Source organism: Streptomyces humi, from assembly GCF_001005085.2.
Classification (GTDB): Bacteria; Actinomycetota; Actinomycetes; order Streptomycetales; family Streptomycetaceae; genus Streptomyces; species Streptomyces humi.
In genome coordinates this window covers 1-56796 of the sequence record NZ_LBMU02000002.1, presented here as the reverse complement: position 1 = coordinate 56796, position 56796 = coordinate 1, and the positions used below count along the sequence as shown (strand labels likewise).

The window sequence follows — 56796 nt, the reverse complement described above, 5'->3', positions numbered from 1 at the left end:
CGAGAGCGGCGAGAAGATCGTCTCCGGAACCGAGGAGGAGGTGTACGAGCGGCTCGGCCTGCCCTGGATCCCGCCGACCCTGCGTGAGGACCGCGGGGAGATCGAGGCCGGACTGCGCGGCGATCTGCCCGAGCTGGTCGCGGAGGACGATCTCCGGGGCGACCTGCACACCCACACCGACCTCACGGACGGGCTCGCCCCGCTGGAGGAGATGGCCGAGGCCGCCGCGGCGCGCGGCTACGCCTACTACGCGATCACCGACCACGCGCCCGACCTGGCCATGCAGCGCATGACCAACGAGCGGATGCTGGCCCAGCGGGAACGGGTGCGCGCACTGGACGGCACCTACCCCACCAAGGGCCGGCGCGGCGGGCTGCGGCTGCTGCACGGCACCGAGCTGAACATCGGCCCGGAGGGCGAGGTGGACTGGCCGGACGACTTCCTCGCCGGGTTCGACCTGTGCGTGGCCTCGGTGCACTCGCACTTCAGGCAGAGCCGCGAGCAGCTGACCCGGCGGCTCGTGCGGGCCTGCGAGAACCCGTACGTGAACATCATCGGCCACCCCACCACCCGCCTCATCGGCAAGCGCCCGGCCATCGACGCCGACCTCGACGCGGTCTTCGCGGCCTGCGCCCGCACCGGCACCGCCCTGGAGATCAACGCCCACCCGGACCGGCTCGACCTGCGGGACGAGGACATCCTGCGGGCCCGCCGGCACGGCGTGCGGTTCGCGGTGAACAGCGACGCCCACGCCGTTCCGCACCTCGCCCACATGCGGTACGGCATCGGCACCGCCCGGCGCGGCTGGCTCACCGGGGACGACGTGATCAACACCTGGCCCGAGCGGCGGCTGCGGAGCTTTCTGCGCAAGGGCGGGTGACCCGGGAAGACTGCCCGAAGAACCGTGCCGCGCGTTAGGTTGAGCCCGTGCGATTGAGAGTGGAGTTCACGACCGAGCCCTTCGACCTCGACGAGGCCCCCGCGCACGCGCTGGTCGCCCGGGACGTCATCGAGCGCGCGCAGCTGGACGCGGTGGACGTCGGGCCGTTCGGGAACACGGCGGAGGGCGGCTCCGAGGCCGTGCTCACCGCCGTGGACGCGCTGCTGCGCAGAGCCCTGGAGGCCGGGGCCACCCGGATCTCGCTCCAGGTCAACGTGGTGGGGGAGGGCGGCGACAAGTGACCGGACGCGCGGACGAGCCCTTCATCACGGCCGTGAAGCCGCTGGTCGACGCCATGGGCGGGGAGATGCTCCCGCCCGACGAGGCCGGTGCCGACGACGTCGTGCTCGCCTGGGCGGGCGTCGACGTGGTCGCCGTACGGCTGCCGCAGCTCGCCGACTCGCTCGACCACATCCTGGCCGCCATGGAGCGCAAACAGGGCAAGCCGCTCGCCGACCTGGACCGCAAGGCGAAGCAGGAGGTGGTGCGCGTCCTGGAGGCGCGGGGCGCCTTCTCGGTCCGCCACGGCGTGGAGACCGTGGCGAGCGCGCTCGGCGTGAGCCGCTTCACCGTCTACAACTACCTGAACCGCGACAAGGAGAGCTGAGGGCCGCGCCGGGACGGGTGACCGGCTCCCGGACCGGCGGGCGGCCGGCTCCCCGGCCGGCCCGCGACCGGAGAGGTTACGCGGAATTTTCAACAAAGTGTTGACTCGGTGTTCCGGAGGGCGTTAGCTGACCGCAGCCCGTTCAGCACGAAGGCCGCCCACGGCCACGGAGGCTCCCGTGACGTCGACTTCCACGCCCCCGGGTCTGGCCCGGTTCAACGCTCTGGAGGAGCACGCGGCCCTGGCCGCCCTCCACGAGGCGTGCGCCTCCACGGCATGGGCCCGGCACCTGCTCGCCGACCGCCCCTACGCCGCCCCCGAGGCCCTCTACGCCGCCAGCGACGCCGCCATGGCCGAGCTGACCGCTGAGGACCTGGCGGAGGCCATGGCCGGACACCCGCCCATCGGGCGCCCGCGGCCCGGCGACCCGACCTCGGCCCGGGAGCAGTCCGGCATGGCCGGCGCCGCCGGCGGACTCAGGGCGGAGATGCTCGAACTCAACCTGGCCTACCAGGAGAGGTTCGGCCATGTCTTCCTGATCTGCGCCACCGGCCGCAGCGGCGAGGAGATGCGGGACGCGGCCAGGGAGCGGATCGGCAACCCGCCCGAGCGGGAGCGGGAGATCGTCCGCACCGAGCTGGGGAAGATCAACCGTATCCGGCTGGCCCGACTCGTCGAAGAGGACGCCTGACACCATGAGCACCCGCACCACCGCCTCCGTGTCCACCCACATCCTGGACACCAGCGCCGGCCGCCCCGCCGCGGGCGTCGCCGTCCGGCTCGCGGCCCGCACCGGCCACGGCGCGGACTGGCAGGCGCTCGGCGGCTCCGTGACCGACGCGGACGGCCGGTGCAAGGACCTTCCGGACCTGCCGGAAGGGACGGCACACGTACGGCTCGACTTCGCCGTGGAGCCGTATCTCACCCATCAGCAAGCCGATGCGCAGCAGGACGCCCCCGCGAATCGGGACAGCGGACCGGCCGTGTTCTTCCCGGAGGTGGCGGTCACGTTCGCCGTCGTGCCGGGCGAGCACCACCACGTACCGCTGCTGCTCAACCCGTTCGGCTACTCCGTTTACCGAGGGAGCTAGCAGACACATGCCCATCCTGGGACAGAACCAGTACGGCAAGGCCGAGAACCGGGTCGTGAAGATCACTCGGGACGGCGCCACCCACCACATCAGGGACCTGAACGTCTCCGTCTCGCTCTCCGGCGACATGGACGAGGTCCACTACTCCGGCTCCAACGCCAGCGTCCTGCCGACCGACACCACCAAGAACACGGTGTACGCGTTCGCCAAGGAGCACGGCATCACGTCGCCCGAGCAGTTCGGCATCCACCTCGCCCGGCACTTCGTGACCTCGCAGCAGCCGATCCACCGGGCCCGGATCCGGGTCGAGGAGTACGCCTGGGAGCGGATCGAGCACGCCGGGAAGGGCGCGCACTCCTTCGTCCGCAAGGGCCAGGAGACCAGGCTCGCCCAGATCACCTACGACGGCACGTCGTGGGAGGTCGTCTCCGGCCTGAAGGACCTCGTCGTGATGAACTCGACCGACTCCGAGTTCTGGGGCTACGTCAAGGACAAGTACACGACCCTGCCCGAGGCCTACGACCGCATCCTGGCCACCGAGGTGTCCGGCCGCTGGCGGTTCAACTGGACCGGCGACGAGCAGCGGATGCCGGACTGGGACGAGTCCTACGAGCAGACCAGGAAGCACCTGCTCCAGGCCTTCGCCGAGACGTACTCACTCTCGCTCCAGCAGAGCCTCTACCAGATGGGCTCGCGGGTCATCGACCACCGGGACGAGATCGACGAGATCCGCTTCTCGCTCCCGAACAAGCACCACTTCCTGGTCGACCTGGAGCCCTTCGGCCTCAAGAACGACAATGAGGTGTACTACGCCGCGGACCGGCCCTACGGCCTGATCGAGGCGACCGTCGTCCGGGACGGCTGCGAGCCGCGCATCCCGGTGGACCTCAGCAACCTCTGAACATTCCTTTCGGCACCCTCGGCCGGGGAACCCGCCTCCCCGGCCGCGGCACTCAAATCCCCAGGGTCCTGCCGTGCCCCCCTCACAAGTCCACTGAGCGAAAAGGACGAAACCATGGCAGCAGACCGGCGCATCGTCATCGAGAACTGTGCCATCGCGACCGTCGACGCCCACGACACCGAGTACCCGGACGGACACGTCGTGCTCGCCGGCAACCGCATCGAGTCCCTCGGCGCGGGCCCGGCCCCCGAGGGCCTGGCGGACGTCGAACGCCGTATCGACGCCACCGGCCACCTGGTCACCCCCGGCCTGGTCAACACCCACCACCACTACTACCAGTGGATCACCCGGGGCCTCGCCACCGACCACAACCTCTTCGACTGGCTCGTCGCCCTGTACCCGACCTGGGCGCGCATCGACGAACCGATGGTGTACGCGGCGGCGCAGGGCTCGCTCGCGATGATGGCCCGGGGCGGGGTCACCACCGCGATGGACCACCACTACGTCTACCCGAAGGACTCCGGCGACCTGTCCGGCGTGATCATCCGCGCCGCCCAGGAGACGGGCGTCCGCTTCACCCTCGCCCGCGGCTCCATGGACCGCAGCGAGAAGGACGGCGGCCTGCCCCCGGACTTCGCCGTCGAGACCCTCGAAGGCGCCCTCACCGCCACCGAGGCGACCGTCAAGGAGTACCACGACGACTCCTTCGACGCGATGACCCAGGTGGCCGTCGCGCCCTGCTCCCCGTTCTCCGTCTCCACCGAACTCCTTCGTGAAGGCGCCGAGTTGGCCCGCCGCCTCGGGGTACGGCTGCACACCCACGGCTCGGAGACGGTCGAGGAGGAGAAGTTCTGCCACGAGCTGTTCGGCATGGGCCCCACCGACTACTTCGAGTCCACCGGCTGGCTCGGCGAGGACGTCTGGATGGCGCACTGCGTCCACATGAACGACTCCGACATCGCCGCGTTCGGGCGCACCAGGACGGGTGTCGCCCACTGCCCGTCGTCCAACGCCCGGCTGGCGGCCGGCATCGCCCGGGTGCCGGACATGCTGGCGGCGGGCGTCCCCGTGGGACTGGGCGTCGACGGCACCGCGTCCAACGAGTCGGGCGAACTCCACACCGAACTGCGCAACGCGCTGCTCGTCAACCGCCTCGGCGCGCACCGGGAAGCGGCCCTGACGGCACGTCAGGCACTGCGCCTGGGCACCTACGGCGGCGCCCAGGTCCTGGGCCGGGCGAGCCAGATCGGCTCCCTCGAACCCGGCAAGCTCGCCGACCTGGTCCTCTGGAAGCTGGACACCCTCGCCCACGCCTCCATCGCCGACCCGGTGGCCGCCCTGGTCCTCGGCGCGGCCGCCCCGGTCACCGCCTCCTTCGTGAACGGCCGTCAGATCGTCGCGGACAACCGGCTGCTGCACGTGGACGAGGACCGGATCGCCCGCTCCACCCGCGCCGAGGCCCAGCGGCTGGCGCGTCTGGCCGGCCGGTAACCCCACCGCCGGTCACGTCACCTGAGCTCCGACCCGGAGGGACGGCTCCCGGTCGGTGGCCGTGGACCCCCGCGGATCCACGGCAGCCGTCTCCCGGGCGCGTGCTTCCTCGCGCGCGCCCGGGAACGGCACCCGTCCTCCTCTCGGGTCCCGCACGACCTGGATCACGCACCACCTCCCTGACACCCGCGCCAGAGCCGCCGCGTAACCGACCGGAGGAGAGCCGCTGTGCAAGAAGTGCATCCCGTCGACGAGAAACTCCCGCCCCTGAAGATGGCGACGACCGGCCTCCAGCATGTCGCCGCCATGTACGCCGGAGTCGTCGCCCCGCCCCTGATCGTCGGCGCCGCCATCGGCCTCACCGGCACCGAACTGACCTTCCTGACCGGCGCCTGCCTCTTCACCGCGGGCCTCGCCACCTTCCTCCAGACCCTGGGGATCTGGAAGATCGGCGCCCGGCTGCCCTTCGTCAACGGCGTCACCTTCGCCGGTGTCGCCCCCATGACCGCGATAGCCGCGTCCACGCACGACAAGTCCGACGCCCTGCCCGTCATCTTCGGCGCGGTGGTCGTGGCGGGTCTCCTCGGTTTCCTCGCCGCCCCCTTCTTCAGCAGGGCGGTCCGTTTCTTCCCGCCGGTCGTCACCGGCTCGGTCATCACCCTGATCGGCCTCTCGCTGCTCCCGGTGGCCTTCGGGTGGGCCCAGGGACCCGACCCCACGGCACCCGACTACGGCTCCGCCGAGTACCTGGGCCTGGCCGCCGCCACCCTCGTCACCGTCCTGCTGCTGCGCCGGTTCACCCGGGGTTTCGTCAAGCAGATCGCGGTACTGATCGGCCTGGTCGCGGGCACCCTGGCCGCGATCCCGTTCGGCGTCACGGACTTCGCCCCGGTCGCGGACGCCGACCTCGTCGGCTTCCCCACTCCCTTCCACTTCGGCGCCCCGCAGTTCCAGCTCGCCGCGATCCTCTCCCTGTGCGTGGTGATGGTCGTCTCGATGACCGAGTCGACCGCGGACATGCTGGCGCTGGGCGAGATCGTGGAACGCCCCGCCGACGAACGGACCATCGCGGCCGGGCTGCGCGCCGACACCCTGGGCTCGGCGATCAGCCCGCTCTTCAACGGGTTCATGTGCAGCGCCTTCGCACAGAACATCGGCCTGGTCGCGATGACCCGGATCCGCAGCCGCTTCGTGGTCGCGGCCGGCGGCGGTTTCCTGGTGCTGATGGGGCTGTGCCCGGCGGCCGCCTCGCTGATCGCCGTCGTGCCCCGCCCGGTGCTGGGCGGCGCGGGCGTGGTCCTTTTCGGTTCGGTGGCGGCCAGCGGCATCCAGACGCTGGTCAGGGCAGGGCTGGACCAGGGCGACAACATCCTGGTGGTCGCGGTCGCGCTGGCCGTCGGCATCGTCCCGATCACCGAGCCGGACTTCTACCACGCCTTCCCGGAGACGGCCCGGACCGTCCTCGACTCGGGCATCTCGACGGGGTGCGTGACGGCCGTACTGCTGAACCTGGTCTTCAACCACCTGGGCCGGCGGCCCGCGGCGGCGGCGCGGGGCGCGGCAGCGGCCGCCGTGCCCCTCCCGTCCCCCCAGTCGATCCCGTGACGGAAGCGCGGACCGCCTGGCACGGGGTGGTGGCCGGCAGCCGCCCGGTGAAGTAGGAGCGGGGCGGCACGCCCATCAGGGTGCGGAAGTCGGTCGTCATGTGCGACTGGTCGAAGTAGCCGGTGGCGGCGGCCAGTTCGGACCAGCGGGTGCTGCCGGCCCGGCTGGCCACCGCGCGGACACGGTCGATCCGGGCGAAGTGCTTGGGGGAGACACCCACCCCCTCGGTGAACAGGTTCCGCAACTGGCGTTCGCTCACGGCCAGTTCCCGGGCCACCTCACGCACCCGCGCGGGCGCCCGGTCCATCCGTACCGACAGCGCGTCCACGCCCGCCCGCAGCAGAGCCGTCCGGGCCGGGTCCGCCTGCTCGGCGAGCAGGCCGGGCAGCACCTCGGCGATCCGCGGCAGCGCCTCCAGTGGATCCAGCCACCGCATCGCACGCGCGAACCGGTGTGCCGCCGGGCCCGGCAGGCGGTCCAGCGGCACCACCCGGCCGACCAGCCCGGCGGCCGCGACTCCCAGCAGGGGTACGGCCGTTCCAGGTGCGAGGCGCAGCTCCACACACGCGATGTGCCCCTTCCCCTCGTGGTAGGTGGCGCGCACCCGCGGTCCGACCGCCAGCACGTCCCGCCGTCCGTCCCCCGTCACCCGCAGCACCACCTTGGTCACCGCGTCCGGCAGCTGCACGAACGTCCCGTCGGGCGGCTCGGCGAAGGACATGGTCCGCACCCCGGCGATCCAGGGGCGCAGCGCCTCGGGTGCGGTGGGAAGCGGCTCGGTGGTGGTCATCGGCACCCCTCCACCGTAAGCGCCCGGCACGGTCGTCCGGGTGGGCCTGCCGTGCCGGAATTTCCAAGAGCCGGGCGGTCCGGCGGGCCCACCGTGGACGGCATGATTCTGGTGACGGGTGCCACGGGCACCATCGGGAGTGACGTCGTACGACAGCTGGCCGAGCGCGGTGCGAAGGTGCGCGCGCTCACCCGGGACCCGGCGAGGGCACGGACGCCCGCCGGGGTGGAGGTGGTCCGCGGGGACCTCGCCGACCCGGAGTCCGTGGCCGCCGCGCTCACCGGGGCGACGGCCGCCTTCCTGCTCCGGCCGCCGGGCCCCGACGCGGGGGAGGACGCGGCGCTGGTCACGGCGGCCCGGGCCGCGGGCGTGGCGCGGCTCGTGAAGCTCTCCGCCATCGGCACCGGCGACACCGCCGTCGGGCCCTCCGCGCTCTGGCACGTGGCGGGCGAGCGGGCGCTGCGGGAGAGCGGAGCCGACTGGACGGTGCTGCGGCCCTCCTCGTTCGCCTCCAACACGCTGACCTGGGTCCAGTCACTGCGAGCGGGCGAGCCGGTGCCCAACATGACCGGGGACGGCGCGTCGGGCGTGATCGACCCGCGCGACATCGCCGAGGTGGCGGTGCGGGCCCTGCTCGACACCGGGCACGCGGGTAGGACGTACACCCTGACCGGTCCCGAGGCGATCAGCGTCCCCGGCCAGGCCGCCGTCCTCGCCGAGGTCCTGGGCCGCCCGGTCCCGACCCGGGACCTGTCCCCGGACGGGACACGCGACTTCCTGCGCAGCGCCTGGGGCATGGACGGCTCCCGGGCCGACGGGGTGCTGAGGGGGGTGGCGTTCGTCCGGGCCGGCGGCAACGCGGTGGTCACCGAGGACGTGCCCCGGGTGCTGGGCCGGCCGGCCCGGTCCTTCCGGACCTGGGCCGAGGACAACCGGCGCCTGTTCGAGGCGGGCTGAGCCTCACTCCCGGTCCGGCCGGAGCGTGACCGCCGCCAGCGCCAGGGCCGTCGCCGCGATCACCGCCGCCACCCGGAACGCCAGCCGATAGCCCTCCGCCGTGGCCGGCACCAACTCGGCACCCCGGTGCAGCAGCCCGCCGGTGTGGCTCGCCGCGAGCGTGGACAGGACGGCCAGCCCCAGCGAACCACCCACCACCTGCGTGGAGTTGAAAAGACCGGAGGCCAGTCCGGCGTCCTCCGGGCGGGCGCCGGACATGGCGAGACCGGTGAGCGGGGGCATCGCCGCGGCGAACCCGGCCGCCATGAGCAGCATCGGCGGCAGCACGTCGGCCGCGTACGAGCCGTCGGCGGCCGCCCGGCTCAGCAGGGCCATCCCGGCGGTGATCAGCACCAGTCCGGCGAGCAGCACCCGGTACCCGCCGAACCGGCCGGTGAGGCGCGCCGACAGTCCGAGCATCAGCACGCCGATCGCGAGCGGCGCCGGCAGGAAGGCCAGGCCCGTGTGCAACTCGCCGAAACCCAGGACGCGTTGGAGGTAGAGCGCGCCGAGGAACTGGAAACCGTACATCGTCGCGACCATCAGGACCTGCACACCGTTCGCGCCGCTCAACACCCGGGAGCGCAGCAGCCGCAGCCGCAGCAGCGGTCGGTCGGTCCGTGCCTGCCGGACGGCGAACGCCACGAGGAGCGCGAGGGCCGGCGCGGCGAGCCCGGCGGTGGCGGCCGGGGTCCGGTCGCCGGCGCCGACGATGACGTACACGGTGAGCATCAGCGCGCCGGTGACCAGGGCGGCGCCCGGCCAGTCCGCGCCGGCGCCGGGCCCGGCGCCGGGGTCGCGGGCCAGGACGCGCAGTGCCGCCAGCCAGGCGGCCACCCCGATCGGCAGGTTGATCAGGAAGATCCAGTGCCAGCTCAGCGCCTGCGTCAGCGCCCCGCCGAGGAACGTGCCGAGAGTGGCGCCCACCGCCCCCACCGCACTGAACACCGCGATGGCCCGCGCCTGTTCGCGCGGCTCCGGGTAGAGCGCCACCAGCATGCCGAGGACCACCGCCGACGACATCGCCCCACCGGCGCCCTGCACGGCCCGCGCGGCGATCAGCGCGCCCTGGCCCGTCGCCAGCCCGCAGGCCACGGAGGCCGCGGTGAACACGGCGAGCCCGGCCGTGAACATCCGCCTGCGCCCCAGCAGATCACCCAGACGGCCGAACAGCAGCAGCAGCCCGCCGAACGGGATCAGATAGGCGTTCACCACCCAGGCCAGCCCCGGGCCGCTGAAACCCAGGTCGCGTTGGACGGCCGGCATCGCCACCGTGACGATGGTGCCGTCCAGGATCGTCATCAGCGCACCCGCGCACAGCACGGCGAGGGACGCCCGGCGCGGGTATGTTCGGGAAGGAGTCACCGGTGCGGCCGGTGTGCCGGTCGTGCTCGACATGGCCTTCTGGCCTCCGTAATCGCCCTAGAACTTGTCAGGGACACCAACAGGAACCGATCGTGCGCAAGGTGCACGACTTGTAACGGGGTTCATGGTGAGTGACCATCGGAGGACGGCGTAAGGAGGCAGTTCGATGTCCCAGAGGAACACCGGTGTTACCACCCAGGTGGTGAACGCCCACGCGTGCCCGGTCCGCGAGGTTCTTGACAGGGTGGCCGGCAAATGGAGCGTGCAGATCCTGGTCGCGGCGGCGCACGGCCCGATCCGCTTCACCGAGCTGGAGCGCGGCATCGAGGGCATCAGCCGGCGGATGCTGGCCCTCACCCTGCGCAACCTGGAGCGCGACGGGCTGGTGACCCGCACCGTCCATCCGACGGTGCCGCCGAAGGTCGAGTACGAACTCACCCCGGTGGCGGTGGAGTTGCACGAGACCCTGCTGAGGCTGACCGACTGGGCCGAACGCAACCGCGAGTACGTCGCCAAGGCGCGGGCGGCCTACGACGCCGAGCACCAGCCGGAGCTGCTCGACGCGTAGGCCGGCGGGACGCGGCCCGGACTTCGCGGGTCCGGGCCTCAGAAGCCGAACAGCTCCGGTTCCTTGGCGAGTTCCCGGAAGATCTCGCTCGGATCCGTGACCAGCTTCCGGGCCCTCAGGTCCAGCAGTCCGCCGACCGCCTCGACCTCGGCGGCCTGCGTGCCGTCGGCCTTGACGATCGACTGGAGCACCCGGAAGGTCTTGCCGCCGCTCCAGTCGAACGCGCAGGTCACATCGACCTCGTCACCGGCGAGCAGCTCGCGTTTGTACCGGATGGTGGTCTCCAGGGCCACCGGACCCACCCCCCGGCCGACCAGCTGGGCCTGGGTGATCCCGGCGGCCTGGAGCAGCGACCAGCGGGCGTGCTCGGCGTAGTTGATGTACACCGCCTGGTTCAGATGGCCCTGGACGTCGGTCTCGTAGCCACGGACCGTGACGCGGACGGAATACGGTTCGCTCACGACTTCCCCTTCTCGTGTACGACGCACTGATCCTTTGTCGGCATCCTGGCACGGGCGTCACACCCGGCGTGGCGATGCCAGCAGATAGCGCGTTCCGGTCCGGGGTTCGGTGTACTCGCCGGTCTGCCAGCCGGCCTCTTCCAACGTGCCCGCGCACGCCCGCAGGCCCGCTCCGTCCGGCGCGTACACGGCGACCGCCTCCGGCTGCGGGGTGGCCCGGACCCGGTAGCCGGGGCCGTCCGGCCCCTCCGGCGGGTGTCCGGCCGCCTCCAGGGCGAGCGCGGCGGCCCGCACCAGGTGCGTGCGCTCCCATCCGCAGGGCCGGTCGGTGGCGCCGTCGGCGTTGGTCATCCGGCGCAGTTCGAGCAGGCCCTGCCAGGCGCTGTGCACCTCACGGGCCCGGGCGGGCCCGGCGTCGGTCCGCTCCTCCCCGCCGACCCGTGCGGCGAACCCGCCGGCCGCGGGCGCGGGCTCCGCGTCGGCCCGGGGCTCCGCGGCCTCCCGGGCCCGGTGCCCGGCGGGGGTCAGGAAGTGGTCGTGCGGCGGCCGCGGGTGCCGGAAGGCGAGCCCGAGCCTCACCAGCGCCGCGAGCTGCGCCTCCGTGCCCCGCAGCCGCCCGGTGACCGGGTCGGCGGCGTCGATGACCCGCCGCTGCGCGGCGGTGGGTGGCCGGCTCACGGCGTGCTCCTCTCCGGCGTCGATCCGCACGGGCCGCACGGATCCACACCCCGAAGGCTACGACCCCCCACTGACAACCAGCGGGGCCCTGACACCGGCCACGAACCGACAGCCCCCGCCAGGGCAGGCCGCGCACGGGCCGGGCGGCCAGACGGCCCGGCTTACAACTGGCCGGGCTCCACGCGGGCAGGCCCTGTACGGGTAGGCAGCCGGACCTGAGGTGTGGTGCCCGGTGTCCGGCGGCTGTCCTGGCCTGTGCTGCCCCGCCCTGCTCAGTTCGCGTTGGTCGGTTCGTCCGGGCGGATGTTCCATCCCGCGATCACCGGCCGGTCGTGCTCGGTGCCCAGTCGGCACAGGGTGCCGGTGGCCAGTTGGAAGAGGGCGCCGGCGGACGGTGGCAGGCCCAGGCGGCGGGCGGTCAGCACGCGCAGGAAGTGGCCGTGCGCCACCAGCAGCACCGCGCCCTCCGTGTCGGCGAGCGCCGCCTCGACCTTGGCCAGCATCCGGTCGGCGCGCTCCCCGACCTGCTCCGGGCTCTCCCCGGGGTGCTCCGGCGGCCCCGGCGCGACCCCGTCCGTGAACAGGAACCAGCCCGGCCGGGTGCGCTGGATGTCCACGGTGGTCACGCCCTCGTAGCCGCCGTAGTCCCACTCCCGCAGGTCGGCGTCGGCCCGGGCGTCGGGCGCCCCGATCAGCTCGGCGGTCTCCCGGGCCCGCCGGAGGGGGCTGACGAAGGCGGCGCCGACGCGGTGCGAACGGACCAACGGCAGCAGCCGCCGCGCCTCGGCCCTGCCGTGCTCGGTGAGTGGCAGGTCGGTCCACCCGGTATGCCGCCCGGACCGCGACCACTCGGTCTCACCGTGCCGGACGAGAAGGACATCTCCCATGGGTCAGAGGCTAAGAGCCAACCCCTCCGGTTCGGTGCCGTCACGCGCCCGTGGACCGTGCCGTGGGTCGGCCGGAAGGAGTAACGCCGGGCCGTCCCGGCGCCCGGGTCACCCGGCCGTGCTTCCGCGCGGCGCCCCGGTCACCCGGCCGTGCTTCCGCGCGGCGCCCCGTCGCCGGCCTACTGCCGGTAGCCGCTCAGGAACCTTCCGATCCGGCCGATCGCCGTCTCCAGGTCCTCCGCGTACGGCAGGGTCAGGATGCGGAAGTGGTCGGGGGCGGGCCAGTTGAAGCCGGTGCCCTGGACGACCTGGATCTTCTCCTGGAGGAGCAGGTCCAGGACGAACCTCTCGTCGTCGTGGATGGGGTGCACCTTGGGGTCGATGCGGGCGAAGGCGTAGAGGGCGCCCTTGGGTTTGACGCACGAGACGCCGGGGATCTCGTTGAGCTTCTGCCAGGCCACGTTGCGCTGCTCGTACAGCCGGCCGCCGGGCACCACGAGTTCGCGGACGGACTGGCGTCCGCCGAGCGCGGCCTGGATGGCGTACTGGGCGGGCGCGTTGGCGCAGAGCCGCATGGAGGCCAGCATGGTCAGGCCCTCCAGGTAGTCCCTGGCATGCTGCTTGGGGCCGGTGACGACCAGCCAGCCCGAGCGGAAGCCGGCCACGCGGTAGGTCTTGGACAGGCCGCAGAAGGTGAGGACGACCAGGTCGGGGGCGAGGGCCGCGGTCGAGTGGTGGACGGCGTCGTCGTACAGGATCTGGTCGTAGATCTCGTCGGCGAAGACCATCAGGCCGTGCCGGCGGGCCAGGTCGAGGATGCCCTCCAGGATCTCCTTCGGGTACACCGCGCCGGTCGGGTTGTTCGGGTTGATGATGACGACGGCCTTGGTGCGGTCCGTGATCTTCGACTCCATGTCGGCCAGGTCCGGGTACCACTCGGCCTGCTCGTCGCAGAGGTAGTGCACCGCCTTGCCGCCGGCGAGCGTGGTCACCGCCGTCCAGAGGGGGAAGTCCGGGGCCGGGATGAGGATCTCGTCGCCGTCCTCGACCAGCGCCTGCACGGCCATGGAGACCAGTTCGGAGACGCCGTTGCCGAGGAAGACGTCGTCGACGCCCACTTCCAGGCCCAGCGTCTGGTAGCGCTGCGCCACCGCCCGGCGGGCGGAGAGGATGCCGCGCGAGTCCGTGTAGCCGTGCGCCTGCGGCAGCATCCGGATCATGTCCTGGAGGATCTCCTCCGGTGCCTCGAAGCCGAACAGCGCGGGGTTGCCGGTGTTCAGGCGCAGCACGCTGTGGCCCGCCTCCTCCAGCGCGTTGGCGTGCTCGATCACCGGTCCGCGGATCTCGTAACAGACCTCGCTGAGCTTGTTGGACTGCCGGAACTCCATGCGCCCCTCCGGGAACTCGTGTTGCTTGGTTTTACCAAGTAGGAGCTTGGAAAGTCCAACATCTTGTCTAGACTGCGTCGCATGTCACCTCGCCGAAGCTACGACCAGTACTGTTCCGCGGCCCGCGCCCTCGACCTGGTGGGCGACCGCTGGACCCTGCTGATCGTCCGGGAACTGCTCGGCGGCCCCCGCCGCTACACGGATCTGCACGCGGATCTGCCGGGGGTCAGCACGGACGTCCTCGCCTCCCGGCTGAAGGACATGGAGCGGGACGGGCTCACGACCAGGCGGCGGCTGCCGCCGCCGGGCGCGGCGTACGTCTACGAACTCACCGCGCGGGGGCGGGACCTGCTCCCCGTGTTGCAGGCCCTGGGGCGGTGGGGCGAGCCCGAGCTGGGCGAGCGCCGCCCCACGGACGCGGCCCGCGCCCACTGGTTCGCACTGCCCCTGCTGCGCGCCGTCGAGGGTCAGGGCGTCGTGGAAGTCCGGCTGGAGGAAGGGGAGTTCCACCTGCGCGTCGGCGCGGAGGACGGCCCGGTGTACGGCGACGGCCCGGCGCCGGCCGAACCCGACGCGCGGCTTCTGCTGGACACGGAGACCTGTACGGCCCTGGCACAGGGGGAGTTGGCGCTGCCGGACGCGGTACGGACCGGCCGGGTCACGGTGACCGGCGACGGGGCGGTGGCCAAGGCGCTGCGGGAGGCCTGAAAAAGGGCGACCGGGCCCCCGCGCAGGGGAGCCCGGTCGGTGGGTCCGGCCGGATCAGGCGCCCGGCGGCACCCGGGACGGCCGTCCCGTCCCGCGCGTCAGCGCGTATCCGCCGATTCCGGCCAGCGCGGCCAGCACGCCGCCGATGCCGGTCCACACCCAACGGTCCGTCCACCAGCCGGAGGACCATCCGTCGTCGGAACCGAAGCTGGACAGCACCGCGGCCTTCTTGTCCCCGTCACCGGACTCGGACTTGACCGCGATCCCCGGCACCAGTGGCTTCGCCAGCGAGCCGTCCACCGCCGCCGAGCCGCCGATGTCCTTGGAGTCCGCCCGCACCTCGGCGCTCACCGGCTGACCGAGGTCGGCCGAACTCAGGTTCAGCACCGTCAGCCGGATGTAGTACGTCCCCGGCAGCGGGTCGTCGGACCACGGCTCGGACCAGGCGCGCACGGTACGCAGCACGCAGGCCAGCTCCACCGTGCCGGCGCCCTGCGCGGCCGTGCGGGTCTGCGCGCCGTACTGGCAGGACTGCCGGCGCCGCAGACCGTCGTACACGTCGATCTGCCAGGTCTGCGCCGCGTGCGAGTCGGGCAGCTTCACCGTCGCCCTGACGTCCGGACGCCGGCCGGTGTCCGCCGGGAACGACCAGTACAGGTAGTCGCCCGTGGAGCCGCCGGCCGTGCCCTGCTGCCCCTGGTCGAGCTCCGTCGCCGTACGGAAGGACGTGCCCGCCTGGGTCGGCGCGCCGCTGTCCTCCGAGGCGCTGGGGGACGGCGAGGAGTCGGCCACCGCCGGGCCCGCCGCAAGGCCCACCGTCAGCAGGGCGGTGCTCAGCACTCGTGTGATCCACATCAGTTGGTCCTCCAGACCGCGACCCGCCAGCGCGACACCCAGCCCCACACCAGACCCGCGAGGAAGCCGGCCAGCACCAGGGCGCCCAGCAGCCACCAGCCGCGGCCGAGCCCGAAGGAGGCGACGTCGCCCGCCTTCGACGGGCCGTCCACCACGTCGACCGTCAGCTCGACGGGCAGACCGGGGCTGGTCTTGACCCCGGCCGCGGCCGAGAACGAGTTGGTCAGCTGGAGGCAGACGGTCTCAGGGGTGGTGTCCTCGTCGTCGTCGCTCTCGGCCTTCGGGTACCGCAACCCGGTCGAGATGACGTCCGTACGCCCCGTCCCCGAGGCCTCGCCGCGCACGATCTCACGGCCGTGCACGGTCACCGCACGCAGCAGCACGCCGTAGTTGGCGTCGACGGCCCGGTCGGCGGCGACGCTCACCGAAGTCCGCAGCTCCTGACCGGGTTTGACGTCCACCTTGTACCAGCGCTGCTGGCCGAACTCCTCACGGTCCGTGTACAGACCGGACTTCAGCGCGGGAGCGGACGAGCACTGGCCGGTCCCCTCGGTCGCCACCGGCGTCACCACCGGATCGGCCGCCCGGTCCACCAACTGCCCGACCCGGTCGGTCAGTTCCTCCTTGTGCTGCACGGAGGTGTAGGTGCCGCCGGTCGCGTCCGCGATGCAGCTGAGCTGGTCGCGGGTCTTGGCGTCCGGGACCAGGCCGAGGGTGTCGATGGTCAGCCCGATGCCCTTGGCGGCGATCTCGCGGGCCACCTCGCACGGGTCCAGCGGCTGGCAGGTGTCCTCGCCGTCGCTGATCAGGACGATACGGCGGGTGCCGGCGCCGCCTTGCAGGTCGTCGGCGGCCTTGAGCAGCGCGGGGCCGATCGGCGTCCACCCGGTCGGCTGGAGCGTGGCGACGGCCGTCTTCGCCTCGGTGCGGTCGAGCGTACTGACCGGGTAGAGCTGCGCGGTGTCCTTGCAGCCCTCCTTGCGGTCGTTGCCACGGTAGTTGGCACCGAGTGTCCGGATGCCGAGCTGGACTTCCTCTGGTGTCGCGTCCAGCACGTCGTTGAAAGCCTGCTTCGCCGCGGCCATCCGCGTCCCGCCGTCCATGTCCGCGGTCCGCATGGACCCGCTGACGTCGAGCACGAGCTCCACCTTGGGAGCGGCCTGGTCGGTCTCGTCGGCGACCGCCGGGCCGGGGAACGCGATCCCGGCGGCCAGGGCGGCGAGCAGCGCGCAGACTGCCGCCGCCGGCCGTTGTGTTCTGATCATCGGCGGATCTTATTGATCAGAGGTGCCGTGCTCCAAAACGAGCCCGGGACAGCGAAACCCGGGTGACCGGAAAGACAACACGGGTGGTCGGCAGGCCGACGGGCGTGGCCGACGGGCGTGGCCGAAGGCCCAACCCCGGGCCGTGGGCGGTCCTATCGGGTCAGCGGGTGTCCGCGAGCGGGTTCGGCAGGGCCGCCCACTGGTCCCCGGGCAGCTCCGGCGACAGCCGCATCAGCGTCAACGCCTTCGTGGGCAACGGGCCTTCGAGCAGGGCCGTCAGGTCGGGGGAGGCGGGCAGCCCGCGCACGGCCGTCTCCAGGGCGGTGGCCAGGGCGGGCCCGGAACCCGCCGTGCCGGCCAGTGCGCCCGCGACCAGGGAGCCGAACAGCTTCCGGCGCAGCATCGTTTCGTCATCCGTGACCTGCCGGCCCGCCAGAGCCGGCGGGGTGATGCCGTGCCGGACCAGCCGGGCGGGGCTGAGCCGGATGTCGGCCAGGTCCCGGTAGACCAGACGCAGCGGCGCCCCGGTCTCGGAGAGCACCACGAGCAGGTTCTGGCCGTGTGCCTCCAGGGCCACGCCCAGGTCCAGCAGCCGCAGCCCCACCGTCAGCGCGAGCCGGGTGAACTCGGCCAGCCAGGAAGCCGATCCGGGGAGCGTGGTGGTGGCCAGCGCAGCCACCGGCAGAACCCGCTCACCCGGTGCCGCGTACGCCTCCGGCGACTCGCGCAGCACGGCCGCCAGGTCCGGGGAGTCGGCGGTGGCCGCGCCCAGCGTGCGGGTGACGTGCAGGAGACCGTCCGTGCGGGCCGCCAGGTCCGTCGCGAACGACGACAGGGTCACCGCCGCGCCGACCGAGTACGTCGAGATGTCCCGTACGGACGACGTCAGCCGGGCGCTGAGCGCCGTCTTGACGTGCGGTCCGTCCGGCAGTGCCAGCGTCCGCAATGACATCAGCGGGTGCGCGGTACGCCACGGTCCACCGCCGCCGCCCTTGAGGACATGGGCGGCCTGCCAGGGGTGCACCGGGATCAACAGCTTTTCCCCGTCCCGCAGTTCCTCCGGCCAGTCGCCGGTCAGCAGACACTCCCCGGCCGGTACCGGGACCGTCTCCAGCCGCACGACGGGCCGGTGCTCCGGCCCGTACGCGAGCTGCTCCACCACGGAGAAGCCCGGCCGTGAACGGCAGTTGGGGTGGAAGGGATGCCCGTCGACGATCCGCTGCTCCCACTCCCAGTCCGACCCGGGCCACTCCTCTGCGCCGCCCTCCTGACCGGCCCGCGAGAGCGCCAACGAGGCCGCGCTGTGCCCGAGCTCGGCCGCGAGACCCGCCGAGTGCGGCCACCCCAGATCGGTCATCAGCCGCGCCGGATCGTCGTAGCGCACCCCGTCCAGACGCACGGCCGTCGCATAGGCGTCGGTGGCGAAGGGGTCCGCGTGCGGGCCGTGCAGCGCGCGTCCGTCGGCCAGCCGCAGGGCCAGACCGTGCGCCCCGCGCACCCGGCGCACCACCCACGGCAGCGGCTCGTGCGCCAGCGCCCGCCACAACCGGGTCAGCACCGCCGCCCGCGCACCCGGCGACTCGGCCAGGTACCGGTCGACGAGATCCGGCCGCGCCTCGGCCAGCTCGGCGGCCAGCCGGTTCTCGATGGGGGAGGGACGGTGCACGGGAGGACTCCTCGGAGGACGGGTACGACGGTCATGATGGCCGTCGTCGAGAGACATACTGATCGTGATCGGACTGTGTGGACGTAGAGAACGAATGGAACGCGTGGACCTCATGCCCCCCAGCGACGCCGTCGGCGAGCGTGCCGACGCGTACGCCGCCGCCCCCCTGCTCAACTGCCTGCTGCGGGAGGTGGCCCAGCCGCTCCCGGACACCGCGGCGGACACCGCGGAGGGCGCCGCGGACGGCGTCGCGGACGGGGTGTCGCGGGTCTACCGGCTGCCCGGCGGCGGGCGGCTGCTCCGGGTGCGCGGCGAGCGGCGGCCCGCCGCTCCCGAGGTGTACGCGGACGGTGCCTGGCACCGCGTCGGCCACGCCGAACTGGTGAAACTCGTCAGCGAGGAGCTGCGCAGGCACACCGGGCTCTCCAACGGCGACCTGCCGGCCGAGATGATCGACAGCCGGGACGCGGTCGCCGCGCTGCTCACGGCACGCGCCGGGGCGACGGCGCCCGACGACCCGTACCTGCGCTCGGAGCAGTCCCTCATCACCGGCCATCCCTACCACCCCGCCCCCAAGGCGCGCGGCGGCGGCCCGGTCACCGCCTGGTTGCCGTACGCACCCGAGGCGCACGCCCGGTTCCCGCTGGTGCTGCTCGGGGTGCGCGAGGACGAGGTGGCGGAGGAGGGCGACACGGCGGCGCTGGACCGGCTGGCCGCCGTACCGCCCGGCTACCGGCTGCTGCCGGCCCACCCCTGGCAGCTGGACCTGGTCGCCCACGACCTGGCCCCCGCCTTCGCGGACGGCCGGCTGCTGCGCCTCGGCGAGAGCGACTTCACGGCCTGGCCGACGGCCGCGATCCGCACGGTGTACGAGCCGGTGCGCGATCTCTTCCTGAAGTTCAGCCTGGATGTCCGCATCACCAACGACATCCGCCGGCTGTGGGCGCACGACCTGCGCAGACTGCGCCGCACGGACAGCGCGGTGACCGCGGCCTTCGGCGCGTCGCGGGGGCCGGCCGGCTGGCTCGGCGACCGCGGCTACCGCACCGCCCGCTTCGCCTTCGAGGAACTCGCGGTCATCGTCCGGGACGGGCTGCGCGGACCGCTGCTGCCCGGGGCGACCCCGCTGCTCGCCGCCGGTCTGGTGGAGGGCTTCGACGGCGACCCGCTGTCCGCCGCGGCCGATCCCGGGGCCTGGTGGGAGGCGTACCTGGGGGCGGTCGTACCGCCCGTCCTCACGGCCTTCGCCGACCACGGCGTCGTACTGGAGGCGCACCTCCAGAACACCCTGGTCGCCGTGGACGCGGACGGGCTGCCGGTGCAGGCGCTGTTCCGGGACGCCGAGGGGGTCAAGCTGCTCACCGACGTCGACCGGGCCGCCGGGTGGGAGCGGCTGGTGTACTGCCTGGTCGTCAACCACCTCACGGAGGTCGCCGCCGCGCTCGCCGAGCGCCACGCCGGCTTCGACCCGTGGCCCGCGGCGAGGCGGGAGCTGGCCCGGCACCGGATCCCGGAGGTCACCGAACTGCTGGCGTCGCCCGCCCTGCCGGGCAAGACGAACCTGCTGCTGCGCTGGACCGGGGCGGACGGCGCCGACGCACGGTACCTGCCGCTGCCCAACCCGCTGGCCTGACACCGCGTCGGCCGACCGCTCCCGCCCGGCCCGCCGGCCGCTGTCGCCCGAGGCCGGCGGGCCGGGTGCCGTTCAGGCGTGGAGCAGCAGCTCCAGTTCGCCCGGCAGCCCCTCGGGACCCTCGTCGGGCGACGCCGCGTCGCGCACCTCGAAGACCCACCGGTGGGAGGGCGCGCAGCCGAACGTCCGCTCGGAGAGGGCGGGCAGGAAGAGGTCCGCGCTGGCCGCCGAGTCCCAGATCAGCGCGAGGCCCTGAAGGTCGGCCGCCGGATCGGTGATCCACCGGCCGCTCCGCAGACCGGGGAACTCGCCCGGGAGCGTGCCGCCGAACGCGGGGGCCGCGGGACGGGTGCCCGCGGGACGGGTGCCCGCCGGGCGGCTGCCGTCCGGTCCGGACGGGCACGGCCGGGCGGTGCCGGCCGCGATGGTGCGTCGCTTGTCCCACCAGGCGATGACGACGTGCATGGGGCCTCCAGCTACAGAGTGTCTGTCGTGCGTGTGATCGCGGTGTCCCCGTTGACACCCGTGCGTGGCTCCGGTCCCGCCCGGTGGCGGCCGCCGGTCAGAGCTGGGAGCCGCCGGTGGCGTCGACGACCTGCCCGGTCACCCAGCGCGCGTCGTCGGAGGCGAGGAAGGCGACCACGTCGGCGATGTCCTCGGGGCGCCCCACCCGGCCGAGCGCCGAGAGCTCCGCGGCGGACTGCTGAGCCGCCTCGTCGCCCCGCAGCCAGGACGCGTTGATGTCGGTGTCGACGATGCCGGGGGCCACCGAGTTGACGGTGATCCCACGGCCGCCGACCGCCTTGGCGAGGGTGAGCGTGAAGGCGTCGATCGCGCCCTTGGTCATGGCGTACGCGATGATGTCGGTGAGGGCGATCCGGGTCGCGCCCGACGAGATGTTGACGATCCGTCCGCCGTCCCGGAGCCGCTTGAGCCCTTGCTGGGTGAGGAAGAACGGCGCGCGCATGTTGACGGCGACGGCCTCGTCGAACGCGTCGGGCGTGGTGTCCTCGATCTCGCCGCGCGGGGTGACGCCGGCGTTGTTGACCAGCACGTCGAGGTCGGTGCTGCCCGAGTGCTCCAGGGCCTGGCGGTCGTAGCCCTCCCAGAGGGCCGCCACGTCGCCGGGGGTGCCCAGTTCGGCCTGGACCGCGAAGGCGCTGCCGCCCTTGGCCCGGACGGCCTCGACGACTTCCTCGGCGGCCTCGGCGTTGCGCCCGTAGTGCACGGCCACCAGCGCTCCCTCGGCGCCGAGCCGCTCGGCGATCGCCCGTCCGATCCCTCGGCTGCCGCCCGTCACCAGTGCCGTCTTCCCCGTGAGCGTGCCCATGGTCTTCCCTTCGTCCCAGACTTCTGTAGCGATGGCTACGTTTTTAGCCTACACGCATTCTTTAGCGATCGCTGTAAAATCCAGGCATGACTACGACCAAGCGCGGCAGGCCGCGGAGTTTCGACCGCGAGGTCGCACTCGTCCAGGCGACGCTGCTGTTCTGGCAGCACGGCTACGAGGGCACGTCCGTCGCCGACCTGACCGCCGCCATGGGCATCTCGCCGCCGAGCCTGTACGCGGCCTTCGGCGACAAGCGCGCCCTCTTCACCGAGGTCGTCGACCGGTACGGCAGCACCTTCGGCGCGTTCATGGGGAACGCGCTGGCCGAGGAGAGCGACGCCCGTACGGGTTTCGCCCGGATGCTGGACGAGGCGGCGGTGTCCTACACCGATCCCACGCACCCGGCGGGCTGTCTGGTCATCTCCGCGGCGACCAACTACTCCCCGGCGACCGCCGACGTCGAGCGGGACCTGCGCACCCGCAGGGCGGCGAACATCGGGTCCTTCGAGGAGCGCCTGAACGAGGCCAAGGCCCTGGGCTCGCTCCCCGCGGGCACCGACACCCGGGCCTTGGCCGTCTATTTCGCCGCGGTCGTGCAGGGCCTGTCCCAGCAGGCCCGGGACGGGGCGACCACCGAAGAACTGCGCCGCGTGGCCGCGTACGCCATGGCGGTCTGGCCCGACCCGTCCTCCTGAGGCGAGGGCCGCGCCGCCTTGTCGCCCGCCCTGAGGCGAGGGCCGCCCCTCCGCCCTGTCGCCCGCCGCCTGTCGCCCGCCGCCCCACGGTCAGCGCGCGGGCGGGTCCTCGTGCGCCCGGCACAGGCGGGCCACGACATGCGCGTACTTCTCGTCGAACCGCAACGTCCCGAAGGCGTGGTCGAGTTCGCGGTCGAGCGTCTCGCTGGCCCGGCTCCACAGCCGCACCCCGGAGTCCGTGGCCGCGACCCGGCTGGTACGCCGGTCACAGGGCCAGGCCACCCGGACCGTCCAGCCCGCGCGCTCCAGGTGGGCGAGCATCCGGCTGGCCGCCGAGACGCTCAGACCCAGCCGCCGGGCGACCCCGCCCACCGTCACCGACTCCGGATGCTCGCGGACCAGCACGCCCAAGGCCATCAACGGCCCCACACCGACCCCGTGACGGTGCGTCAGCATACGGTCCATCCGCCCCTGCAACAGGGAGAACATGGGTACGACCCGCTCCCACAACCGGGAGATGCTCTCGGTGTCCGGGGCCCGGTCGTCATCGTCGTGCGGCTCTGCCACGGCGTCGCTGTCCTCGGTCCTTCTGTCTCGGGGGGGGCGTTCCGTTTCCGTCCCCCGGTGTCGGGTCTGCGAGCGATCCCTGCCGCCGGACGTTCCGCGGCCAGGTCAGGGCAGCAGCAGGAGTTTGCCCCGCACCCCGCCGGCGGCCAGCAGTCGGTGTGCCTCGGGCGCCTCCTCGAACCCGAACCCCTCAGCGGTGCGCAGCCGAAGCTCCCCACGGTCGACCAGGGCGCCGAGCGCGGCCAGCCGCGAGCCGTCCTGCTCCACGTGGGAGACGCCGACCCTGATGCCGCGTTCCGCGACCGGCACCCGGGTGGGCACGATGGAGACCGCGCTCCCGTTCTCCCGTACCGCCCCGATCGCCCTGGGCAGGCCTGCCGTCTCCAGCAGGCCGTCGACGCCCGTCCCGGAGGCGGGCACGTCGTGCACCACCCGGTCCGCGCCCAGGGCCAGTACCTCGGCCGCGTCCCGGGCGGACCGGACCTGGGCCACCACCGTCAGCCCGCGCAGCCGGGCGAGCTGCACCGCCAGCCCACCGACCGAGCCGGCCGCGCCGGTGACCAGCAGCGAGGCACCGGCCGGCAGGGCGAGGACCTCCAGCGCCTGCCAGGCGGTGAGCCCGGCCAGCGGCAGCCCGGCCGCGGCGGACAGCGCGACCGAGGCCGGGGCGGGCGCGACGACGCCGGCCGGGAGGGCGACCGTCTCCGCGTAGGTGCCGCGTCCGGTGGCCATCTGCGCGGACATCGCGACGACGGGGTCACCGACGGCGAACCCCGTGACCTCGGCGCCCACCGCGGTGACGGTGCCCGCCACGTCCCAGCCGAGCACCATGGGCGGTCGGACGGCGCTGTGTCCGGCGTGCAGACCGGCACGGGTCTGGAGGTCGACCGGGTTGACCGCGGCCGCGGCCGTCCGGACCAGCACGCCGTCCGGTTCCGGACGGGCCGGTTCGGGTACCTCGTGGACGGCGAGCCGGTCCGGGCCGCCGTAGGTGGTCAGGACCACAGCACGCATCTGCCTGTTCGCTTTCAGGAGGGGACCAACTCGGGGACACGGGCGGGGAGCCGGTCGGTGACCGAGGCGGTGAGGGTGCGGACGGTGAGCAGCCGTACCGGGCCCCCGGCCGCCGTGAGCCGGGCCCGCCGGCCGTGCGGCACCAGCACCAACTGCCCGGCCCGCACGGAACGTTCGCCGGCGGACGTACCGAGCAGCAGGTCACCCTCCAGCACGAGGACCGCCTCCTCCACGCCGTGCTCCGGGGTCGCCGTGAGGGCCGCGCCGGGCGGGAGCCGCCAGTGCTCCACCGCCTCGCACTCGCTGTGCAGCATTCCCCGGCGCACCAGGCACGTCCACGCTCCCGCCGGACCGTCGCCCACGTCGGCGCGCACCGCCTCGGCGGTGGTCGAGATGATCACGACGCCTCCGCCCGGTGCCCGGGGAGGGCGAGGGTCACGACCAGCAGTCGCAGCGGGGTGACGGCCTCGAACGCGGTGGACGAACCGGCGGCCAGGGTGACACAGGTGTCCGGTGCCAGTTCGGCCGTGGTGCCGTCGGCGGTCGCCCGGCCCGTGCCGTCGTGCACGAAGACGGCGAGTTCCGCGTCGGGCGAGCCCAGCCGGGTCTGTTCACCCGCGTCCAGCTCGACGGACGCCACCTGGCGCAGCGGGCCGGTGAAGACGCCGTCCGTGCCGACGGTCCCTTCCCGGAAGAGGTCGTGGATGACTGCGTCGCCCATAGGGGGAACTCCCGGGTGGCTGAGATCGGCTCCGGACAGGACGGCGTCGGTGCCGGGTGCGAGTGTTTCGATGACCCACCAGTCGAGGTCGACGGCCCCGGTGTTGCCCAGCCCGTGGATGTTCCCGGGCGCCGTCAGGGCGAGCGATCCCGGTCCGACGGGATGGACGGCGCCGTTGAAGAGGAACTCCCCGTGTCCGCGCAGGACGAGGTAGATCTCCTCGGTACGGGTGTGGCGGTGCTCCCCGCTGAGTCCGCCCGGCGGGATGGAGGCCCATTCGACGGCCTCGGTCGCGGAGTCGAGCTGGCGGCGGCCCGCGAAGCACTTCCAGTGCGTGCGCCCGGCGGCGCCGTGCACGCCGTAGACCGTCGCGGCGCCGGCCACGGTCCCGATCGAGCGGAGGGCACGGGGGCGACCGCCGGCCCCGGGGGCGGTAACCGGCCGGGGGCCGGCGGCCGGTTCGGGGGCGGTAACCGGTCGGGGGCCGGCGGCCGGTTCGGAGGCGGCGGTGGTCGGTTCGGGAATGCCGGTGACCGGTTCGGAGGTGGCGGTGGCTGGTTCGGGGGTAGCGGTGGCCGGGATGGTCACCGGGAGACTCCCGAGACCAGCGTGCCGAGCGTCTCGGCCGCCGCGCCGAGTTCGGCCTCGGTGACGTCGTTGACGAACACGGCGCTGCCGATGCCGACCGGGAGCGGCAGCCGCTGCTTGCCGTCGCGGTGCCGCACGGTGTCGCGCAACGCGTCCACCAGCACCTCCGGCGTGCACAGGGGGTGCCAGGCGGGCAGCCCGAGGCGGGCCATCACCCCGAGGACGCGGTCGCGCTGGTAGGCGCTGACGAGTCCGCGGCGCTCGGCCATGACCGTGGTGAGCGCCATGTCGACGGTCACGGCCTCCCCGTGCAGCAGCGCGGGCAGCGCGTGCATCTCGATGGTCGGGCTGAACGTGTGCCCGTAGTCGACCACCCGTTCCAGGACCTTCTCCCACAGGTTGGGCTGGAGTTCCTCCAGCATCCCCTGGATCGCCCGCTCGACCACCTCGGTCGCGGGGTCCAGGTGCAGTCCGCGGGCCGCCAGCCGCTGGTCCACCGGTACGTCGGCCGGGGTGGGGCCGACGGCCGCCGGACTCTGTAGCTTGGTGCTCAGCAGATCGGCGCCGTGCTGTTCCAGCAGGTCGAACAGACGGGCGTCCTTGATCAGCGCGATCTTGAGGATCTCCGCCAGCCCGTTGCTGATGTGCCGTGCGTCGAGCGTGGCCAGGAACGACCGGTCCAGCAGGGTGCGGTCGGCCGGGAAGTAGGTGCCGAGCCGGTTCTTGTGGCCGTTGTGGTTGACGCCGGTCTTGGCGCCGACTCCGGCGTCCACCAGTCCGATCAGGGTGGTGGGGATGCGGATGAACGGGGTGGAGCGCCGGTAGAGGCTGGCGGCGAAGCCGACGATGTCCATCAGCACGCCGCCGCCGATGGCGATGACGGGTTCACGGCGGCGGTCGATGCCGAAGGCGTCGAGGGCCTCCGCCACGTGCAGCACCGCGTTCACCGACTTGTGCGTCTCGCCGTCGTCCAGCACCAGCACTCGGTGGCCGACCCCGTGGTGCTCGAAGTAGGCGCGGATCCGGTCGCCGTAGAGTTCGTCGACCACGCGGTCGGTGACGACGAAGCGCCGCTGGCCGCCACTGCTCGGGGCGTCCTCCAGGATGGTGGTGTTCTCGGGGTCGAGTAGGTTCTCGCAGGCCCGTATCTCGTACTGCACCGGGTTGCTGGTCTGCACCGACCAGTGGGTGACCGGGCTGCCCACGGCAAAAAGGCCGTCGTTGTCACGTGTGGTCCGGGTTTCCTGCTGCATCAGGCTTCCGCCTCCGACGAAGAGTCTCGGTTCGGGTTCGTCGCGAATCCGGTCGGGGCAGTTCGTTCGATGATCCGCGCCGCGAAGCCCTCAGGGCCGCGTGCGCCGGATCCGGCCACCTCACCGTGGCCTGCCCCCCGTCGCCGTGTCGACCCTGACACAACGTTTGATGCGCACGCAAGGACATGATGTGGATTTCGGTGGAGCGGGCGGCCGAAAGTCGACCCAGAGGCGTGGATAAATGCGCCTCTGTCTGCGCATATTGACCGGATGCCGAGATCCGGGATGGCTTGAAGTGGTCAACGCATGCATGCTTCCGCAAGGAATGAGGTCGTCCGCCTCGTATCGGTGCGGGGGTGCGGGGGTGCGGCGGTGCGGGGGTGCGGCGGTGCGGCGGTGCGGCGGTGCGGGGGTGCGGCGGTGCGGGGGTGCGTCCGGGCGGTGGCGCGCCGGCTGGGACGTGAAAGGCCCCCCGTTCGTTCGACGGGGGGCCTGGCCGGGCGGGGGTTACTGGTCGAGGGTCGGTGCGTACCGCAGTCGCGCGACGACCGAACTGGTCCGGCTGTCCACGGACGCCACCTCCAGGGCCATGCCGACCTCGCGGCGGAAGAGGTTGCCGATGTCCGCGACCGTGGACCGGCCGGCGTCCGTGATGCGCACCACCACGCCCCTGCGGTCCGTCCCGTGGGCCCCCTTCTGGGCGAGGCCCCGGGTCTCCAGGCGCTGGGCGGCACGGGTGGCCGAAGACTGGTTGAGACCGAGGAGCTGGGCGAGTTCGTTCATGCGGATGCCCGCCGGGTCGCCGTTGCTCAGCGCCCGCAGTGCGAGGAAGTCCGTGAGGCCCAGGTCGAAGTCCTCGGAGAGCCTGCGGTCCAGCGTCGTCCCGACCTCGGCGACGAGAACCGACAACTGGCTCCACAGTTCGACGCTGTCTTCCTTGCGCGTTCGCATGATGTCGCCTTTCGGGGTGCCCGAGGGGTCCGCCGTCCGCCGGAGGACCTTCCGGGCACGGTGAGGGAGGGGCAGGCTCGGTCCCGGGGCGGCCGGGACGGGCAGGCCGTACCCAGGGTACGAGGCGGTGGCAACCAAGGAAACCCTCCTGCCATCCGGCTTTTACATGCCCGCACAAAGAGATTCACGGTTCCTTGAACCGGTGACCTTTCGACGGCCAACTTCTGCATGGGAGAACCCCAGATGAGAGGCCATGCGGGGTGATCGTCCCAGGCTCGGTCGACGCCTTTGTTCCTTGCGCGCGCATCGACATTGCCATACTGTCGCCCTCGGCCGGCCCCTGGTCGCGAGCAGGTGGCCGCAGTCCGAGCATTCGTGTTGCCGTGCGGTGCCCAGCACCCGGCGCACCATTCCAAGGGGGAACCATGCTCAACACCGGCACGGCGTCGTCGTCCACACCGGTGCTCTCCGGCCTGCCCACGGCGCGGGCCGTGGACCACTACGCCTTCACGGTGCCGCACCTCGACGAGGCCATCGCCTACGTCACCGGTGTGCTGGGAGGCGAGCTCTGCTACCGGGAGGGGCCGGTCGAGGACCCCGTCGGCGACTGGATGACCCGCAAACTGGGCGTCCATCCCCGGGCCACGGCCCAGGTCGCGCTGGTCAGGCTCGGCCCGTACAGCAATCTGGAGCTCTTCCAGTACACCGCCCCCGGCCAGTCGGTCGCGCCGCCCGGCCCGAACGACGTGGGCGGCCACCACCTCGCCCTCGCGGTGGCGGACCCGGACCTGGCCGAGGAGCACCTGCGCCGGGCGGGCACCGTCCGCCTCGGTCCGCCCGACGCCCTCGACGGGGCCCGGCGCTGGTTCCTGACGCCCTGGGGCATGCTGCTCTCGCTGCGTGGCCCCGGGCCGCGTTCCCACGGAAGCTTCGTGCCCGGTCCGGTGCGGTACGCGAACGCCGTCCAGCGGTCGCTGGGCCTGCTCGGCGTGGAGCACGTCGGCTACACGGTCGCCGACCTGGACGCCGCCACCGCCTTCTTCACCGACGTGCTCGGAGCGGAACCGGTGGAGCACACCGAGGGTGCGACGGACGGGGCGGAGGGGCACTGGCCGCCCGGCGTCGAGCGGTCCCGGCGGACGCTGCTGCGCACCGGTCCGACCGCCAACTGCGAACTGACCCAGAGCGGGACGGGCGCGCTGCGGTCCCGGCCGCCGGGCAACAGCGACGTCGGCGGACATCATCTGGCCTTCTACGTGGACGACGTGGACGCGGCCGCCTCCTATCTCCGCGAGCAGCGGGGCGTACGGCTGATGGGCGACCCGGAGACCATCACCGAGGGCCCCATCGCGGGTGACCGCTGGCTGTACTTCAGCACCCCGATCGGCATCCAGATGGAGATCATCAACATGCCGGACGGAACGCTGCCGTACGAGACCCTGACCTCGGCCCGCCGCGCCACACCCGGCGGCCTGCGCTGGCACGACCGCCCCTGACGCCGGGCCCGACTGCCGCGCCCCCTAAGAGCAAACGTTTCTTCGTGCGACCCGGACACCCCTGACCGACCAGGGCCGGCCGCCCGGCACGGCGTCACCGCCGCCCCCCACCCGCAACCGACCCGCGGGAAACCGGGCCCCCGCCACGCCAGAACCTTCCCGGCCGGGCCGGCACCGGCCGCACCCCGCTCGACCCCGCACGGCATGCCGACGCGGGCCGACGCCGGCCCCCGGACGGACCCGGCGAGCACGCACCCAGCACGTACGGGATCCCGCGAGCGAACCCCGCACGAACGGAGTTCGCCCCCCACGGGACCCGTGTACGAACTCCGCGCGAGCGGGGCTCGCCCCGACGGGTCTCGTGTACGAACCGCGCGCGCAGTCCTCCGCGCGCCTTTCCACTGTCACCACCCCATCACCGCAAGGACTCGCTCATGTCTTCGCCCGATCTCACACCCCCCGACTCCGCCCCCACCGCCCTCGCCGCCGTCCCGGTGGGCCGGCGCGTGCACCGTCGGACGTTTCTCTCCGGCACCGCCGCCGCGGGAGGTGCGCTCGCGGTCACCGCGGCCGGTCTGACGCCCGCCGTCGCGGCCGGGACGGACCACCCGGCAGCCCCCGCCACCGCGGACCCGGTGCCCGTCACCGTGCGCCCGGCGGACCGGCGCTACGCCGACCTGCGGCGCGGTACGAACCAGCGCTGGGTCGGCAGCCCGGACCGGATCGTGCTGGCCACCTCCACGGCCGACGTGGTACGGACCGTGCAGCAGGCGGCCGACTCCGGCAGGCGACTGGCCGTCCGCAGCGGCGGCCACTGCTACGAGAACTTCACCACCGACCAGGACATCACCGTCGTCCTCGACCTCTCCCGGATGGACGAGATCTCCTACGACACGCGGCGCCGGGCGTTCTCGGTCCGGCCCGGCGCCCAACTCGGCCGCGTCTACGACCGCCTCTACAAGGGCTGGGGCGTCTACCTCCCGGCCGGCAACTGCCCGACCGTCGCGGCCGGGGGACACATCCAGGGCGGCGGCTACGGTGCCATGAGCCGGCGCGACGGACTCGCGGTCGACCACCTCTACGGCATCGAGGTCGTGGTCGTCGACGCGGACGGCACCGCCCGCGCGGTCACCGCGACCCGCGAACCCGGCGACCCCAACCGGGAGCTGTGGTGGGCCCACACCGGAGGCGGTGGCGGCAACTTCGGTGTGGTCACCCGCTACTGGCTGCGCTCCCCGGACGCCACCGGCAGCGATCCCGCCGCCCAACTCCCCACGCCCCCGCGCGAGGTATGGCTCAGCGAGGTCGCCTGGCCCTGGGAACAGCTGACCGAGGCCCGTTTCACCCGGCTGATGTGGAACCACGGCGACTGGCACACCCGCAACAGCGCGCCGGACTCCCCCTACACGGCCCTGTTCAGCCAGCTCAAGCCCTTCCACAAGTCGGCCGGCGCGGTCGTGCTCGACTCGTTGATCGACGCCGGTGTCCCCGGCGCCGAACGGCTGCTCCAGAACTACGTGTCCGAGGTCGGTGCCGGGGTCGGCGTCACGCCGGAGGTCCGTCAGTACCGGCGGGTGCCGTGGCTGCACGCCACCCAGTGGCCGGGCTTCACCGGTCCGGACCCCACGGTCAGGTTCAAGGGCAAGTCCGTCTACGCCCGGCGCACCTACACCGACGCCCAGATCGCCGCCGCGTACCGGCACCTGACCCGCGACGACTTCCACAACCCGGGCGCGCTGCTCATGATCGCCTCGTACGGCGGCAACGTGAACCGGGTCGCCCCCGACGACACGGCGGTGCCGCAGCGCGACTCCGTGCTCAAGTACCAGGTCGTCTCGCTGTGGAACGACGCGGCCGACGACGAGGCCAACATCGCCTGGGTCCGGGAGTGCTACCGGGACATGTTCGCCGCCACCGGCGGTGTGCCGGTGCCGAACGAGACCAACGACGGCTGCTTCGTCAACTACGCCGACGTCGACCTCGCCGATCCCCGCTGGAACACCTCGGGCGTGCCGTGGCACGACCTCTACTACAAGGACGGCTACCGGCGGCTCCAGAAGGTGAAGGCCGCCTGGGACCCCACCGGGTTCTTCCGGCACGCGCAGTCGGTGCGGCCCGCGTGACCCCGTCCACCCCAGCCCGCTCTCACACACCGAGGTGATCCTCGTGTCCACTGCTCCCGCCGAATCCGCCGAATCCGCCGAATCCGCCGAATCCGCCGAATCCGCCGAATCCGCCGAATCCGCCGAATCCGTCGGCGGCGGATCAACCGCCTCCGCCGTGCCGGGGCGCGCGTCCCGGCTGCCCTCGCTCACCGGGATGCGGTTCTTCGCCGCCTTCCTGGTCTTCCTGTTCCACCTGTCGCTGCTCGACGCCTACTCCACCACCGGCGAGGGCCACGGCCCGTTCGCCGCCGCCCTGAAGAACGGCGGCTGGGCCGGTGTCACCTTCTTCTTCATCCTCAGCGGCTTCGTCCTGACCTGGTCGGCCAGGGACAACGACACCTCCCGCGCGTTCTGGGGCCGTCGGCTGGTCAAGATCTACCCCAACCACGTCGTCACCTTCTTCCTCGCGCTGGCCTCCTACGCCTACGTGTCGGCCACCTGGGGGCGGGGCATCCCCAACTTCCTGCTGCTACAGGCCTGGATACCGCGTGACGACGTGTTCTTCAGCATCAACAACCCCAGTTGGTCGCTCTCCTGCGAACTCGTCTTCTACCTGCTCTTCCCGGCTCTGAACCGCGCGGTCCGCCGGATCCGCCCCGAACGGCTGTGGTGGTGGGCCGCCGGGACCGGTGCGGCGATCGTGCTGCTGCCGCTGGTCGTGCAACTGCTGCCGGCCGGGCAGACGTTCGGGCCGCACCACGCCAACTCGCCGCTGTACGGGCACTCGATCACCCAGATGTGGCTCGTGTACATCTTCCCGCCGGTCCGGGTGCTCGACTTCCTGCTCGGCATCCTGATGGCGCGGATCGTGCTGGCGGGCCGGTGGGCCGGACCGGGGGTGCTGCCGGCCCTGGCGCTCACGGTGGCGGCGTACGCGGCGAGCCTGTACGTCCCCTTCCTCTTCTCCCTGAACGCCGTCGTCGTGGTCCCGTTCGCCCTGCTGATCTCCGCCGCCGCGGCACGGGACGCGCAGGGCCGGGGGACCGCGGTGAGCGGACGCGTCTGGGTGTGGCTGGGCGAGGTGTCGTTCGCCTTCTACCTGGTGCACCAGATCCTGCTGTCCGTCACGCAGGAACGGTTCGGCTTCCGGACGGCCCACTCGCCGGCCGAGGCCGTCGGTGTGGCCGCCCTCGTGGCCGCGGTGAGCCTGCTGCTGGCCTGGCTGCTGTACGTCGGCGTCGAGCGGCCCGCGGTACGGGCCTGGGCGCGCCGCGCCCGGACGGCGCGGCAGACGTCCGCCACGGCGACTTCGGACGCCTCCCGGCCGCCGCGGGACGACAGCGACCGCGCCGTCACCGTCGGCACGACCTGACCCGCGCCGACAAGGAGGCCGCCACCATGCCGCTGCCCGTCTTCGCGATGATGCTCTGCACCTTCTGCATCGGCACCGCCGAGAGCGTCGTCGCCGGCATCCTGCCCGCGATCGCGCGGGACGCCGGTGTCTCGCTGACCGCCGTCGGCATGCTCATCAGCGTGTACGCCCTCGCGGTGGTGCTGCTCGGCCCGTTCGTCACGGCGGTCACGGCACGGTTCCGCCGGAGTCTGCTGATGCCCGGCATGATGGGCGTGTTCGTCCTCGGCAACGCGCTCGCCGCGCTCGCCCCCGGTTTCGGCTGGCTCGTCGCCGGCCGGGTGACGAGCGCGGTGGTGCACTCCACGCTCATCGCCGCCTTCGTCGCGACGGCACGGGACATGGCGCCCGCGGACCGCAGGGCCGCCTGGGGGGCCAAGGTCACCCTCGGCATCGGACTGTCCAGCATCGCCGGTGTCCCGGCCGGCACCCTGATCGGGAACGCCTTCGGCTGGCGCGCCACCTTCTGGGCGCTGGCCGCGCTGAGCCTGGCCGCCGCGCTGCTGCTGACACTGAGCACGGTGCCCGACGCCCCACCGCCGGCCGCCGCCCCTGCGGCGACCGTCCCGCACGGGGAGACGGCGGACGGCGGACCGCACGGCGGGGCTGCGGACGGCGGACCGCACGGCGGGGCTGCGGATCGTGGCGCGCGCGGGTGGTTCGGCGCGGCGGACCGTGGAGCGCGCGGGTGGTTCGGCGCGGCGGGGCCGATGCTGCTCGTCGCCCTGGTGATCGTGCTCGGCACGGGAGGGGTGTTCGCTCTCTACACGTACGCCTCGCCGTACCTCACCGGGTCCGCGGGTTTCGCGCCGCGGGCCGTCACCGTGCTGCTCCTGCTCTACGGTGCCGGCGGCATCGCCGGCAACACGGTCGGCGGCCGGGCCGCCGACCGCTTCCCCCGCCGGACCGTGCTCGTGACACTGGGCGCGGCCACGGCCGGCCTGCTGCTGCTCGGCCTGCCGGTCACCGGGAAGTGGGCCGTGGCCGGTCTGTTCTGCCTGCTGGGAGCCGCCTACTTCGCCACCATCCCGGCCCTCAACACGCAGATGGTGGCCGCGGCCGGTCCGTCGTCGCCGACCATGGCGCTGACCGTCAACAACTCGGCGTTCTGCGTCGGTATCGCGCTCGGCAGCTGGCTCGGCGGGGTCCTGCTGGCACACGGCCGTGCCGTGCCCTCCGTGGCCGCGGCCGGTGCCGCCCTGACCGCGGCCGCCCTGCTGCTCGCCCTGGCCACGCCGGGCCGCCGGCGTCGGAGCGGGGCAGCGGACCGGGAACAGGACGGGGCCGTGCGCCCGGGGCGGTCGGACCCGGCCGTCACGGGCCGCCCTCGCTGACTGTCACGCGCGGTTACCATGGTCACTTCACGCCGGGGACCGGAAGGGAGGGGCGGACATGCTGAGAGAGGTCACGGCGACTCGCTACGTCGCGCCCCTGCACTCCGGCGGCTCCGTGCCCGGGGTCGTCGAGGCGGACGATCTGGGGACGTACGTCGTGAAGTTCACCGGGTCCGCGCAGGGGCGCAAGGCGCTGGTCGCCGAGGTCATCGTGGGGGAGCTGGCGCGAGCGCTCGGGCTGCGCTTCCCCGAGCTGGTGACGGTGCGCTTCGACCCCGCCATCGCCGCGCACGAGCCGCACCAGGAGGTGCGCGAACTGCACGCGGCCAGCGCCGGAGTGAACCTCGGCATGGACTTCCTGCCCGGTGCGAAGGACTTCACCCCGGAGATCGCCGAGGTCTTCCCCGTGGACCCGGTGGAGGCGGGCCGGATCGTCTGGCTGGACGCCCTCACCGTCAACGTCGACCGTACGGTGCACAGCTCCAACCTCATGGTCTGGCCGACCCTCGGCGTCGCGCCGCCGCGCCTGTGGCTCATCGACCACGGCGCCGCCCTCGTCTTCCACCACCGCTGGGACACCTCGACGCCGGAGAAGGCGTACGACTTCCGCCACCACGCCCTCGGCCGGTACGGCCCCGACACCCGGGCGGCCGACGCCGAACTCGCGCCGAGGGTGACCGAGCGGCTGCTCAGGGACATCCTCGACGAGGTGCCGGACGCCTGGCTCACCGACTCCGACGCCGGTTTCGGCACCCCCGACGAGACCCGCGAGGCCTACGTCGGCTACCTGCTGGCACGGGCGCGGAGCTCGGCCGGCTGGCTCCCCACCGACTTCCCGGGCCGCGACCAGCTCGCGTCCGAGGAGGCCGCCCGCGCGGCCAGGAGCCGGCAGGGCCGCCCGGCCTGGCTGAAGCAGGTGCCCGACCTGCACGGAAAACCCGCGGCCCAACAGGATTGGTCGGTGCACCTCGGATGAACGACAGCCGGCGCGTCGAGATCGAGTACTGCACCCGGTGCCGCTGGCTGCCGAGGGCGGCCTGGCTGGCGCAGGAGCTGCTGACCACGTTCGAGACCGAGCTGACCGAACTGGCGCTCAGGCCCGGCAAGGGCGGCGTCTTCGTCGTCCGGGTCGGTGACGAGGTGGTGTGGGACCGGCGCGAACAGGGTTTCCCCGAGCCCACGGCCGTCAAGCAGGCCGTACGCGACCGAGTGGCCCCGGGGAAGCCCCTGGGCCACTCGGACGGACCTGCCGTTCCCTAGCCCCTGAGGCGCTGGTACGCGGGCAGGGTCAGGAAGTCCGCGTAGTCCTCGTCGAGCGAGACCTGGAGCAGCAGGTCGTGGGCCTGCTGCCAGTGGCCCGCCGCGAAGGCCTCCTCGCCGATCTCGGCGCGGACCGCGGCGAGTTCGTCGGCGGCGATCTTGCGGGCCAGCTCCGGGGTGGCCTTCTCGCCGTTCTCGAACTCGACACCCGCGTTGATCCACTGCCAGATCTGGGAGCGGGAGATCTCAGCGGTCGCGGCGTCCTCCATGAGGTTGAAGATGGCCACCGCGCCGAGTCCGCGCAGCCACGCCTCGATGTAACGGATGCCCACCTGGACGGCGTTGACCAGACCGGGGTAGGTCGGCCTGGCGCCCAGCGTGTCGATCGCGATCAGGTCGGCGGCCTCGACGTGGACGTCCTCACGCAGCCGGTCCTTCTGGTTCGGCTTCTCGCCGAGGACCCGGTCGAACGACTCCAGGGCGATCGGGACCAGGTCGGGGTGGGCGACCCAGGATCCGTCGAAACCGTCGTTCGCCTCGCGGTCCTTGTCGGCGCGGACCTTCTCGAAGGCCACCTTGTTGACCTCGGCGTCCCGGCGGGACGGGATGAAGGCCGCCATGCCGCCGATCGCGTGCGCCCCGCGCTTGTGGCAGGTGCGGACGAGGAGTTCGGTGTAGGCCCGCATGAACGGGGCGGTCATCGTCACCGCGTTGCGGTCGGGAAGGACGAACTTCGGGCCGCCGTCACGGAAGTTCTTGATGATGGAGAACAGGTAGTCCCAGCGGCCGGCGTTCAACCCCGAGGCGTGGTCGCGCAGTTCGTAGAGGATCTCCTCCATCTCGTACGCGGCCGTGATCGTCTCGATGAGCACGGTGGCGCGGACGGTGCCCTGCGGGATGCCGAGGTGGTCCTGCGCGAACACGAACACGTCGTTCCACAGCCGGGCTTCGAGGTGCGACTCGGTCTTCGGGAGGTAGAAGTACGGTCCCTTGCCGAGGTCGAGCAGCCGCCGGGCGTTGTGGAAGAAGTAGAGCCCGAAGTCCACGAACGCGCCGGGCACCGGCTCGCCGTCGACCTCGATGTGCCGCTCGTCCAGATGCCAGCCGCGCGGCCGCATGACGACCGTGGCCAGCTCCTCGTCCGGACGCAGGGCGTACGACTTGCCGCTCGCCGGGTCCGTGAAGTCGATGTTCCGGGTGTAGGCGTCGATCAGGTTCAGCTGGCCCAGGACGACGTTCTCCCAGGTCGGCGCGGAAGCGTCCTCGAAGTCCGCGAGCCAGACCCTGGCGCCCGAGTTGAGGGCGTTGATGGTCATCTTGCGGTCGGTGGGTCCGGTGATCTCGACCCGCCGGTCGTTCAGGGCGGCGGGGGAGGGCGCCACCCGCCAGGACTCGTCCGCGCGGATCGCGGCGGTCTCCGGGAGGAAGTCGAGCGTCGAGGTGCGGGCGATCTCGGCGCGGCGCTCGGCGCGGCGGGCGAGGAGTTCGGCACGGCGCGGCGAGAACCGCCGGTGCAGCTCGGCGACGAAGGCGAGCGCCGCGTCGGTGAGGACCTCCTCCTGCCGGGGCAGGGGCGTGGCGTCGACGATGGCCGGCGGAGACGGCGCTGGTGCGGACATGAGCTGTCACTTCCTTCAGCGGTGGCACCGGGTGCCAGTCGTTCCGGGTGGAGCGAAGCACACCCGATCAGGGGCCGGGTGCTTCTGATCAGTGGATACTAGTTTCCTCATTGTGGAAGTTCAATGGTTTGTTGATGTCGAGATTCTTCGAGTCGAGCGAAGGTGGCGCTCGGTGCCGCCCCGTTCACTCAAGGTGGCTCAGGTCGGCCTCGGTGTCGATGTCGTACGGCGCCGCGACGTCCCCGCACTCGACGAGCGCGATCGCCGCCTCGTGGGCCTTGAGGTAGGCGCGGGCGCCCCGGTCCCCGGTCGCGGTCGCGGCGATCCCGGCCCAGTGTCCGGCGCCGAACAGCACGGGATGCCCGCGCACCCCGTGGTAGGCCGCCGACACCAGCGACGACTCGTCCCGGAACGCGGCGGCGACCCGCGCCACCGCGGCCGCCCCGATCCCCGGCTGGTCCACCAGCGCCACCAGTACGGCGCGTACCCCGGTCCCGGCCAGTGACTCCAGCCCCACCCGCAGCGAGGACCCCATGCCCGCCGCCCAGTCCGGGTTCTCCACCACCACGCAGCCGTCGAGCGCGGCCCGCTCCCGGACGTCGTGCGCACGGGCCCCCAGCACCACGTGGACCGGCCCGCAGCCGCCCGCGCGCAGCTCGCCGGCCGCGTACTCCACCAGGGGCCGTCCCCGGTGCGTCAGCAGCGCCTTGGGCCGTCCGCCGAGCCGTCTGCCGCCGCCGGCGGCGAGCAGCAGCCCGGCGATCTGGTGATGCGTGTCTGTCATGCGTCCTGCATACCCGACAGCGGGTCGGACGGCCGGTTCCGCGGGGCTGAATTTCGGTCCGCGCTGTAGCGCTTTCCGCGCGGAAGGGCGTTTACTGACCCGCGTCCCCAGGCGCCCGACCAGCGCCACGGGACACCTGGTGAGGGGGGAGAGCTGTGTTGCGGAGCTTGGGACAGAGGCCAGTGACCGGCAGCGACGAGGATCCGAGGATCACGGAACTACGCACGGCGGTCTCCCGGCTGCGCCGCGAACTGGCCGCGCACCCGGCCGAGTTCCCGGACCGCGCGATAGCCGAGGACGAACTGGCGGCCCTGGCGGCGATGGCCACGGGCGGCATCCCGGAGATCCCCCGCCTGCGCAGCTCCCTGTTACTGATCGCGGGAGCGATCGGCTCGGTCAGCGCGCTGTCACGCGGCCTGTCCGGTGTTCGCCAGGCGGTCGACCTGTTCGGCGAGACGCCGCGACCGTGAGCGCCCCGAAAGGGCGCTGGGGGTGCCCCGGCCCGAAGGCCGGGGGAGGAACCGGGCGGCGACCAGCCGCAGTGCGACCCGCACCCGCCGACGGGCAGCGCGCGCCCATCCTCAGGCCCCTGAGTTCACCAGCGCCTCGGACAGCTCGACAGCCACCTGCTGCAACACCGGCACGATCTTCTCCGTCGCCGCCTCGGTGACCCGCCCCGCGGGTCCGGAGATCGAAATGGCCGCGGCGGTGGGCGAGTCCGGCACGGACACCGCCAGGCACCGCACCCCCACCTCCTGCTCGTTGTCGTCCACGGCGTACCCGAGCCGCCGCACCTCGTCCAAGGCGCCGAGGAACCCCTCAGGAGTGGTGATCGTCTTCTCGGTCGCGGCCGGCATCCCGGTCCGCGCGAGCAGCGCCCGCACCTCGGCGTCCGGCACCCCCGCGAGCAACGCCTTGCCCACCCCGGTCGAGTGCGGCAGCACCCGCCGCCCCACCTCCGTGAACATCCGCATCGAGTGCTTGGACGGCACCTGCGCCACGTACACGATCTCGTCGCCGTCGAGCAGCGCCATGTTCGCCGTCTCCCCGGTCTCCTCGACCAGCCGTGCGAGGTACGGCCGCGCCCAGGTGCCCAGCAGCCGCGACGCCGACTCCCCGAGCCGGATCAGCCGGGGACCGAGTGCGTACCGCCGGTTCGGCTGCTGCCGTACGTAGCCACAGGCGACCAGCGTCCGCATCAGCCGGTGGATCGTCGGCAACGGCAGCCCGCTGCTCGCGGACAGCTCGCTCAGGCCGACCTCGCCGCCCGCGTCCGCCATCCGCTCCAGCAGATCGAAGGCGCGCTCGAGGGACTGGACCCCGCCGCCGTTTGACTTGGCGGAGCCGGAGGTGCTGGCGCTGGACGTCGGCACGGCGCGTTCCTTTCGGGACTGACGGGAAGAGCAGAAGCCTACCCGGCTGCCGGTTGACTCCCTGGTTGTACGTAGCTACGTTCTGCTTGCCGGAATTGTAATTCCGCCTTGTGGAAACGTCCAGAGTGGACGCTCGGGGCGCCCTGGATCGCGGTGTGCCCTTGACGGCGCGGGGGCGGGAGTGAAGACTCCTTCAACAGAACGTTGAATTCCGTTACGTGGGTGTAAATCCCGTTTCCCGGAAGTAAAACGGCGGCAGAGAGAGGGGTCCGGGTGTCCGACGCTGAACTGGTGCTGCGCTCGACGCGCGTCATCACCCCCGAGGGGACACGGGCCGCCTCGGTCGCCGTGTCCGCCGGGACGATCACGGCCGTACTGCCCCACGACGCCCCGCTCCCGCAGGGCGCCCGCCTGGAGGACCTCGGCGACGACGTCCTGCTGCCCGGCCTGGTCGACACCCACGTGCACGTGAACGACCCGGGCCGCACCGAGTGGGAGGGCTTCTGGACCGCCACCCGCGCGGCGGCGGCCGGCGGCATCACCACCCTCGTCGACATGCCCCTCAACTCCCTCCCGCCGACCACCACGGTCGACCACCTCCGGGTCAAGCAGGCCGTCGCCGCCGACAAGGCGCACATCGACGTCGGTTTCTGGGGCGGTGCGCTGCCGGACAACGTCAAGGACCTGCGCCCGCTGCACGAGGCCGGCGTCTTCGGCTTCAAGGCGTTCCTGTCACCCTCCGGCGTCGACGAGTTCCCGCACCTCGACCAGGAGCGGCTCGCCCGGTCGCTGGCGGAGGTCACCTCCTTCGGCGGCCTGCTGATCGTGCACGCGGAGGACCCGCGCCACCTGGCGGCCGCCCCGCAGCACGGCGGCCCGAAGTACGCCGACTTCCTGGCCTCCCGCCCGCGCGGCGCGGAGGACACCGCGATCGCCCAGCTGATCGCCCAGGCGAAACGCCTCGACGCGCGCGTGCACGTCCTGCACCTGTCCTCGTCCGACGCGCTGCCACTGATCGCCCAGGCGAAACGGGACGGCGTACGGATCACCGTCGAGACCTGCCCGCACTACCTCACCCTCACCGCGGAGGAGGTCCCGGACGGCGCCAGCGAGTTCAAGTGCTGCCCGCCCATCCGGGAGGCGGCCAACCAGGACCTGCTCTGGCGGGCGCTGGCGGACGGCACGATCGACTGCGTGGTCACCGACCACTCACCGTCCACGGCCGACCTGAAGACCGCCGACTTCGCGACCGCGTGGGGCGGTATCTCCGGCCTCCAGCTCAGCCTCGCCGCGGTCTGGACCGAGGCCCGCAGGCGCGGTCACGGTCTGGAGGACGTGGTCCGCTGGATGTCGGCGCGGACGGCGGCGCTCGTCGGCCTCGACGGCCGCAAAGGGGCCGTCGCGGTGGGCCGGGACGCCGACTTCGCGGTCCTCGCGCCGGACGAGGCCTTCACCGTGGACCCGGCGGGGCTGCACCACCGCAACCGGGTCACCGCGTACGCGGGCAGGACCCTGTACGGCGTCGTGAGATCGACCTGGCTGCGCGGCGAACGCATCCTCGCGGACGGCGAGTTCACCGCCCCCAGGGGCCGCCTCCTCACCCGCACCCCCTGATCCCCATGTCATCCGCACCCGCACCGGCCGACACCCCGAAAGGAAGACCTTCTTTGACGGCGATCCCGACCTTCACCGGCGACGCGCATCCCTACTCCGGCGGCGACCCGTACGCGGACTACCGCACCGCCGACTTCCCCTTCACGCAGTACGTCGACCTCGCCGACCGGCGGCTCGGCGCCGGGGTCGTCGCCGCCAACGACGAGTTCTTCGCCCAGCGGGAGAACCTGCTGGTGGCCGGGCGGGCCGAGTTCGACCCCGAGCACTTCGGGCACAAGGGCAAGGTCATGGACGGCTGGGAGACCCGCCGCAGGCGCGGCGTCTCGGCCGAGCACCCCTGGCCGGCGGCCGAGGACCACGACTGGGCGCTGGTACGCCTCGGTGCCCCCGGCGTGGTCCGCGGGATCGTCGTCGACACGGCCCACTTCCGAGGGAACTACCCGCAGGCGGTGTCGGTCGAGGGCACGTCGGTGGCCGGAGCGCCGTCCCCCGCGGAACTCCTCGGCGACGACGTGAAGTGGACGACGCTCGTCCCCCGCACCCCCGTCGGCGGCCACGCGGCGAACGGCTTCGCCGTCTCCGTCGAACAGCGCTTCACGCACCTGCGTGTCAACCAGCACCCGGACGGCGGCATCGCGCGCCTGCGCGTGTACGGCGAAGTCGTGCCGGATCCCGGGTGGCTGGCCGTGCTCGGCACCTTCGACGTGGCCGCGCTGGAGAACGGCGGCCGGGTCGAGGACGCCTCGAACCTCTTCTACTCACCGGCCACCAACACCATCCAGCCGGGCCGCTCCCGCAAGATGGACGACGGCTGGGAGACGCGCCGCCGTCGCGACCAGGGCCACGACTGGATCCGCTACCGGTTGGTGACCCAGTCCCGGATCCGTGCGCTGGAGATCGACACGGCCTACCTGAAGGGCAACAGCGCGGGCTGGGCCTCGGTGTCGGTGCGGGACGGCGAGAACGGCGCCTGGACGGAGATCCTCCCGCGCACCCGGCTCCAGCCCGACACGAACCACCGGTTCGTACTGGCCTCTCCCGCCGTCGGCACGCACGCGCGCGTGGACATCTTCCCGGACGGCGGGATCTCGCGGCTGCGGTTGTTCGGCTCGCCGACGGAGGCAGGGGCGGCGGCGCTCGCCGTCGGGTACCGCGGACTGTCCTGACCGGCCGGAGGGAACCGGGGGGCCGTCGGCTACGTTCTTCACCCGTGACCCTTCAGCAAGAGATCGTCGGCAACGCCATGCAGATGGCGGTCGTCAACCTTCAGCCCGGCCAGACCGTCTACTGCGAGGCCGGCAAGTTCCTGTTCAAGACGACGAACGTGACCATGGAGACGCGGCTGAGCGGCCCGTCGGGCAACGGCGGCCAGCCGCAGGGCGGTGGCGGCGGCATGGGCGGCATGCTGCGCCAGGCCATGGGCACCGCCATGCAGGTCGGCCAGCGCATGCTCGCCGGTGAGTCCCTGGCGTTCCAGTACTTCACCTCCCAGGGCGGCGAGGGCACCGTCGGCTTCGCGGGCGTGCTCCCCGGCGAGATGCGCGCGCTGGAACTCGACGGCACGCGCGCGTGGTTCGCGGAGAAGGACGCCTTCGTCGCCGCGGAGTCCAGCGTCGAGTTCGGCATCGCCTTCGCCGGCGGCCGCACCGGCATGAGCGGCGGCGAGGGCTTCGTGCTGGAGAAGTTCACCGGCCGCGGCACGGTGATCATCGCCGGCGCGGGCAACTTCATCGACCTCAATCCCGCCGACTTCGGCGGCCGTATCGAGGTCGACACGGGCTGTGTCGTCGCCTTCGAGGAGGGCATCCAGTACGGCGTCCAGCGCGTCGGCGGCCTCAACCGCCAGGGCCTGATGAACGCCGTCTTCGGCGGCGAGGGCCTCTCCCTGGCCACCCTGGAGGGCAACGGCCGGGTGATCCTTCAGTCCCTCACCATCGAGGGCCTCGCCAACGCCCTGAAGAAGGCCCAGGGCGGCGACAAGCAGGGCCCGACCGGCGGGCTGTTCTCGACGCACGCGGGATGAGCCCTGCCGAAAGTTGTGGCAGCAGGCGCGGAACGCCCGGTCGCAAGTTAACTCCCTGAAAACGAAAGGGACTTGGCGGGAAAATCTTCGGGCTTGTCATTGACATGCCACTGTCTACGCGCGTCATCATGGAGCCATGAGATTCCCCCCACGAATCACCCGCATCGGCGTCGCGGGCGCCCTGTTGTCCGCGCTCGTCGTCGGCGGCACCGTCACCGCCACCACGGCGGACGCCGCCGCCACCTCCGTCGGCAGCATCTGCTACAGCGACCTGCCGTCGCAGGCGTACGACACGCTCGACCTGATCGCGTCGGGCGGCCCGTTCCCGTACTCGCAGGACGGCACCGTCTTCCGCAACTCGGAGGGCGTCCTGCCGAGCCAGCCCAGCGGGTACTACCACGAGTACACCGTGAAGACCCCCGGCTCCTCCACGCGCGGCGCACGACGCATCGTGACGGGCGAGGAGACCGACGAGGACTACTACACGGCGGACCACTACGTCACGTTCGACCTGATCGACTTCGGCTGCTGAGACGCTGACCGAACCGACCGGCCGAACCCCAGGAACGGCGCGACCAGCCGGAGTCCCGGTCCGCGTTCAGCCGGACCTCCGGCTCACCGCGACGGCGATCAGCGCGCACGCCGGCACGATCAGCGCGCTCGCGTACTCGCTGTAGCCGTCGACAGCACTGCCGGCAGTTGTCCCACGGCACGACCCTCGCCCCGCGGCCTCCCCCCATGCCATCGGCCGCGGGGCGAGTCGTGGCCGCCGGAAGGCTGCGCCCACGTCCGCCCGGTACACCCGAAGTCCACACGACGGCGACTTCGGTCGACGATCCCGCGCGACAGGCTGTCCCGTGGACCGGGCCTGCGTAGATTTGCCGACCGTGAGCGGTGACATTCCAGTACGGACGTTCGAGGGCCGGCGGTGGCTCTTCCCGTCCTCCGTCCTCCATGAGCTCGACCCCGATCCCGACGCCGCAGGACGGCGCCCCCGCCGTACCGCGCGGGACTGGCTCGTCGACTTCAGCTGCTTCCTGCTGGCCGTCCTCGTGGGCGCGGCCGGCGCGAACACCGTCCGGCACGAGACGGGCCTCCCGCACGCCTGGGCCGTCGCCGACCAGCTGATCGGCGGCCTCGCCTGCGTCGCGGTCTGGCTGCGCCGCCGCCGGCCCCTGGGGCTGGCCCTGGCGATGATCCCGGTCAGCTTCGTCTCCGCCACCGCGGGCGGCGCCTCCATGGTCGCCCTGTTCACGCTGGCCGTGCACCGCCCGTTCCGGCACCTGGCCTGGATCACCGCCGTGAACCTCGCGCTGGTCCCGCTCTTCTACTGGCTGCGGCCCGACCCCGACCTGCCCTACCTGGTGGTCGTCGTGCTCGCCTCGCTGCTGACCCTGCTGGTGGCCTGCCTCGGCATGTTCGTCCGCACCAAACGGCAGCTCGTGCTCACCCTGCGGGACCGGGCGCGGCGCGCCGAGACCGAGGCCGGGCTGCGCGCCGAACGGGCCCAGCGGCTGGCCCGGGAGGCCATCGCGCGCGAGATGCACGACGTCCTCGCCCACCGGCTCACCCTGCTCAGCGTGCACGCCGGCGCCCTGGAGTTCCGGCCCGACGCGTCCCGGGAGGAGATCGCCCGGGCGGCCGGTGTGATCCGGGAGAGCTCCCACGAGGCCCTTCAGGACCTGCGCGAGATCATCGGGGTGCTGCGCGCGGCCGACGGCGACGAGGCGGGTGGCCGGCCGCAGCCCACGCTCGCCGGTCTGGCCGCGCTCGTCACAGAGTCCCGCCAGGCCGGTATGAAGGTCACCCTGGACAACCACGTGGACGACCCGGCGGCCGTGCCCGCCTCCGTCGGCCGCACCGCCTACCGCATCGCCCAGGAGGGCCTCACCAACGCCCGCAAGCACGCCCCCGGCGCCGAGGTCACCGTCCGTGTCACCGGTGCCCCCGGCGACGGCCTGGACATCACCGTGCACAACCCCGCCCCCGAGGCCGAGGCGCCCCCCGTCCCCGGCTCCGGCCAGGGCCTGATCGGCCTCACCGAACGGGCGACGCTGGCCGGCGGACGGCTGGAGCACCGGGTCACCGGCACCGGCGGCTTCGAGGTCCGGGCCTGGCTCCCCTGGACCGCCACCTGACCGACCCGGCCGAGCGGGCCTGCGCCGCGGTGCGAGCTCGCGCGCTGCCGAGCGGGCGGGCGCGCTGCCCGGCGGGCTTGTGCCGCTGTGCGAGCCCGTGTGCTGCCGAGCGGGCCCGCGTGCCGCCCAGCGGACCTGTGCCGCTGTGCGAGCCCGTGCGCTGCCGAGCGGGCCTGTGCGCTGCCGGGCGGGCCCGTGCGCTGCCGGGCGGGCCTGTGCGCTGCCGAGCGGGTCCGTGCTGTCGTACCGACGTGATTACGTAGGTGTCATGATCCCCATCAGACTGCTGCTCGTGGACGACGACCCGCTGGTGCGGGCGGGGCTGGCCCTCATGATCGGCGGGGCCGAGGACATCGAGATCGTCGGAGAGGCCGCCGACGGCGGCGAGGTCGAGGCGCTCGTCGACCGCACCCGGCCGGACGTCGTCCTGATGGACATCCGGATGCCGGCCGTGGACGGGCTCACCGCCACCGAGCTGGTGCGCGCCCGCGCCGACGCCCCGCAGGTGATCGTCCTGACCACCTTCCACGCCGACGAACAGGTGCTGCACGCCCTGCGCGCGGGGGCCGCCGGGTTCGTCCTCAAGGACACCCCGCCCGACCGGATCGTCGACGCGGTGCGCCGGGTCGCGGCCGGCGACCCCGTGCTGTCGCCCGCCGTCACCCGGCAGCTGATGCGGCACGCGGCCGGCACCCGGGCCGACACCCGCCGGACCCGCGCGCGGGCCCGGCTCGCCGCCCTCAACGACCGCGAGCGCGAGGTCGCCGTCGCGGTCGGCCGGGGCCTCGCCAACGCCGAGATCGCCACCGGCCTGTTCATGAGCGTCGCCACCGTCAAGACCCACGTCTCGCGCATCCTGGCCAAGCTCGGCCTCAACAACCGCGTACAGATCGCCCTGCTGGCGTACGACGCGGGACTGCTGGAGGAGTAGGGGCACCAACCGGGAGGCCCGTGCGTTCTCCTGGTACGGGACGGCCTCGGGGACCGCCTGAAGGGGGGAGCGACGGCATGCAGGTGACCGATCTCGGCGAGTACGGCGACAGTCTGCGCACCGATCCGCACACGGTGTACGCGCACCTGCGCGAGCGCGGCCCGGTGCACCGGGTCCGGTGGCCGCTGCCGGAGGGCCAGTACCACGAGACCTGGCTGGTCGTCGGGTACGAGGAGGCGCGCGCGGCGCTGGCCGACCCGGGGCTCGCCAAGGACACCGCGAGAACCGGGTTCACCTTCCTCGACGAGGAGCTGATCGGCAAGCACCTGCTGGCCGCCGACCCGCCCCAGCACACCAGACTGCGCGGGCTCGTCACCCGCGCGTTCACCGCCCGCCGGGTGGCGGGACTGGAGCCGAGGATCCAGGAGATCACCGACCGCCTGCTCGACGAGATGCTGCCGCGCGGCCGTGCCGACCTCATAGACGCCCTCGCCTACCCGCTGCCCATCACGGTGATCAGCGAACTGCTCGGCGTCCCCGAACTCGACCGCGCCCGGTTCCGCAAGCTCTCCAACGAGGCGATCACGTCCAGCCGTCCGGGCAGCGAGTACGACGCGTTCGTCGCGCTCGCCGACTACCTGGCGGAGCTCATCGAGGACAAGCGGTGCGCGGGCCCGAGCGGGGACCTGCTGAGCGACCTGCTGCGCACCACCGCCGAGGACGGCGACCGGCTCTCCGTCGGCGAACTGCGCGGTATGGCCTACGTGTTGCTGATCGCGGGCCACGAGACCACCGTCAACCTGATCGGCAACGGCGTCCTCGCCCTGCTCGCCCACCCGGACCAGCTCGCCGCCCTGCGCGCCGACACGGGCCTGCTGGACGGCGCGGTCGAGGAGATCCTGCGCTGGGAGGGCCCGGTGGAGAACGCGACGTACCGGTATGCCGCCGAGCCCCTGGACATCGCCGGCGCCGCCATCGCCGCGGGCGACCCGGTGATGATCGGTCTGACCGCCGCCGACCGGGACGGCGCCCGCTACCCCGAGCCCGACCGTTTCGACATCCACCGTGACAACCGCGGCCACCTCGCCTTCGGCCACGGCATCCACTACTGCCTGGGCGCGCCCCTGGCCCGTCTGGAGGGCCGGATCGCCCTGCGCTCCCTGCTGGAGCGGGCCCCGGACCTGGCGCTGGACGGGCAGCCGGGGGAGTGGCTGCCCGGGACGCTGATGAGGGGGGTGCGGCGGCTCCCCGTCCGCTGGTAGCAGGCGGCGGTCAGCCGAGCCGGTCCGGGATCTCCGCGAGCGCCACCGGTCTTCGCTCGCGCCGGGACAGCTCGCAGGCCTCCGCGATCCGCAGCGCCTGGAGCGCCTCGCGCCCGTCGCAGGGGTTGGCCAGCGTGCCGCGCACCACGTCGACGAAGGCGCACAGCTCGGCCTCGTAGGCGGGCCCGAACCGCTCCAGGAAGCCCGGCCACGGCTTGTCCGCGGGCGGCGGCCCGGTCGGCTCGGTGGAGGCCACCGGCGTACGGTCGTCCAGCCCGACCACGACGGTGTCCCGCTCCCCGGCCAGCTCCATCCGCACGTCGTACCCGGCGCCGTTCAGCCGGGCGGCGGTGGCCGTGGCCAGCGTGCCGTCGTCCAGGGTGAGCAGTGCCGCGCCGGTGTCCACGTCCCCGGCCTCGCGGAACATCGCGGGACCACGGTCCGAACCGGTCGCGTACACGTCGACGACCTCACGTCCGGTCACCCAGCGCAGTACGTCGAAATCGTGGATCAGGGTGTCCCGGAACAGCCCGCCCGACAGCGGCAGCCATTCCGGCGGAGGCGGCGACTGGTCGGAGGTGAGCGCCCGTACCGTGTGCAGGCGTCCCAGCCGCCCCGAGCGCACCGCGTCCCGGGCGCCCGCGTATCCGGCGTCGAAGCGCCGCTGGAAGCCCATCTGAAGGACCGTCCCGGCCCGCTCGACCTCGGCGAGGGCGTGCAGGGTGCCCGGCAGGTCGAGGGCGATCGGCTTCTCGCAGAAGACCGGGAGCCCGGAGCGTGCGGCCCGGCCGATCAGTTCGGCGTGGGCCGACGTCGCCGTGGTGATCACGACGGCGTCCACACCCCACGTGAAGATCTCGTCGGTCCCGGGAGCCGCCGTCTCCCCGAGGCGGTGCGCCAGATCCTGCGCCCGAGCCGGATCCACGTCCGTGAGGATCAGCGATCCGACCTCGCGATTGCGGCTGAGCGTATTCGCGTGGATCGCGCCGATGCGACCCGTACCGATGATCCCGATGCGCATGGGAACAAGGTGCTGGTGCACCCCGGGCGCTGTCAATCCGTATGTCCGGACAATCGAACTACACAACTTCCCGTCAACCCGTCACGGGGATACGCTCGGGCCCGTGCCGAAACCAGATGTGGACCCGACCGTGCCGCTCGACCTCAGCGTGGACCGTAGCTCCCCGGTGCCGTTGTACTTCCAGCTGGCCCAGCAGCTGGAGGCGGCCATCGAGCACGGCTCGCTCACCCCCGGCAGCCTGCTGGGCAACGAGATCGAGCTGGCCGCACGGCTCGGCCTGTCCCGCCCGACCGTCCGTCAGGCCATCCAGTCCCTCGTCGACAAGGGCCTCCTGGTCCGTCGCCGGGGCGTCGGCACCCAGGTCGTGCACAGCCAGGTCAAACGCCCCCTGGAGCTCAGCAGCCTCTACGACGACCTGGAGTCGGCCGGTCAGCGCCCCGCCACGCAGGTGCTGGTCAACACCGTCATGCCGGCGTCCGCCGAGGTCGCGGCGGCGCTCGGGGTGGCCGAGGGCACCGAGGTGCACCGGATCGAACGGCTGCGGCTGGCGCACGGCGAGCCGATGGCTTACCTCACCAACTACCTGCCGCCCGGCCTGCTCGACCTGGACACCGGGCAGCTGGAGGCGACCGGCCTGTACCGGCTGATGCGGGCCGCCGGGATCACCCTGCACAGTGCCCGCCAGTCCATCGGGGCGCGCGGCGCCACCGCCCTGGAGGGCGAGCGGCTCGCCGAGCCGGAGGGCGCCCCGCTGCTCACCATGCAGCGCACCACCTACGACGACACCGGCCGGGCCGTCGAGTTCGGCGACCACATCTACCGCCCGGCCCGCTACTCCTTCGAGTTCCAGCTGCTCGTACGGTCCTGAGTGCCGCCCGGTCGCCGGCACCCAGTTGGTCGTAATGTCCGGACAATGAGACGCCGGAGTGCCCCCGCCGCTGTCAGGTGTGTACCCCATGTTCGATACTGAGGCTTTTGGGGCGGACGAGGTCGCCGTCGGTGGTCACCCACGGTGAGCTCGCCCGCCCCTCTCGCACGTATGAGCACGGCAAGAAGGGCACGGCCTCGTGGCACGGTTTCGGACCTGGGTGGGCATCGCGGTGGCGGGGGCGCTGAGCGTCTCCCTCGCCGGGTGCAGCAGTACCGGCGGCAAGCGGGCGGAGGACGCCCGGAACGCGGCGGCGGCCGAGGGCGGGGCGGCGGTGAACACGCCCCGCTGGACCTTCGCGATGATCACTCACTCCGGGGACGGCGACACCTTCTGGGACATCGTGCAGAGCGGTGCGAAGCAGGCCGCCCGCAAGGACAACATCAACTTCCTCTACTCGCACGACGACGAGGCCCAGCAGCAGGCGCAGCTCGTGGACGCGGCGGTCGACAAGAAGGTCGACGGGATCATCGTCACCCTCGCCAAACCGGACGCCCTCAAGGCGGCCGTGGCCCGTGCCGAGAAGGCCGGCATCCCGGTGATCACCGTGAACTCCGGCTCCGGGGAGTCCAAGGCGTTCGGCGCGCTCGCGCACATCGGCCAGGACGAGACGGTCGCGGGCCGGGCGGTCGGCGACGAGCTGACCGAGCGGGGCAGGAAGAAGGTCCTGTGCGTGCTGCACGAGCAGGGCAACGTCGGCCATGAGCAGCGCTGCGCGGGCGTGGCGGAGAACTTCGCAGGCACGGTCGAGAACCTGTACGTCAACGGCACGAGCATGCCTGACGTGCAGTCCTCGATCGAGGCGAAGCTCCAGGCCGACAAGTCGATCGACGCGGTCGTCACCCTGGGCGCGCCGTACGCCGACACCGCGGTGCAGGCGAGGGCGGACGCGGGCAGCAGGGCCGAGGTCGACACCTTCGACCTCAACGCGAAGGTCGCCGCCGAACTGGCCGACGGCACCCTCGGCTTCGCCGTGGACCAGCAGCCGTACCTCCAGGGCTACCAGGCGGTCGACCTGCTGTGGCTCTACAAGTACAACGGCGACGTGCTCGGCGGTGGCCGGCCGGTGCTCACCGGCCCGCAGATCGTCACCAAGGACCAGGCCGCCACGCTGGCCGAGTACACCGAGCGGGGCACCCGATGAGCGCCACGCTGGACAAAACGCATGATGAAAGGATTCTGCGGACCTCTCCGCTGCGGAGACTCCTCTCCCGCCCGGAGTTCGGCTCGGTCGTCGGCGCCCTCGCCGTCTTCCTCTTCTTCGCCGTCGCCGCCGACGGTTTCCTCCGCGCGAGCAGCCTCGGCACGGTCCTCTACGCCTCCTCGACGATCGGCATCATGGCCGTCCCGGTGGCGCTGCTGATGATCGGCGGCGAGTTCGACCTCTCGGCGGGCGTCCTGGTGACGTCGTCCGCGCTGGTCTCCTCCATGTTCAGCTACCAGATGACCGCCGACACCTGGGTCGGTGTGGGTGTCTCGCTCCTGGTGACCCTCGCCGTCGGCGCCGCCAACGGCTTCGTGCTGACCCGCACCAGGCTGCCCAGCTTCATCGTCACCCTCGGCACCTTCCTGATGCTGACCGGCATGAACCTGGGCCTCACCAAGCTGATCGACGGCACGGTCTCCACCAAGACGATCGCCGACATGGAGGGCTTCCCGTCCGCCCACGCGGTCTTCGCCTCGACCCTGACCGTCGGGGGCGTCGACTTCAAGATCACGATCATCTGGTGGCTCGCCCTGGTCGCGATCGCCTCCTGGATCCTGCTGCGCACCCGTGCGGGCAACTGGATCTTCGCCGTCGGGGGCAACCAGGACGCGGCCCGCGCGGTCGGCGTCCCCGTCACCAGGACCAAGATCGGCCTCTACATGGGCGTGGCGTTCGGCGCCTGGATCTCCGGCCAGCACCTCCTCTTCTCGTACGACGCCGTCCAGTCCGGCGAGGGCGTCGGCAACGAGCTGATCTACATCATCGCGGCCGTCATCGGCGGCTGCCTGATCACCGGCGGCCACGGCAGCGCGGTCGGTTCGGCGGTCGGTGCGCTCCTGTTCGGCATGACCAGCAAGGGCATCGTCTTCGCCGAGTGGAACCCCGACTGGTTCAAGTTCTTCCTCGGAGCGATGCTGCTCCTCGCGACCCTGCTCAACACCTGGGTCCGCAAGCGCGCGGAGGCCGCCGCATGACCCTCGTCCGGCTGACCGGCGTCAGCAAGCACTACGGCACCGTCCGCGCCCTCGAAGGGGTCTCCCTGGAGGTCCACGCGGGCCAGATCACCTGCGTCCTGGGCGACAACGGCGCCGGCAAGTCCACCCTCATCAAGATCATCGCGGGCCTGCACCGGCATGACGGCGGCACCCTGGACATCGAGGGGGAGGAGACCGTCCTGAACTCCCCGCGCGAGGCCCTGGACCGCGGCATCGCGACCGTCCACCAGGACCTGGCGGTGGTCCCGCTGATGCCGGTGTGGCGCAACTTCTTCCTCGGGTCGGAGCCCCGCACGGGCCTGCTCAGACGCCTGGACGTCGACTTCATGCGCCGTACCACGCACGCGGAACTCCTCCGCATGGGCATCGACCTCCGCGACGTCGACCAGCCGATCGGCACCCTGTCGGGCGGCGAACGCCAGTGCGTGGCCATCGCGAGAGCCGTGTACTTCGGCGCGAAGGTCCTGATCCTGGACGAGCCGACGGCGGCACTGGGTGTGAAGCAGTCGGGTGTGGTCCTGAAATACGTGGCGGCGGCACGGGACCGGGGCCTGGGTGTTGTGTTGATCACCCACAACCCGCACCACGCGCACCTGGTGGGGGACAGGTTCGTGCTGCTGAGGCGGGGCACGATGGTGGGCAGCCACACCCGTGACGAGATCACCCTGGACGAGCTGACGAGCCAGATGGCGGGCGGAAGCGACCTCGAGTCCCTGCGCCACGAGCTGGAGCGCGGTTAGGGGCGCGGGGAACCGCGCGACCAGCCGCCGGGCACCCGCACCCGGCGACGGCACCGCACCCTCCTTTATGTCCCCCGAACGGCACTCCGCCTCGGGGTGCGGCACAATCGAGCCCGATGAGCACCTACCGCGACCTCACCGCCCCCATCGGCTCCCGCCGAGCCCCGGTCCTGCGGACCGTCGGCACCAGGGAACGCCGGTCACACCTGACGGCCCCCCGGGTCCCCACCGTCGGCATCGACATCGGCGGCACCAAGGTCATGGCGGGCGTCGTGGACGCCGACGGCAACATCCTGGAGAAGCTCCGCACGGAGACCCCGGACAAGTCCAAGAGCCCGAAGGTCGTCGAGGACACCATCGTCGAGCTGGTCCTGGACCTCTCCGACCGGCACGACGTGCACGCGGTGGGCATCGGCGCGGCCGGCTGGGTCGACGCCGACCGCAACCGCGTGCTGTTCGCCCCCCACCTGTCCTGGCGCAACGAACCGCTGCGCGACCGGCTGGCCGGCCGGCTCGCCGTGCCCGTCCTGGTCGACAACGACGCGAACGCCGCGGCCTGGGCCGAGTGGCGCTTCGGCGCCGGCCGCGGCGAGGACCACCTCGTCATGATCACGCTCGGCACCGGTATCGGCGGCGCGATCCTGGAGGACGGCCAGGTCAAGCGCGGCAAGTACGGCGTGGCCGGCGAGTTCGGCCACATGCAGGTCGTGCCCGGCGGCCACCGCTGCCCGTGCGGCAACCGCGGCTGCTGGGAGCAGTACAGCTCGGGCAACGCGCTGGTCCGCGAGGCCAAGGAACTGGCGGTGGCCGACTCCCCGGTGGCCTACGGGATCATCGAGCACGTCAAGGGCAACGTCGACGACATCACCGGCCCGATGATCACCGAGCTGGCCCGCGAGGGCGACGCCATGTGCATCGAGCTCCTCCAGGACATCGGCCAGTGGCTCGGCGTCGGCATCGCCAACCTCGCCGCCGCCCTCGACCCGTCCTGCTTCGTGATCGGCGGCGGCGTCAGCGCCGCCGACGACCTGCTGATCGGCCCCGCGCGGGACGCGTTCAAGCGCCAGCTGACCGGCCGCGGCTACCGCCCCGAGGCCCGCATCGCCCGCGCCCAGCTGGGCCCCGAGGCCGGCATGGTCGGCGCCGCCGACCTGGCCCGCCTGGTCGCCCGCCGGTTCCGGCGCGCCAACCGCCGCCGGGTGGAGCGCTACGAACGCTACGAGCGGTACGCGGAGGCCCGCCGTACCCGGGACACCGCATGACCGCTTCGCTGCCCCGCCAGGCCGCGCCCCCGGACGAACCGCACCGCCCGCCGGAGACCCCGGGCCACAAGGCCCGGCGCCGGGCGCTCACCCTGCTCATCATCGTGCTGCTCATCGGCGTACCGGCGGGCTATCTGATGATCTCCGCCAACCAGAGCCGCAACAGCGGCAAGGACAAGGAGTCCAAGTACTCGGCGACCGGCCTCACCGCGGGCTGGCCCTCGAAGGTGCAGCGCCGCCTCTACCAGGTGCCGGTCCCGCACCCCGCCGACAGGATCGCGTACTACGAGACGAACAACTGGAAGACCAGCCGGCTCTACGTCCAGTTCCGCACCAACAGCGCCGGACTCGACAGCTTCCTGGAGGGCATGGGCGTCAACCGGGACGCGCTGAAGAAGAACGACATCAGCATCGGCACCCGGGACCAGAAGATCACCGGCTGGCGGTTCACCGCGACCGGCACCTGGTGGGGCCTCACCCACGCCCAGAAGAACCCGGCGCCCACCCAGGACGTGGTGGTGAACACGGCCGACCCCGAGTTCCCGATGATCTACGTCGTCTCGCGCACCGTGCCGTGACGGCGGGCCCGCCCGGTCGCCGGGGCCGATTGTCAGACCCCGCCCGTACAGTCGAAGACATCTGATCGGACGCACGGGCGGGAGGTGGCAGAACGTATGAACGGCACGGTTTCCGGGACGCACGAGGACGTGCCCGTGCGCCTGGCGGCGGTCTACCTGCCCGCCGACCTCCCCCGCCACGGCCGCATCGCCTTCTGGGACCCCGAGGGCGGCCCGCTGCCCCGGCAGAGCGAGGAACTGACCGTCGTACGACGGCACGGCGCCGGCGTCCGCCGCAGGCAGGTGCCCGCGCTCACCCTGCCGGTCGGCGAGGCACTGCCGCTGCTCGTCCGGGCCCGCCGCGACCCGGCCGCCCACCCCGCCACCGCCTGCTGGGGCGCCGCCGCCCAGCACGCGCTGCGGCTCGCCGCCCGAGGCCGCCTGCTGCCCGGCCTCACCCCGGCCGGCCACGACGCCTGGCGGGCCGGCCCCCTGGAGCCCGCCGACATCGCCCACCTGCGCGCGGTGGCCGCCGCACTGCCCGCCGAGGGCCACGCCGTCCCGCTCCCCGGCCCCGGCCCGCTCACGCTGCCCCAGCCGGAGGCGCTGGTCCGCTCCTTCCTGGACGCGGTCGCCGACACCCTGCCCCGCACCCCGGCCGCACCCCACACCTCGGGCCGCCCCTTCGCCGCGCGCGAGGCCCAGCGGCTGCCCGACGCCCACGAATGGGCCGCGGAGGTCGCCGCCGGCATGGACGCCGGAGTGCGGATCTCACTGCGCCTGGACCTGTCGGCCTCCGACCTGTTCGACGACGGCGAGGGCGCCCACCGCGCGGGCGCGGCGATCGTCCAGGTGCACAGCCTGGCCGATCCGACCCTGGTGACCGATGCGGCCGCGCTGTGGGCTGGCCGCTCCGACGCGGCCTTCGGCCCCCGCGCCCGCGTGGACGCGGCGCTGGCGGTGCGCCGGGCCGCACGGGTGTGGCCGCCCCTGGACCGGCTGGCGGAGCAGGACGTGCCCGACGTGCTCGCGCTCGCCGAGGAGGAACTGGGCGAGCTCCTGGGCGTGGCGGCGACCCGGCTCGCGGCGGCCGGGGTCGCCGTGCACTGGCCCCGGGACCTGGCCCAGGACCTGACCGCCGCAGCCGTGGTCCGGACGGCCCCCGGCTCCGCGACCGACGGCACCGGCTTCTTCGAGGGTGAGGAACTCCTCCAGTTCCGCTGGCAGCTGGCGCTCGGCGGGGACCCGCTCAGCGAGGCGGAGATGGACGCCCTCGCCGAGGCCCACCGTCCCGTCGTGCGCCTGCGGGACCGCTGGGTGCTCGTCGACCCGGCGCTCGTCCGCAAGGCCCGCAAACGCGAACTGGGGCTGCTCGACCCGGTCGACGCGCTCTCCGTGGCGCTCACCGGCGAGGCCGAGGTGGACGGCGAGACCGTCGAGGCGGTCCCCGTCGGCGTCCTCGCGGCCCTGCGCGACCGCCTCACGGCAGGCCTCCGGCCCGCCGAACCGCCCGCCGGCCTGCACGCCACCCTGCGCGACTACCAGCTCCGCGGCCTGGCCTGGCTCGACCTGATGACCTCCCTCGGACTCGGCGGCTGCCTCGCCGACGACATGGGCCTCGGCAAGACGATCACCGTCATCGCCCTGCACCTGAAGCGGGCCCGCACCGAACCGACCCTGGTGGTCTGCCCGGCCTCGCTGCTCGGCAACTGGCAGCGGGAGATCGCCCGGTTCGCCCCCGGTGTCCCGGTCCGCCGCTTCCACGGCCCCGACCGCAGCCTGGACGGCCTCGACGGCGGCTTCGTCCTCACCACCTACGGCACCATGCGGGCCACCGCGAACCGCCTCGCCGAACAGGCCTGGGGCATGGTCGTCGCCGACGAGGCCCAGCACGTCAAGAACCCCTACTCGGCCACCGCCAAGGCCCTGCGCACCATCCCGTCCCCCGCGCGCGTGGCCCTCACCGGCACCCCCGTGGAGAACAACCTCTCCGAACTCTGGGCCCTGCTCGACTGGACCACGCCCGGACTCCTCGGCCCCCTGAAGTCCTTCCGCGCCCGGCACGCGCGCGCCGTCGAGAACGGCGAGGACGACCAGGCGGTGGCGCGCCTGGCCCGCCTCGTCCGCCCCTTCCTCCTGCGCCGCAAGAAGTCCGACCCCGGGATCGTCCCCGAACTCCCGCCCAAGACCGAGACCGATCATCCGGTGCCGCTCACCCGCGAACAGGCCGCGCTCTACGAGGCGGTGGTCCGCGAGTCGCTGCTCACCATCGAGACGGCCGACGGGATCGCGCGCCGAGGCCTGGTCCTGAAGCTCCTCGGCGCTCTGAAGCAGATCTGCGACCACCCCGCGCTGTACCTGAAGGAGGAGGCCCGCGTCGACGGCCTCGCCGCCCGCTCCGGCAAGCTCGCCCTGCTCGACGAACTGCTGGACACCGTGCTCGCGGAGGACGGCTCGGCGCTCGTCTTCACCCAGTACGTCGGCATGGCCCGGCTGATCACCGGCCACCTCCGGGCCCGCGCCGTCCCGGTCGACCTGCTGCACGGGGGCACGCCGGTACCGGAGCGGGAGCGCATGGTGGACCGCTTCCAGGACGGCGCGACCCCGGTCCTCGTCCTGTCCCTCAAGGCCGCCGGCACCGGCCTGAACCTCACCCGCGCCGGCCACGTCGTCCACTTCGACCGCTGGTGGAACCCGGCGGTGGAGGAACAGGCCACGGACCGCGCGTACCGCATCGGGCAGACCCAGCCCGTCCAGGTCCACCGTCTGGTCACCGAGGGCACGGTGGAGGACCGCATCGCCGAGATGCTGGAGTCCAAGCGGGCCCTCGCCGACGCGATCCTGGGCACCGGAGAGGCGGCCCTGACCGAGCTGACGGACCGCGAGCTGTCCGACCTGGTGTCGTTGCGGAGGACCTCATGAGCGAGGACGGACAGCGACCGGGTGACGCGGCGCGGCGAGCGCTGCGGGCGGCACGGCGCCGCGCCGCGGAGACCGGTACCGAGGAAACGGCCCCGGGCGAGCCGGAGGCCACGGCTGCCCCCACCACACCGGACGGCCCGTCCGTGCCCGACCCCAGCGCACGCGACCGCGGCGCGCGCGACCGCGGCGCGCGTGACCCCGGCGTGCCTGATCCCGGCGTGCGTGACCCGGCCCTGCGGGCTGTCCGGCCGGAGGTCTCCGCCGTTGCCCGGTCGGCCGGGCGACCTGGTGACATCGCGCGCGAGGCGCTGCGGGCGGCGCGTGCCGAGGCCAGGCGCGCTGAAGAGGCCGCGGCGGAGGCAGCTGAGGGAACCCCCGCCCGTGTGACTCGCCGGCAGCCGGCACCGCCCCCGGCGACGGCCATCGCGCGCACGCGCACCGCCCGCGATCTGAAGCAGTTCCTGGCCACCGCGTTCCGAATGCCGAGCACCGAGCCGGAGGCGATCCCTGAGGGCGAGGGCGAGGGCGAGGGCGGGGGCGAGGGCGGCGTCGGTGGCGAGCACGGGCACGCGTCCGGGCAGGACCTCGGTGCCTCGCCCGCGCCCGCCCATTCCGGCTCCGACACCCCGGAGCCGGACACCACGCCCACCCCCACTCCGTCTCCCGCCCTCACGCCCACCCCCACTCCGCCTCCCACCCCCGAGCACGCCCCCACTCCGCCTCCCACCCCCGAGCACGCCTCCGCCCCCACCCCCACTCCGCCTCCCACCCCGGAGCACGCCCCCGCCGCCGTACCCACC

The 56796-nt window shown here is 72.8% G+C and carries 55 protein-coding genes and 1 pseudogene (1 of these 56 only partly in view); 35 read left to right on the top strand and 21 right to left on the bottom strand.

The annotated features are described in order from the left end of the window. The 8 genes from polX to AAW13_RS00720 all read left to right on the top strand — a co-directional run. Positions 1-880, top strand: the 3' portion of a protein-coding gene (gene polX, locus AAW13_RS00755; RefSeq protein ID WP_046726850.1) for a DNA polymerase/3'-5' exonuclease PolX. It extends 860 nt beyond the left edge of the window; the window shows 880 of its 1740 coding nt (coding positions 861-1740); its start codon lies off the left edge, out of view; it ends in the stop codon at positions 878-880. 47 nt (positions 881-927) lie between these two features. Then, on the top strand, positions 928-1182 hold the full coding sequence (locus AAW13_RS00750) for a hypothetical protein (RefSeq protein ID WP_071659376.1): 255 nt from the start codon (positions 928-930) through the stop codon (positions 1180-1182). Next, positions 1179-1547: a helix-turn-helix domain-containing protein gene (locus AAW13_RS00745; protein ID WP_046726852.1), complete on the top strand. Its 369-nt coding sequence runs from the start codon at positions 1179-1181 to the stop codon at positions 1545-1547. Before AAW13_RS00750 ends, AAW13_RS00745 begins: the two co-directional genes overlap by 4 nt. 178 nt (positions 1548-1725) lie before the next feature. Further along, entirely contained in the window at positions 1726-2238 is a 513-nt protein-coding gene (gene uraD / locus AAW13_RS00740; RefSeq protein ID WP_046726853.1) for a 2-oxo-4-hydroxy-4-carboxy-5-ureidoimidazoline decarboxylase, read from the top strand. Positions 2239-2242: 4 nt separating this feature from the next. After that, entirely contained in the window at positions 2243-2638 is a 396-nt protein-coding gene (gene uraH, locus AAW13_RS00735) for a hydroxyisourate hydrolase (protein ID WP_046726854.1), read from the top strand. Between the two features lie 7 nt (positions 2639-2645). After that, positions 2646-3539, top strand: a complete 894-nt coding sequence (gene pucL, locus AAW13_RS00730) for a factor-independent urate hydroxylase (RefSeq protein ID WP_046726855.1) — start codon at positions 2646-2648, stop codon at positions 3537-3539. Between the two features lie 114 nt (positions 3540-3653). Continuing rightward, positions 3654-5030, top strand: coding sequence for an 8-oxoguanine deaminase (locus tag AAW13_RS00725; RefSeq protein WP_046726856.1), 1377 nt, complete (start codon positions 3654-3656; stop codon positions 5028-5030). 273 nt (positions 5031-5303) lie between these two features. Then, a complete protein-coding gene (locus AAW13_RS00720) occupies positions 5304-6635 on the top strand; it encodes a nucleobase:cation symporter-2 family protein (protein ID WP_046726888.1) in 1332 nt (443 codons plus the stop codon). Here AAW13_RS00720 and AAW13_RS00715 read toward each other — a convergent pair. Beyond that, positions 6547-7425: a helix-turn-helix domain-containing protein gene (locus AAW13_RS00715; RefSeq protein WP_079178661.1), complete on the bottom strand. Its 879-nt coding sequence runs from the start codon at positions 7423-7425 to the stop codon at positions 6547-6549. The two genes, AAW13_RS00720 and AAW13_RS00715, sit on opposite strands and share 89 nt — an antisense overlap. A gap of 102 nt (positions 7426-7527) precedes the next feature. Here AAW13_RS00715 and AAW13_RS00710 point away from each other — a divergent pair, with 102 nt between their 5' ends. Continuing rightward, entirely contained in the window at positions 7528-8382 is an 855-nt protein-coding gene (locus AAW13_RS00710; RefSeq protein WP_046726890.1) for an NAD(P)H-binding protein, read from the top strand. A gap of 3 nt (positions 8383-8385) precedes the next feature. On the opposite strand, the gene AAW13_RS00705 is transcribed toward AAW13_RS00710, so the two are convergent. Then, positions 8386-9819, bottom strand: coding sequence for an MFS transporter (locus AAW13_RS00705; protein WP_046726857.1), 1434 nt, complete (start codon positions 9817-9819; stop codon positions 8386-8388). Positions 9820-9952: 133 nt separating this feature from the next. Between AAW13_RS00705 and AAW13_RS00700 the strand changes: the two genes are divergently transcribed. Continuing rightward, the gene (locus tag AAW13_RS00700; RefSeq protein ID WP_206306117.1) at positions 9953-10354 is read left to right on the top strand and encodes a winged helix-turn-helix transcriptional regulator; all 402 of its coding nucleotides are present in this window, start codon (positions 9953-9955) and stop codon (positions 10352-10354) included. A 38-nt stretch (positions 10355-10392) separates the two neighbouring features. Here AAW13_RS00700 and AAW13_RS00695 read toward each other — a convergent pair whose 3' ends face one another. The 4 genes from AAW13_RS00695 to AAW13_RS00680 form a co-directional block, all read right to left on the bottom strand. Then, positions 10393-10815, bottom strand: coding sequence for an acyl-CoA thioesterase (locus AAW13_RS00695; RefSeq protein WP_046726858.1), 423 nt, complete (start codon positions 10813-10815; stop codon positions 10393-10395). 57 nt (positions 10816-10872) lie between these two features. Then, positions 10873-11493, bottom strand: a complete 621-nt coding sequence (locus AAW13_RS00690; protein WP_046726892.1) for a hypothetical protein — start codon at positions 11491-11493, stop codon at positions 10873-10875. A gap of 272 nt (positions 11494-11765) precedes the next feature. Then, a complete protein-coding gene (locus tag AAW13_RS00685; RefSeq protein ID WP_046726859.1) occupies positions 11766-12380 on the bottom strand; it encodes a histidine phosphatase family protein in 615 nt (204 codons plus the stop codon). 179 nt (positions 12381-12559) lie between these two features. Beyond that, positions 12560-13768 (bottom strand): pyridoxal phosphate-dependent aminotransferase, encoded by a 1209-nt coding sequence (locus AAW13_RS00680; protein ID WP_046726860.1) that lies wholly within the window; start codon positions 13766-13768, stop codon positions 12560-12562. 81 nt (positions 13769-13849) lie between these two features. Here AAW13_RS00680 and AAW13_RS00675 point away from each other — a divergent pair, with 81 nt between their 5' ends. Then, complete coding sequence (locus tag AAW13_RS00675) at positions 13850-14476, top strand: winged helix-turn-helix transcriptional regulator (protein WP_046726861.1); 627 nt, start codon at positions 13850-13852, stop codon at positions 14474-14476. Positions 14477-14530: 54 nt separating this feature from the next. On the opposite strand, the gene AAW13_RS00670 is transcribed toward AAW13_RS00675, so the two are convergent. The 3 genes from AAW13_RS00670 to AAW13_RS00660 form a co-directional block, all read right to left on the bottom strand. Next, positions 14531-15331 carry a hypothetical protein gene (locus tag AAW13_RS00670; protein WP_046726893.1) on the bottom strand — a complete coding sequence of 267 codons (801 nt, stop codon included), beginning with the start codon at positions 15329-15331 and terminating at the stop codon, positions 14531-14533. Continuing rightward, on the bottom strand, positions 15331-16596 hold the full coding sequence (locus tag AAW13_RS00665) for a VWA domain-containing protein (RefSeq protein ID WP_046726862.1): 1266 nt from the start codon (positions 16594-16596) through the stop codon (positions 15331-15333). The genes AAW13_RS00670 and AAW13_RS00665 overlap by 1 nt, the downstream gene beginning before the upstream one ends. A 160-nt stretch (positions 16597-16756) precedes the next feature. Next, complete coding sequence (locus AAW13_RS00660; protein WP_046726863.1) at positions 16757-18262, bottom strand: IucA/IucC family protein; 1506 nt, start codon at positions 18260-18262, stop codon at positions 16757-16759. Positions 18263-18356: 94 nt separating this feature from the next. Here AAW13_RS00660 and AAW13_RS00655 point away from each other — a divergent pair, with 94 nt between their 5' ends. Next, positions 18357-19895 carry an IucA/IucC family protein gene (locus tag AAW13_RS00655; protein ID WP_046726864.1) on the top strand — a complete coding sequence of 513 codons (1539 nt, stop codon included), beginning with the start codon at positions 18357-18359 and terminating at the stop codon, positions 19893-19895. A 72-nt stretch (positions 19896-19967) separates the two neighbouring features. Here the strand turns inward: AAW13_RS00655 and AAW13_RS00650 are convergent, their stop codons facing one another. Further along, positions 19968-20360, bottom strand: coding sequence for a hypothetical protein (locus tag AAW13_RS00650; RefSeq protein ID WP_046726865.1), 393 nt, complete (start codon positions 20358-20360; stop codon positions 19968-19970). Positions 20361-20457: 97 nt separating this feature from the next. Then, a complete protein-coding gene (locus AAW13_RS00645; protein WP_046726866.1) occupies positions 20458-21225 on the bottom strand; it encodes an SDR family oxidoreductase in 768 nt (255 codons plus the stop codon). An 86-nt stretch (positions 21226-21311) separates the two neighbouring features. On the opposite strand from AAW13_RS00645, the gene AAW13_RS00640 reads away from it, so the two are divergent. Then, positions 21312-21920, top strand: a complete 609-nt coding sequence (locus tag AAW13_RS00640) for a TetR/AcrR family transcriptional regulator (RefSeq protein ID WP_046726867.1) — start codon at positions 21312-21314, stop codon at positions 21918-21920. Positions 21921-22010: 90 nt separating this feature from the next. Here AAW13_RS00640 and AAW13_RS00635 read toward each other — a convergent pair whose 3' ends face one another. From AAW13_RS00635 to AAW13_RS00605, 6 genes are all read right to left on the bottom strand, one after another. Next, positions 22011-22487, bottom strand: a complete 477-nt coding sequence (locus AAW13_RS00635; protein WP_046726868.1) for a MarR family winged helix-turn-helix transcriptional regulator — start codon at positions 22485-22487, stop codon at positions 22011-22013. Between the two features lie 105 nt (positions 22488-22592). Next, on the bottom strand, positions 22593-23501 hold the full coding sequence (locus tag AAW13_RS00630) for an NADP-dependent oxidoreductase (RefSeq protein ID WP_046726869.1): 909 nt from the start codon (positions 23499-23501) through the stop codon (positions 22593-22595). A 14-nt stretch (positions 23502-23515) separates the two neighbouring features. Further along, positions 23516-23902 carry a cupin domain-containing protein gene (locus tag AAW13_RS00625; protein ID WP_052768422.1) on the bottom strand — a complete coding sequence of 129 codons (387 nt, stop codon included), beginning with the start codon at positions 23900-23902 and terminating at the stop codon, positions 23516-23518. Continuing rightward, positions 23899-24606 carry a cupin domain-containing protein gene (locus tag AAW13_RS00620; RefSeq protein ID WP_167391672.1) on the bottom strand — a complete coding sequence of 236 codons (708 nt, stop codon included), beginning with the start codon at positions 24604-24606 and terminating at the stop codon, positions 23899-23901. Before AAW13_RS00620 ends, AAW13_RS00625 begins: the two co-directional genes overlap by 4 nt. 200 nt (positions 24607-24806) lie before the next feature. Continuing rightward, the gene (locus tag AAW13_RS00615) at positions 24807-26063 is read right to left on the bottom strand and encodes a sedoheptulose 7-phosphate cyclase (protein WP_046726870.1); all 1257 of its coding nucleotides are present in this window, start codon (positions 26061-26063) and stop codon (positions 24807-24809) included. A gap of 507 nt (positions 26064-26570) precedes the next feature. Beyond that, positions 26571-27014 carry a MarR family winged helix-turn-helix transcriptional regulator gene (locus AAW13_RS00605; protein ID WP_046734646.1) on the bottom strand — a complete coding sequence of 148 codons (444 nt, stop codon included), beginning with the start codon at positions 27012-27014 and terminating at the stop codon, positions 26571-26573. 425 nt (positions 27015-27439) lie between these two features. On the opposite strand from AAW13_RS00605, the gene AAW13_RS44600 reads away from it, so the two are divergent. From AAW13_RS44600 to AAW13_RS00575, 6 genes are all read left to right on the top strand, one after another. Beyond that, positions 27440-28510 (top strand): VOC family protein, encoded by a 1071-nt coding sequence (locus AAW13_RS44600; protein WP_046734644.1) that lies wholly within the window; start codon positions 27440-27442, stop codon positions 28508-28510. A gap of 434 nt (positions 28511-28944) precedes the next feature. After that, complete coding sequence (locus tag AAW13_RS00595) at positions 28945-30633, top strand: FAD-binding oxidoreductase (RefSeq protein ID WP_079178658.1); 1689 nt, start codon at positions 28945-28947, stop codon at positions 30631-30633. Positions 30634-30676: 43 nt separating this feature from the next. Next, on the top strand, positions 30677-31987 hold the full coding sequence (locus AAW13_RS00590) for an acyltransferase family protein (protein ID WP_276207579.1): 1311 nt from the start codon (positions 30677-30679) through the stop codon (positions 31985-31987). A gap of 26 nt (positions 31988-32013) precedes the next feature. Next, positions 32014-33360 carry an MFS transporter gene (locus AAW13_RS00585; RefSeq protein ID WP_052768726.1) on the top strand — a complete coding sequence of 449 codons (1347 nt, stop codon included), beginning with the start codon at positions 32014-32016 and terminating at the stop codon, positions 33358-33360. Between the two features lie 58 nt (positions 33361-33418). Further along, positions 33419-34336 (top strand): HipA family kinase, encoded by a 918-nt coding sequence (locus tag AAW13_RS00580; protein WP_046733365.1) that lies wholly within the window; start codon positions 33419-33421, stop codon positions 34334-34336. Continuing rightward, complete coding sequence (locus AAW13_RS00575) at positions 34333-34620, top strand: Rdx family protein (protein ID WP_046733364.1); 288 nt, start codon at positions 34333-34335, stop codon at positions 34618-34620. The genes AAW13_RS00580 and AAW13_RS00575 overlap by 4 nt, the downstream gene beginning before the upstream one ends. Here AAW13_RS00575 and aceB read toward each other — a convergent pair. Together aceB and AAW13_RS00565 are read right to left on the bottom strand one after the other, a co-directional pair. Continuing rightward, positions 34617-36239, bottom strand: a complete 1623-nt coding sequence (aceB, locus tag AAW13_RS00570) for a malate synthase A (protein WP_046733363.1) — start codon at positions 36237-36239, stop codon at positions 34617-34619. The two genes, AAW13_RS00575 and aceB, sit on opposite strands and share 4 nt — an antisense overlap. Positions 36240-36423: 184 nt before the next feature. Continuing rightward, positions 36424-37023 (bottom strand): nucleotidyltransferase family protein, encoded by a 600-nt coding sequence (locus tag AAW13_RS00565; RefSeq protein WP_046733362.1) that lies wholly within the window; start codon positions 37021-37023, stop codon positions 36424-36426. 155 nt (positions 37024-37178) lie between these two features. Between AAW13_RS00565 and AAW13_RS00560 the strand changes: the two genes are divergently transcribed. Next, positions 37179-37493, top strand: a complete 315-nt coding sequence (locus AAW13_RS00560) for a DUF5955 family protein (RefSeq protein WP_079178657.1) — start codon at positions 37179-37181, stop codon at positions 37491-37493. A 111-nt stretch (positions 37494-37604) separates the two neighbouring features. On the opposite strand, the gene AAW13_RS00555 is transcribed toward AAW13_RS00560, so the two are convergent. Next, positions 37605-38396 (bottom strand): IclR family transcriptional regulator, encoded by a 792-nt coding sequence (locus AAW13_RS00555; RefSeq protein ID WP_046733360.1) that lies wholly within the window; start codon positions 38394-38396, stop codon positions 37605-37607. Between the two features lie 273 nt (positions 38397-38669). On the opposite strand from AAW13_RS00555, the gene allB reads away from it, so the two are divergent. The 7 genes from allB to AAW13_RS00520 all read left to right on the top strand — a co-directional run bounded on the left by allB (position 38670) and on the right by AAW13_RS00520 (position 46364). After that, positions 38670-40010, top strand: a complete 1341-nt coding sequence (gene allB / locus AAW13_RS00550; protein ID WP_046733359.1) for an allantoinase AllB — start codon at positions 38670-38672, stop codon at positions 40008-40010. 53 nt (positions 40011-40063) lie between these two features. After that, complete coding sequence (alc, locus tag AAW13_RS00545) at positions 40064-41176, top strand: allantoicase (RefSeq protein WP_046733358.1); 1113 nt, start codon at positions 40064-40066, stop codon at positions 41174-41176. A 44-nt stretch (positions 41177-41220) separates the two neighbouring features. Beyond that, on the top strand, positions 41221-42033 hold the full coding sequence (locus tag AAW13_RS00540) for an AIM24 family protein (protein WP_071659374.1): 813 nt from the start codon (positions 41221-41223) through the stop codon (positions 42031-42033). 136 nt (positions 42034-42169) lie between these two features. Continuing rightward, positions 42170-42565, top strand: coding sequence for a ribonuclease (locus tag AAW13_RS00535; protein WP_046733357.1), 396 nt, complete (start codon positions 42170-42172; stop codon positions 42563-42565). A 355-nt stretch (positions 42566-42920) separates the two neighbouring features. Further along, positions 42921-44171, top strand: coding sequence for a sensor histidine kinase (locus AAW13_RS00530; RefSeq protein WP_046733356.1), 1251 nt, complete (start codon positions 42921-42923; stop codon positions 44169-44171). 268 nt (positions 44172-44439) lie between these two features. Beyond that, on the top strand, positions 44440-45102 hold the full coding sequence (locus AAW13_RS00525; protein ID WP_046733355.1) for a response regulator transcription factor: 663 nt from the start codon (positions 44440-44442) through the stop codon (positions 45100-45102). A gap of 77 nt (positions 45103-45179) precedes the next feature. Further along, positions 45180-46364 carry a cytochrome P450 family protein gene (locus tag AAW13_RS00520; RefSeq protein WP_206306115.1) on the top strand — a complete coding sequence of 395 codons (1185 nt, stop codon included), beginning with the start codon at positions 45180-45182 and terminating at the stop codon, positions 46362-46364. Positions 46365-46374: 10 nt separating this feature from the next. Here the strand turns inward: AAW13_RS00520 and AAW13_RS00515 are convergent, their stop codons facing one another. Next, positions 46375-47385 carry a Gfo/Idh/MocA family protein gene (locus tag AAW13_RS00515; RefSeq protein ID WP_046733354.1) on the bottom strand — a complete coding sequence of 337 codons (1011 nt, stop codon included), beginning with the start codon at positions 47383-47385 and terminating at the stop codon, positions 46375-46377. Between the two features lie 130 nt (positions 47386-47515). Here AAW13_RS00515 and AAW13_RS00510 point away from each other — a divergent pair, with 130 nt between their 5' ends. The 8 genes and pseudogenes from AAW13_RS00510 to AAW13_RS45715 all read left to right on the top strand — a co-directional run. Then, positions 47516-48253, top strand: a complete 738-nt coding sequence (locus AAW13_RS00510; RefSeq protein WP_107483208.1) for a GntR family transcriptional regulator — start codon at positions 47516-47518, stop codon at positions 48251-48253. Positions 48254-48452: 199 nt separating this feature from the next. Further along, positions 48453-49457, top strand: coding sequence for a sugar ABC transporter substrate-binding protein (locus AAW13_RS00505; RefSeq protein WP_046733352.1), 1005 nt, complete (start codon positions 48453-48455; stop codon positions 49455-49457). Next, a complete protein-coding gene (locus tag AAW13_RS00500) occupies positions 49454-50494 on the top strand; it encodes an ABC transporter permease (RefSeq protein WP_046733351.1) in 1041 nt (346 codons plus the stop codon). Before AAW13_RS00505 ends, AAW13_RS00500 begins: the two co-directional genes overlap by 4 nt. Next, positions 50491-51255 carry an ATP-binding cassette domain-containing protein gene (locus AAW13_RS00495; RefSeq protein ID WP_046733350.1) on the top strand — a complete coding sequence of 255 codons (765 nt, stop codon included), beginning with the start codon at positions 50491-50493 and terminating at the stop codon, positions 51253-51255. Before AAW13_RS00500 ends, AAW13_RS00495 begins: the two co-directional genes overlap by 4 nt. Before the next feature lie 116 nt (positions 51256-51371). After that, entirely contained in the window at positions 51372-52517 is a 1146-nt protein-coding gene (locus AAW13_RS00490; protein WP_046733349.1) for an ROK family glucokinase, read from the top strand. Beyond that, complete coding sequence (locus tag AAW13_RS00485; protein WP_046733348.1) at positions 52514-53095, top strand: hypothetical protein; 582 nt, start codon at positions 52514-52516, stop codon at positions 53093-53095. Before AAW13_RS00490 ends, AAW13_RS00485 begins: the two co-directional genes overlap by 4 nt. A 96-nt stretch (positions 53096-53191) precedes the next feature. Further along, complete coding sequence (locus AAW13_RS00480; RefSeq protein ID WP_046733347.1) at positions 53192-55996, top strand: DEAD/DEAH box helicase; 2805 nt, start codon at positions 53192-53194, stop codon at positions 55994-55996. Next, positions 55993-56796, top strand: a pseudogene (locus AAW13_RS45715) (hypothetical protein); the annotation flags it as partial. The gene AAW13_RS00480 and the pseudogene AAW13_RS45715, both read left to right, overlap by 4 nt.

Coding starts and splice junctions, on each gene's coding strand:
- uraH (WP_046726854.1), top strand. CDS start 2,243: ATGAGCACCCGCACCACCGCCTCCGTGTCCACCCACATCCTGGACACC.
- pucL (WP_046726855.1), top strand. CDS start 2,646: ATGCCCATCCTGGGACAGAACCAGTACGGCAAGGCCGAGAACCGGGTC.
- AAW13_RS00725 (WP_046726856.1), top strand. CDS start 3,654: ATGGCAGCAGACCGGCGCATCGTCATCGAGAACTGTGCCATCGCGACC.
- AAW13_RS00720 (WP_046726888.1), top strand. CDS start 5,304: ATGGCGACGACCGGCCTCCAGCATGTCGCCGCCATGTACGCCGGAGTC.
- AAW13_RS00715 (WP_079178661.1), bottom strand. CDS start 7,425: ATGACCACCACCGAGCCGCTTCCCACCGCACCCGAGGCGCTGCGCCCC.
- AAW13_RS00710 (WP_046726890.1), top strand. CDS start 7,528: ATGATTCTGGTGACGGGTGCCACGGGCACCATCGGGAGTGACGTCGTA.
- AAW13_RS00705 (WP_046726857.1), bottom strand. CDS start 9,819: ATGTCGAGCACGACCGGCACACCGGCCGCACCGGTGACTCCTTCCCGA.
- AAW13_RS00700 (WP_206306117.1), top strand. CDS start 9,953: ATGTCCCAGAGGAACACCGGTGTTACCACCCAGGTGGTGAACGCCCAC.
- AAW13_RS00685 (WP_046726859.1), bottom strand. CDS start 12,380: ATGGGAGATGTCCTTCTCGTCCGGCACGGTGAGACCGAGTGGTCGCGG.
- AAW13_RS00680 (WP_046726860.1), bottom strand. CDS start 13,768: ATGGAGTTCCGGCAGTCCAACAAGCTCAGCGAGGTCTGTTACGAGATC.
- AAW13_RS00675 (WP_046726861.1), top strand. CDS start 13,850: ATGTCACCTCGCCGAAGCTACGACCAGTACTGTTCCGCGGCCCGCGCC.
- AAW13_RS00670 (WP_046726893.1), bottom strand. CDS start 15,331: ATGTGGATCACACGAGTGCTGAGCACCGCCCTGCTGACGGTGGGCCTT.
- AAW13_RS00665 (WP_046726862.1), bottom strand. CDS start 16,596: ATGATCAGAACACAACGGCCGGCGGCGGCAGTCTGCGCGCTGCTCGCC.
- AAW13_RS00655 (WP_046726864.1), top strand. CDS start 18,357: ATGGAACGCGTGGACCTCATGCCCCCCAGCGACGCCGTCGGCGAGCGT.
- AAW13_RS00650 (WP_046726865.1), bottom strand. CDS start 20,360: ATGCACGTCGTCATCGCCTGGTGGGACAAGCGACGCACCATCGCGGCC.
- AAW13_RS00645 (WP_046726866.1), bottom strand. CDS start 21,225: ATGGGCACGCTCACGGGGAAGACGGCACTGGTGACGGGCGGCAGCCGA.
- AAW13_RS00640 (WP_046726867.1), top strand. CDS start 21,312: ATGACTACGACCAAGCGCGGCAGGCCGCGGAGTTTCGACCGCGAGGTC.
- AAW13_RS00630 (WP_046726869.1), bottom strand. CDS start 23,501: ATGCGTGCTGTGGTCCTGACCACCTACGGCGGCCCGGACCGGCTCGCC.
- AAW13_RS00615 (WP_046726870.1), bottom strand. CDS start 26,063: ATGCAGCAGGAAACCCGGACCACACGTGACAACGACGGCCTTTTTGCC.
- AAW13_RS00605 (WP_046734646.1), bottom strand. CDS start 27,014: ATGCGAACGCGCAAGGAAGACAGCGTCGAACTGTGGAGCCAGTTGTCG.
- AAW13_RS44600 (WP_046734644.1), top strand. CDS start 27,440: ATGCTCAACACCGGCACGGCGTCGTCGTCCACACCGGTGCTCTCCGGC.
- AAW13_RS00595 (WP_079178658.1), top strand. CDS start 28,945: ATGTCTTCGCCCGATCTCACACCCCCCGACTCCGCCCCCACCGCCCTC.
- AAW13_RS00585 (WP_052768726.1), top strand. CDS start 32,014: ATGCCGCTGCCCGTCTTCGCGATGATGCTCTGCACCTTCTGCATCGGC.
- AAW13_RS00580 (WP_046733365.1), top strand. CDS start 33,419: ATGCTGAGAGAGGTCACGGCGACTCGCTACGTCGCGCCCCTGCACTCC.
- AAW13_RS00575 (WP_046733364.1), top strand. CDS start 34,333: ATGAACGACAGCCGGCGCGTCGAGATCGAGTACTGCACCCGGTGCCGC.
- aceB (WP_046733363.1), bottom strand. CDS start 36,239: ATGTCCGCACCAGCGCCGTCTCCGCCGGCCATCGTCGACGCCACGCCC.
- AAW13_RS00565 (WP_046733362.1), bottom strand. CDS start 37,023: ATGACAGACACGCATCACCAGATCGCCGGGCTGCTGCTCGCCGCCGGC.
- AAW13_RS00535 (WP_046733357.1), top strand. CDS start 42,170: ATGAGATTCCCCCCACGAATCACCCGCATCGGCGTCGCGGGCGCCCTG.
- AAW13_RS00525 (WP_046733355.1), top strand. CDS start 44,440: ATGATCCCCATCAGACTGCTGCTCGTGGACGACGACCCGCTGGTGCGG.
- AAW13_RS00520 (WP_206306115.1), top strand. CDS start 45,180: ATGCAGGTGACCGATCTCGGCGAGTACGGCGACAGTCTGCGCACCGAT.
- AAW13_RS00515 (WP_046733354.1), bottom strand. CDS start 47,385: ATGCGCATCGGGATCATCGGTACGGGTCGCATCGGCGCGATCCACGCG.
- AAW13_RS00500 (WP_046733351.1), top strand. CDS start 49,454: ATGAGCGCCACGCTGGACAAAACGCATGATGAAAGGATTCTGCGGACC.
- AAW13_RS00495 (WP_046733350.1), top strand. CDS start 50,491: ATGACCCTCGTCCGGCTGACCGGCGTCAGCAAGCACTACGGCACCGTC.
- AAW13_RS00490 (WP_046733349.1), top strand. CDS start 51,372: ATGAGCACCTACCGCGACCTCACCGCCCCCATCGGCTCCCGCCGAGCC.
- AAW13_RS00485 (WP_046733348.1), top strand. CDS start 52,514: ATGACCGCTTCGCTGCCCCGCCAGGCCGCGCCCCCGGACGAACCGCAC.
- AAW13_RS00480 (WP_046733347.1), top strand. CDS start 53,192: ATGAACGGCACGGTTTCCGGGACGCACGAGGACGTGCCCGTGCGCCTG.